The organism is Pseudomonas segetis, from assembly GCF_900188155.1.
Taxonomy (GTDB): Bacteria; Pseudomonadota; Gammaproteobacteria; order Pseudomonadales; family Pseudomonadaceae; genus Aquipseudomonas; species Aquipseudomonas segetis.
Genome location: NZ_FZOG01000004.1, coordinates 228,915 through 285,019 on the forward strand (window position 1 = coordinate 228,915; position 56,105 = coordinate 285,019).

Below are 56,105 nucleotides of genomic sequence, written 5' to 3' on the forward strand. Positions count from 1 at the left end.
ACAGGCGCGGATAGCACCACTGCCCGGCCGCCAGCGCGTTATCAAGTCGCGCAAGCATGGCCAGGGCCACGCAACCATCGCTGGCAATGTCTTGCCCGCAGGACAAAAAACCGGCCAGCTCACGTGCATCGCCCTCAAGCAGGCGATACAGCGGTAGCTCGTCATCAACCCGCTGCCAGCTGAAGTCGCCACGCAAGCCGGGCTCCGGCTCGCCCGTTACGCGCGCCAACCAGTACAGTCCCGGCTGCAAACCTTGCACCCGATGCACAAAGACCACGACATCGACCTGCGCGGGCTCCCCAGTGACGGCAAATGGCACCGGCGAGTTGCTCGGCATGAGGCGACGTAACCAGGCCAACAATAACTCGGCATGAATGCCCGTCTTGCCATCCATGGACTGGGCGCTGCGCCTGCGGTGCAAGATAGGCCGCAGCGGTAGCCCCGGATTATCTGCCTGCATCCGTCCTGCCCCAGTTTGCCAGCTTTGCCTGGCCAGCGCTGGCGCACGGCAGAGCGCCTGTATGCGCTGCAACTCTGGCCAGTCACGGTACTGGCGCGACAAGCGATTGGGCGTTCCAGCAAGCTCAAGGCCAGCCAACCCCTGAAGCACGCTTGCGGGTAGCGCAAATTCAGCACTTTGCCCTGGGCCAATCCACAACAGGCAGTCGGCGTGCTCGGCCTCGGCAAAACCCTGACGGTCCAGCCCGAGCATGGTATCGAGCTGCCACTCGGCAACAGCATGCAACCGCCGTACCTGCCAGCCCTGGATGTTGGCCGCTATCGCCAGCGCCGCCAACGCATGGCCCAGGTCATGATTGCAATAACGGTAGGCGCGCTCGCCGTACTTCCATGCCTCGCGCCAGGCGATGCTGCTCAAGCCGACCAGCAAGCCAGTCGCTGGCAATGCATTGTGCAGTTGCTCGGCCAAAGAAGCGGGCAATTCGCCGCGCACCTCCAAGGCATGGGCATCCGGGGCGTAATGCACCAACAAGGCGGAGGAGTCGACAGCGCCTGCCGGAATCAGCGCATAGGCTTCGGTGGGGTGCAAATTGCCGGACGACGGATTGACCCGCAGCGCCCAACGTGTCGCGCCCGCCTGCTTCCACGCGGACACCGCCAGGCTGTCATAGAACAGCTGCGAAATACTTGCCAGGTTCAACTCGGCAGGCACCTGGGCCGACTCACTGAAGGCACTGTCGTATGCAGGCGACTCTTCCAGCGGGCGGTGCCACAACTCGATCAGGCGCGCCGCGTTATAGCGGCGAAACGGTGCGGGTTGCGTCGCCCAGTCGAGCTGACCGGGGCCGGGTGCAAAGTGACCAGGCCGGTGTTTGCTGAGCTGATGATACGCCCTGACCAGGTCATTCATGGGCTTGCTGCCAGTGTTCGCGGGTTAGCCGATAAAGCACATGCCGGCGCAGTGCATGGCCAACCGGCAAGCGCGGATGCTGGAAGTCTCCCTGGCGGTCATGCTGCATGCCGAGGCGCTGCATCAAAGCCTGCGATGGCCTGTTTGCCGGGACGGTAAAGGCCAGGATCTGCTCAAGCCCAAGCTCAGTGAAGCCCTGACGCAACACCGCCCGCGCAGCTTCCAGCGCATAGCCTTGGCGCCAGTGGCTTGAATCCAGTCGCCAGCCAATCTCGACAGCCGGGGTAAAGGGCGCCGAAAAGCTGACATGCTGCAAGCCCACTACACCGATCAAGCCTGGTTGAGCGGCCCGCTCGACCACCCATTGGCCAAAACCATGGTCGGCAAAGTGCTGGATAATCCGCCGCGCCAGCGCATCACTTTCATCAAGGCTCATGCATGCTGGAAAGTGGCGCATCACCTCTGGGTTGGCATTCATTGCCGCGAACGCCGGTAGATCATCCTCGCGCCACGGACGCAGGATTAATCGCTGTGTTTGCAACTCGTTCATTTGCGCTCCACTTGAGTCGCCATGCATTGCAGCGCCATACTCACGCCCTGAAAAAGCCCGTTACAGAAGCCATTGTATGCGCCTACCGCTGGTCTATCACCCTGACTACAGCCCGGAGTTTCCTGCGGAACATCGTTTCCCCATGGAGAAATTCCGCCTGCTGCATGACCATCTGATCGACAGCGGCGTAGTCAGCGATGAAGAACTGCATAGCCCCGCCCTTTGCCCCAATGAGATTTTGGCGCTGGCCCATTGCCCGGACTACATCGAACGCTACATGAGCGGCGAGCTGCCCCACGCCGACCAACGCAGGCTCGGCCTGCCCTGGAGCGCAGCACTGGCGCAGCGCACGGTGCGCGCCGTTGGCGGCTCGATCCTGACGGCTGAACTGGCCCTTGAACACGGTTTGGCTTGCCATTTGGCCGGCGGTACGCACCATGCCCATTATGATCACCCCGCAGGCTTTTGCATTTTCAATGACCTTGCGGTGATCAGCCGCTACCTGCTCGCGGCTGGCAAGGTGCAGCGCGTATTGATATTCGATTGCGACGTTCACCAAGGCGATGGCACCGCACGTCTGCTCGCCGACACGCCAGAAGCCATCACCGTATCGCTGCACTGCGAAAAAAACTTTCCGGCACGCAAAGCCGACAGCGACTGGGACATCCCATTGCCGATGGGCATGGGCGACAGAGACTACCTGCAAGTGGTCGATGACGCATTAAATTACCTGCTGCCACTGTATCAGCCCGACCTGGTGCTGTACGACGCCGGGGTCGATGTGCATAAGGATGATGCCCTGGGTTACCTGAAGCTCACCGACCAAGGTGTCGCCGCACGCGACAAAGCAGTACTGCAGCACTGCGTGGGCCGCAATATCCCGGTAATGGGCGTGATCGGCGGTGGCTACGATAAAGACCGCAAGGCACTCGCGGCCCGCCACGGCATCCTTCATCACAGCGCCACACAGGTTTGGGCCGAGCGCATGGTGTAGAATCGCGCCTACTCCCCTCGCATATGATTGACCAGCCGATGACTCCCAATGCCACGTCCACCACACCACAGGTTGCCATCATTGGTGGAGGTCCGACTGGCTTGATGGCGGCTGAGGTGCTGGCGCTCGCCGGTATCAAGGTCGATTTGTTCGACGCCATGCCCTCGGTGGGACGCAAGTTCCTGCTGGCAGGCGTTGGCGGCATGAACATCACCCATTCCGAAGCCAAAGCCGCGTTTATCCAACGCTACGCCGAACGCAGCGACGAAATCGGCCAGCTACTCGAAGCCTTTGACGCCGATGCCTTGCGCAACTGGATTCACGAGCTTGGCATCGAGACCTTTGTCGGCACCTCAGGCCGGGTATTTCCGACTGATATGAAAGCCGCGCCGCTGCTGCGCGCCTGGCTCAAACGCCTGCGTGAACACAACGTCAGCATCCACACTCGCCACCGCTGGCTCGGCTGGACCAATGACGGCCAGCTACGCATGAAGAATACAGAGGGCGAGTTTCAATGTTCACCTGACGCAACGTTGCTGGCACTCGGTGGCGCCAGTTGGTCACGCCTGGGCTCTGATGGCGCATGGGTTGAGCTGTTGCAAAATCGCGGCATTGAAATCAGCCCCTTGCAACCGAGCAACTGTGGGTTTGAAGTGGCGGCCTGGAGCCCGTTCTTGCAGGACAAGTTTGCCGGTGCACCGCTGAAAAACGTCAGCCTGAACCTTGCAGGCGATGCGCCACGACAAGGCGAGTTTGTACTCACGGCCAAGGGCATCGAAGGCAGCCTGGTCTATGCGCTTTCTGCAAAAATCCGCCAGCAGATCAACCAGCACGGCAGCGCCACGATTTACCTCGACCTATTGCCGCACAACGATATCGCCAGCCTGGAAACAGCCCTGGGCAAGCCACGGGGTTCACACTCAATGGCCAAGCACCTGCATCGCCAGGCCAATATCGACGGAGTCAAATCAGCATTGTTGCGTGAACGGGTGGCGGCCGAGGCATTCCACGACCCGGCGCGTCTGGCCCAGGCGATCAAAGCCTTGCCCATTACCCTGGTTCGGGCCCGCCCGCTTGATGAAGCCATCAGCACCGCTGGCGGCGTGCCATTCGCCGAGCTTGATCGACAACTGATGCTCAACAAGCTGCCCGGCGTATTCTGCGCTGGCGAGATGCTTGACTGGGAAGCGCCAACCGGCGGCTACCTGCTCACCGCCTGTTTCGCCAGCGGCCGACAAGCAGGCCTGGGTATGCTCGACTGGCTGGCTGGCCCCTGCTCAAAATAAACCAACACCAATAAAGAACAGCAGCGCCACCGCACCCGCGGCTAGGCCATAAGGCAGCTGGGTGTTGATGTGGTCGATGTGATCATTGCGCGTGGCCATCGAAGTGACGATACCGGTGTCGCTGATCGGTGAAATCGAGTCACCGAAGATGGACCCGGATATCGCCGCGCCAATCAGCGGATATGGATCGACACCGGTTGCCGCGGCAATCTGGATGCCGATGGGGATCATTATCGCGAAGGTGCCCCATGATGTACCGGTCGACAGCGAAATCGCACAGGCCACGACAAACACAAAGGCCGCCGATAACCCGGCAGGCACATAATCGTTGATGTGCTGCGCCAGATAACCGCCGACATTGAGGTCACCGCTGATATTGCCAATCAGAAATGCCAGCGTCATGACCACAGTCAAAGGCACCATCGACTGATACCCGGCCAACAGCTCGCGAAAGTATTCATCCAGGGTAAAGATTCGCTTGACCAGCAGGTACTGCACCGCCCCGACCAACTGGCCGCAGAGCACACCCCAAAGCACGGCAGTCGAGCCAGACCCCTTGCTCAGCTGACCATCACCGGTGATATACAAGCCAATGGGCACGCTGATAATCATTGCCAGCAGCGGCAGCAGCAGGTTCCAGACACTGTGCGAGCCTGGCTCGCGCACCGAGCTCTCATCAAACTCAGCCATCAGGGGAATCGCGCCTTCGCGCAACTCGATACCTTGCGCCGCGCGCTCGTTTGCCCGACGCATTCCAGCAAACGAAAAACGGCTGAATATACTCAACAAGACAAAGCCAATGGATGCCCAGGCGTAAGCGTTGTAGAGCATTGACTGAGCGAGAATGCTGAAGGGCTCACCGCTGACAAACCCCTTACCGACCTGCAACGCGATAACGCCCATCATCGCCGCGCCCCAGCCATTGAACAGAATCGACGACCACACACTAAGCCCGGTGCCCTGGATCACATAGGCCATTTGCTCGCGCGACACCCGGTACTTGCTCGCCAGCCCACTGGTCACTGTTCCGGCGGTGAGCAGCGACAAATTACTTTCGATAAAGATCAATGCCGCGATGGCCATGCCCAGCAATTGCGTGCTGACTGGTCCCTTGACCACCCGCTCGCGATCAGTCAGCAACTTGACCAGGCTGGCCATGCCACCGGTGATGCGCGCCAAATGAATAATCGCGCCGACCATCAAGCCAAACAGCAGGGTCTTTACCGCGCCATCCGACTTGAATACATCCACCAAGCCCTGCGCCGAACCTGCCAATGCCGGGCCAATATGGAAGTCCGAAAGCACCAGGAAACCTGCAATAACGCCGGCAACCAGTGACAGTATTACCTGGCGGGTAAAGACGGCCAGAAAAATGGTCAGCAGCGGCGGCATGATTGACCAGATACCATGATCCGTCATTTATTGACCTGCCTTCTCGGGTGACACAGCCGCAAAACCACGCTGCAGATCTGCAATCAGGTCATCGGCATGCTCAATACCGATCGACAGCCGCAGCAGATTCTCGGTAATCCCAAACGCTGCTTTTTGTTCATGGCTCAACGAGCAATGCGACATGCTGTAGGAATGGTTGATCATGCTTTCGACCCCGCCCAGTGAGTCCGCCAGGACGAAAATCGATAGCTGCTCGATAAAGCGTGCAGTGCCTGCGCGATCAGCTTTCAAGCGCAATGACACCACGGCGCCACCGCTGCGCATTTGCCGCTGGCCGAGGGCATATTGCGGATGGTTCGCCAGCCCCGGATAAAACACCGCTTCGACCTGCGGGTGCTGGCTGAGAAACTGCGCAACGCTCAATGCATTGCTGCATTGGCGCTCCATGCGCACATCCAGCGTCTTCAAGCCACGCAGGGCCAGGTAGCAATCAAAGGGCCCCTGCACCGCACCGATGGCCATGCTGATGTTGCGCAAACGCTTGAGCAGGTCTTCGCTGGCTGCGACCACCACACCGCCAATCAGGTCGGAGTGACCACCGATGTATTTACTCGCCGAGTGCATGACCAGGTCGATCCCATGCTCCAGCGGACGCTGGTTCCAAGGCGAGCAAAAGGTGTTGTCGACGCAAGTCAGTATCCCCTGCTCGCGGGCGAATGCGGCTACCGGTGCAATATCGACCAGTTGCAGAATCGGATTGGTCGGGGTTTCGATCCAGATCAGTTGGGTCTTGTCGGTGCGACTGGCGGCCAATGCTTCCAGGTCATTGAGGTCGACATAGCTGACCGTCACCCCAGAGGTTCTGCTGCGGTAGTCGTTAAGCAGGCGGAATGTGCCGCCGTAGACGCCAGCCATTACGATGACATGGGCGTCTTTTTTCAGCAGCTCGAACACCGTTGAAGTCGCAGCCATGCCAGAGGCACAGGCCACAGCGCCGGATCCCCCTTCAAGCTGGGCGATGCAACTTTCATAGGCATGCCGCGTCGGGTTGCTGACCCGGCTGTATGCGTACTCGCTAGGCTCATCCAGGCTGCGCTGGATAAATGAGCTGGCAGTTACAATCGCCGGGAAAATAGCATTATCGGCATAGCTCGACTGGTCACCAGCGTGGATCACCTGAGTCGAGAAGTTGGCTTTGTCCTGGCTCACTATGTGGCTCCTGGTCGCTGTACTTGAAGCCGAAAGAAGCGGATAAAACTTGATCCGACCGACGAATTGCAGCTATTGAAGGCGGCTACATCAACACCTTTGACAAAAACTTTACTTGCTGCGTTTCACTGGTTTGCCGCCGAAACTTGGCACCTTGCGGATGGCTTTGATCGGTGGCTCTGCAGGCTCATCGCTTTCCAGCCAGCGCCCCAGGCCGCCGGCCTTGTTACCGCCCACCACCTTCGGTTTTTTGGCTTTCTTTGGTTTTTTGATCACCGCACCACCGGCCACGGTTTGTGGCACGCGGTGATCGGGAATGAAGTCGGGCTCATCCACACGCGGCAGGACTTGCTGGATCATGCTTTCGATTGCCGCCAGCAGTTGCACCTCATCGGCGCAGACCAAGGATACCGCCTGCCCCGTAGCACCGGCACGACCAGTACGGCCGATGCGATGAACATAGTCTTCAGCCACAATGGGCAAGTCAAAGTTGACCACCAGCGGCATATCGTCAATATCGAGCCCACGCGCCGCCACATCGGTGGCGACCAACACCTTGACCTCGCCTTGCTTGAAGCGCTGCAATGCACGCAAGCGAGTCGGTTGCGGCTTGTCGCCGTGAATCGCATCGGCGCTGATACCGTTGCGCTGTAATTCGCCCTCGAGCTCATCGACCCCTTTACGCGTCTTGACGAAGACCAACACCTGCTGCCAACGCTTGGTTTTGTACAGGTGCAGGAACAGCTCGGCCTTACGCTTTTTATCCACAGTGACCAGCCATTGCTTGACCGACTTGGCGGCAGCATTACGCGGGCTGACCTCGATACTCAGCGGGTCGCGCAACATCTCACCGGCCAGGCGTCGAATCGCATCGGAGAAAGTCGCGGAGAACAACAGGGTCTGGCGCTTTTTCGGCAGGGCACTGAACAGATCATCCAGTTCGCGGGCAAACCCCAGGTCGAGCATGCGGTCTGCTTCGTCCAAGACCAGCACCTGCAGCTGATTAAACTTGACCGCGTTCTGGCGATACAAGTCGAGCAAGCGTCCTGGCGTTGCCACCAGCACATCAAGCCCTTTGCGCAGCTTCATCATCTGCGGGTTGATGCTCACGCCGCCATACACCGCATAACTACGCAGCGGCAGGTGCTGACCGTAGGCCTGGAAACTTTGCTGGACCTGTTCGGCCAGCTCCCGAGTCGGCACCAGCACCAGCGCCCGTATGCAATTGCTGGCAACGCTGGGGCCTTCCATCATCAGGCGTTGCAACAATGGCAAGGCAAAGCCTGCGGTCTTGCCGGTGCCGGTTTGCGCCGCGGCCATCAAGTCACGGCCTTGCAGGATCGGCGGTATGGCCTGCACCTGCACTGGCGTCGGGTTTTTGTAATCTAGGCCGTCAAGGGTGCGCAGCAGCGGCTCAATAAGCTTGAGCGAGGCAAAAGTCATGGCAAATAACCTGGTGAAGTAACGCGAAAAATAATGCCGCGTAGTTTAGCAGGCCGCGTCAGGTTTCAGGTGTCGTCAGCTCAAGCCTGACGAAGGCCTTCAAGTACCTGCCCAATCTGGGCCGCTGGAATTTTCTGCAAGGTGCAAAACAACTCATGGGATATGTCATTAATGCCATGACGTTCACGGAGCAGTGTACTCATGTAACACGTCAGGTTCGCCGCCATCTCGGCATCGGCCAAGGCACGGTGAGCCCGACCGGTTGAAGGTAACTGCGCCCAACGATTGAGATTACCCAGCTTGTGGCTAGGAGCCTGTGGCAACAGGCGACGCGACAGCAGCAAGGAACAGGCGAACGGCTGGACGCGCCTGCGTCGCACCAGAGCCAACTCGGCATCCCAGAACTTCTGGTCAAAAGCGGCGTTGTGCGCCATCAGCGGGATATCGCCAACAAAATCGGCGACTTCGTTCATTACCTGGGCAGCAGGTGGTGCATCATGCAGCATGGCGTTGCTGATGCCGGTCAACTGTTGAATGAACGGCGGTACCCAGGCACCAGAGTTCATCAAGCTCTCATAGCGCGCCACAATCTGCCCATCTTGCACTATGGCAACGCCAATTTCGGTGGCACGAGCTTGTTGCTCGGGAGACATGCCGGTGGTTTCGAAGTCGATAACAGCAATGGGGCTCACGTTAAAATCCTGATATTCAAGCTTCAATAGTGACTTTGCCAACGGGCCAAGGTTTCACTGTATCGACTCAGGATAGGCACAAACATTACTTGAGCAATAAACCGCCTTCAATTGGCACATATTTGCTGGCTGCACGCATCAGGGCCTGGGCCGTTAGCTCAGGCACGCCATAAGCAACGGCTTCAACACCCTGGCTGGCACGAATTTTATCCAGCAAGATGGCGAAATCGCCATCGCCCGAAGCAAGTACAACCTCATCGACTCGCGTCGCTGCATCCATGATGTCGATGGTGATGCCCACATCCCAGTCACCCTTGGCCGAGCCATCACTGCGCTGGATATAGGGCTTGAGCTTTACGGTGAAGCCGAGGTTGCGCAATATCTGCTGGAACTGCTGCTGTTTCGGATCGCCACGATCAATTGCATAGGCGTAGGCCTCGACAATCTCGCCGTTCTGACTAACCCGCTCCCACAATGCCGAATAATTGAAGTGGCAGCCATAGGCCTGGCGAACTGTGTAGTAGAGGTTTTGTACATCGGCGAACAAGGCTATTTTTTTCACCGGATTTCCTCGGGTGGCGGCTGAGGGACAACAACATGCAAGATAAACAGCAGTATGCCAGCCCTGCATCCATGCCGCAGAAAAAAGGCCGCTAAAGCGATAAAACCACCTGTAAACCAGCAGTTCGTTTGCCTGCTACTGTCACTCAGTCACATCCCAGAGATCAAAGGTGAAGCATGTCCACAGTTGCCCTGCCCGACTCACCCGTCGCCCTGCTGACAATCGACATGCAGCAGGGCATTCAGCGCGTCAAGCTGCCGCGTAACAATCCTGGTGCCGAACAGCAAATCGCCACACTTCAACAACACTGGCGTAACCTCGGTTGGCCACTTGTGCATATCCGGCATGTTTCCAGACAGCCCGACTCGGTCTTTGCGCCGGGCCAGAGCGGTGCGCTGTTTCAACCCGAACTGCAGCCACTGGCCCACGAATACGTGCTGGAAAAAAATGTCACGGACGCCTTTTGTCACTCGGCACTTGAACGCTGGCTCCATGTGCGCGGTATCAGACAGCTGGTGATTGTTGGCGTGGCCAGCGAGAACTCGGTCGAGGCCACCGCGCGCACCGCCAGCAACCTGGGGTTCGGGACATTGGTGGTCCATGACGCCTGCTACACCTTTGACAAAACCGACTTTGCCGGCAACCCACGCAGTGCCGATGAGGTACACGACATGGCAATGGCCAACCTTCGCGATGAGTACGCAGAAGTCGTCAGTTGCACCAGCGTGGTTGAACGTTTCGCCAGCCAATCCTGATCCAGGTCATACAGGGTTACAGCTTGGCCTGATGCGAGAAGCTACCGGGCTTGGGCTGGCACACTCAGATCGGCTAGAGTGACGACCTTTGGCGACCCACCACAGATGATCAAGACGACGATGAATATCACTGCGATTTTGCGCGATTCCTGGTTTTTCTTCAGCAATAACCTGCTGAGCATCGCCAAGCTGTGCCTGCCGCTGATTCTTGTCGAATCGCTTTTGCATCAATGGGTCAGCTCAATCGCGGGGCCAGAGAACGAGATGATCTACGGGATCATGCTCGGGCTGGTGTTCTACCCGCTTTATACCGGCGCGTTGATTTTGTTTCTCGATGCGCGCAGCCGCAACGAATCGCCACAGATCCGCAACCTGCTCGCCACCAGCCTGAGCATGTGGCCAGCATTTGCCCTGCTCACCGCCATCAGCACCCTGGTGATTGCTCTCGGAGCCTCGCTGTTCATCATTCCGGGCTTATGGTTCATGATCAAGCTGGCGTTTGCCGAGTACCTGCTGGTATTGCGCGGCCTGAGCCCGATCAAGGCCTTGCATGAGAGCTTCGAGCTGACTCGCAACTATTTCTGGCAGATTGCCGGTTGCGTGCTTATTGTCATGGTTCCGCTGTGGCTGCTTAGCGGCTGGCTGCAAACCACTCAAGGCGCGGATGCAGATGGCCTTTTTGCCATTTTGCTCAATAGCACCGACAACTTCTTGCAGCTTTTTGCCAGTGTTGTGCTGTTCCGTATGTTTATGCTGCATGAACAGGCGCCGATCGAGAACTGAACCAGCGCAGCAGACCAATTTTCCCTAAGGTGCGCTGTACTCGACAAGGCCTGTTTTTTCTAACCCATAATGCTCGGCGCGCTGTTGTATCCAGCCCTCGGTGAGCAATTGCTGCAGCACTTCAGTGACGCGCCTTATCGCCGCCACATGATCGCCCTGTCGACTGAACCCCAGGTACAACCGGACATGACTCGCGGGTTTGTATGCCGCCTTGGCAATGGCCTTGGCCTTCTGCGGATCGCGCAGTTCGTAGTCAACCTGGCAATCAGTGCCGACAAAGGCCTGGATACGACCACGGGCCAACATTCCCAACAGTTGAGACTCACTGGAAACAGCGACCTTGCTGAGTGATTTATCGCTGTCAAACGGTTCGAAGTAAGCTGAGTCGAGCACATAGCCAATACGCAGACCGGCAAGTTGTGTGTAGTCGGTCAATAAGGGGGCAAACTCGGGCGTCATGTAAATTCGCGGGGCACAAGCAAAGTAGGCGGGTTCCAAATAATTGATATAACGCTCTCGTGCCGGAGTTTTAGCCAGCCCGCTCATCATATCCGCCCTACCGGACTGCAACGCCGCCAGCCCTCGTGCCCAGGGCGCCCGCTGAACCACCAGGCGATAGCCGCTGCGCTGTTCGATTTCATGCAGTAAATCGATGTCCAGGCCATATAGCTTGCCCTTGTCGTCGAGCATTCGAAATGGCGGCCAAAGGTCAGTCATGACCTTGAGCGACAAGGACTCGGCAGCAACCGGAGCGCCCAGCAGCATGAAAAACAGCAGCCAGGCAGCCCGCATTAGTGCAATCCCGAACGTTGCGGTTTTAACCCAGACAAACGCGGCAATAACACCCGCTCGAATAAACGCGGGAAGAAACGTGCGAGCAATCTGGCCCGCCAGTTGACATTGGACAAGACCAACAGGCGCTTACGCTTTAATGCCCCCTGGTAGATTGCCTCGGCGACATCCTGGGCAGAGGCAACCTTGCCAATCGCCAGTGGCGGTTGGGGTGCAACTGAGCCATCACCGACCAGGGCGTTCTTGCGCAAGTCCGTGGCGGTAAAGCCGGGGCAAACCAGCATCACATTGACGCCAGAGCCCTTGAGTTCGGCGCGCAAGGTTTCGAACAACCCATGCAGTGCATGTTTACTGGCGTTGTAGGCGCTGCGATACAGTAGCGGCGCAAAGCCCGACAATGAACTGAGCACGATAATCTGCCCGCCACGGGCAATAAGGCTCGGCAAAGCGGCCTTGGTGCAATGCACGGCACCGAAATAATTGACCGCCATGACCCGCTGAAACACTTCAAGTTGAGTGTCGGCGAAATTGCTGCGGTGGGTAATGCCAGCGTTATTGACCAGCACATCGATCCCGCCAAAACGCTCGACTGCATGCGCCACGGCATGCTCGACCGCCTGGGCGTCGGCAACATCGCAACACAGGCCCAGGGCCTCGACATTGTGATGATCTTCCAGATGCTGGACCAGGCTGTCGAGCGACTCCTGCTGCAAGTCAAGAATCACCAGGCGGGCACCGCCTTGGGCTGCACGCATGGCTATTGCGCGACCAATACCCGCGCAACCACCGGTAATCAGCACGACTTTTCGATCAAAAACTTTACTGGCGAATACCTTGCGGTGCATTGAACGCCCTCGATAATACCGGCTACAACAGGTTAAGCCCGGCCATGCTCATGACAGAGTTGTACCAATCGTGAATTCGTCACCTTTATGCAGGGTAGTCAATTCGCGGATACTAGCGCAAAGCCATGAGCCAAATGGTCATCATGCCCTGCTCTGGTAAACACCCATGCCGGCCAGCCTATCGCATTATTCGGCAATCGGCCGTGCTCCAATCGTCATCGCACTTATCTGGGAACCCGCCATGGCTTTAGCCAGTCGCACACTAGATACAATTCAACCCTGCTGCGGAGGCACTGAATCATGACTCTTGCTACACAAATGACCCTTATTGAAATCACCGAACCCGGTGGGCCAGAGGTTTTGCAACCCTGGCAAACGGCCGTGCCAAGCCCAGGCGCAGGGGAAGTTCTGATAAAGGTACAGGCTGCCGGGGTCAACCGCCCCGATGTCATCCAGCGCGCGGGAAAATACCCGATGAAGCCGGGCATGAGCCCGATTCCCGGCCTGGAAATCGCCGGCGAAGTGGTTGCGCTGGGCGAAGGTGTCAGTGCATTCAAGCTTGGCGACAAGGTCTGCGCACTGACCAACGGCGGCGGCTATGCGCAGTACTGTGTGGCCCCGGCCGGACAAAGCCTGCCTATTCCCGACGGGCTGGACTGGGTCCAGGCCGCAGCGATTCCAGAAACCTTCTTCACCGTCTGGGCCAACGTATTCGGCCTTGGCGGGGCGAGCAAAGGCCAGCGAGTGCTGATTCACGGCGGCACCAGCGGTATCGGCACCACCGCCCTGATGCTCTGCCGCGAGTTTGGCATCGAAGCCTTCGCCACCGCTGGCAGCGAGCAAAAGTGTGCGGCAATTCGCGAGCTCGGCGCTGAACCGATCAACTACCGCGAACAGGACTTCGCACAGGTGATCATGAACAAGACCGACAACCAGGGCGTCGACGTGATCCTCGACATCATGGGCGGCTCCTACTTCAACGACAATATCAGTGCACTGGCCATGGACGGCCGCCTGGTCATGATCGGCTTCCTCGGTGGTGCAAAAGCCCAGGATGCCAACCTGATGGCGATTCTCGGCAAGCGTGCAGTCGTCACCGGCTCACTGTTGCGTCCACGCACCGACGCCGAAAAAGCCGCCATCGCACAACAACTGCGCGAACAGGTATGGCCTGCCCTTGCCGCCGGGCGCTGCACACCGATCATCGACAAGGTCTACCCCTTCACCGAAGCAGCACAGGCCCACAAACGCATGGAAGGCGGCGAGCATATCGGCAAGATTGTTCTGACGATGGAGTGAACAAGCGGCACTGCTGCAAGCCTGGCAGCTCAGTGACGGCAGAGCATAGCGCTGGAGGTTGCCTCGGAATCAGGCAGCCTCCGGTCGTAGCTGATCAGCCTTTGCGCGGTTTGGCTCTTGCGGTTGGCTCCGCTTCCATCGGGTCATCCGGCCACCAGTGTTTTGGATATCGCCCCTTCAGATCCTTCTTCACATCGATATAGGTATTAGCCCAGAAGCTGGCCAGATCCTGTGTCACCTGCACCGGGCGCCGCGCTGGAGAAAGAAGGTGCAACAAGAGGCCTTGCCTGCCGCCCGCGATTCGCGGCGTCTGTGCCAACCCGAACAGTTCCTGCAGTCTCACCGCCAGCACGGGTGGATACTCCGAATAGTCGATGGCGATACGCGAACCCGAAGGCACTTGCAGCGTCCTGGGCGCCAACTCGTCCAGTTGCTGCGGCAACGGCCAGGGCAGTTGGGCGAGCAGGATGTTGGACAAGTCGAGATTGGCGAAATGGCTCAGCCGATTGACCTTGCCCAGATAAGGCGCCAGCCACAGCTCAAGAGAATCCAGCAGCGCTGCATCCGTCAGATCTGGCCACTGGCTCGCACCGCTTTGCGCAATATCCAGCCTGCGCAAAAACGCGATGCGCGCTTGCCACTGGCGCAACTCGGGACGCCAAGGCAAAAGCTCCAGGCCCTTGCGCCGAACCAAGCCGGCCAAGGCCTTGATCCGGGCGTCTTCATTGAGTCCCGGCAAGGCATCACGACTGAGCACCAATTCGCCCAGGCGTCGCTGCCTTTCGGCCTTGAGCACGCCCTCTCGCTCGTCCCACTCCAGTTCATCGCGCTGCACCACCTGCTCGGCAAGAACGGTATCGAACAGGGAAGGATCAAGTGCAGCAGCCAGATAGATCCGCTCCTCGCGCTGGCCCTGGCGGCTGCCAAGATCGGCGATAACCAACCATGGCTGCTTCATCAACCCATCCGGCTCGCTAAACTGCGCGGCGCGACCGTTGGCCAGCCGGTACTCGGCACTGCCCTCGCGCCGTTGACGGGCCACGCGATCAGGATAGGCAAAGGCCAGAAGCGCGGCGAGCCAACGGGGGTGGTCGGGGTCTGCCACTGGTGACAATACCGGCCCTCTCAGATAGCTGCGGAACTGGCGGGCCAGTTGGCGAGCGCGCTGCACCGGGCCTCGACTGGCCGGGTTACCGGTCATGGCTACAATTCGGTCATGCAGGTCGGCACCCGCGCCCCGAAGGATGTCCTTCTCGCCGAGCAATGCGGCGATATCGCAGGCAAGATTGCCCAGGCCAAGCGCCTGCCCGCGCAACAGCAAATGAGCAATGCGCGGGTGAGTCGGCAACTCAGCCATCGCCTGGCCATGGGCGCTGAGCACGCCACGCTCATCGAGCGCACTGAGGCGTCGCAACAAGTCTCGCGCCTGGGCATAGGCCGCTGCGGGAGGCAAGTCGAGCCAGGCCAGTTCGTCCAGCTCGACGCCCCAGCGCGCCAGTTGCAGCGCAAGCCCGGCCAGGTCGGCCTGGAGCATTTCGGGCGCGGAAAAATTCGCCAGTTGCTCATGCTGGGCTTGCGACCAGAGACGATAACAGACACCGGGCTCAAGCCGCCCCGCCCGCCCTGAGCGCTGGGTCGCGCTGGCCTTGGAAATGCGCTGCGTGTCGAGTCGGGTCATGCCGCTGCGTGGATCGAAACGTGGCACCCGTTCCAGCCCCGCATCAATCACCACGCGCACACCGTCGATGGTAATGCTGGTTTCCGCAATATTGGTTGCCAGCACAATTTTGCGCTTTTCGGTCGGAGCGGGATTGATCGCCGCGCGCTGGGCATTGAGATCAAGCTCACCATGCAGCGGGCAAAGCAGGACATCCTGGCGATCGCCGAGGCTTTCATGCAGCCCTTGATGGACACGTCGAATCTCAGCCTGGCCCGGCAGGAAAACCAGGATGCTGCCCTGTTGCTCGTCCAACGCCTCCAAACAGGCTGCGATAACGCGAGGCTCGATATATTGGCCCGATGGCTGGGGTTTGCTCCAGAGAATATCCACCGGAAACATCCGCCCCTCGCTGGTCAGCACGGGCGCATCGTCCAGCAACTGTGCCAGTCGCGTGCCTTCAAGGGTAGCCGACATCAACAGCACTTTTAATGGCGGCTCGCCGGAGTCCGCCGCACGAAACATGGCCCGGCCATTGAGGGTCAACGCCAGCGCCAGATCCGCGTCGAGACTGCGTTCATGGAACTCATCGAATATGACCAGCCCTACGCCCTCCAGCGCCGGATCTTCCTGCAAGCGGCGCACGAGAATACCTTCGGTGACCACTTCAATGCGGGTTTCAGGCCCGACCTTGCTGTCCAGGCGAATTCGATAGCCGACGGTTTGGCCAACCTTTTCGCCCAGCTCACTGGCCAGTCGCTCGGCCGCTGCACGCGCGGCCAACCTACGGGGTTCGAGCATGATGATCTGCTGTCCGGCAAGCCATGGCTGGTCGAGCAGCGCCAGCGGCACCCGCGTGGTTTTACCTGCACCCGGCGGCGCCTCAAGCACTGCTTCATCGCGCGCGCCCAGGGCATCGCAAAGTGCGGGTAACAGGTGGTCGATTGGCAGCGAATTCATGAGTTCTCCAGTACGAATGTCGATTATACCGGCGAACTGATTGAGCCTTGCACAGTCATTATTGATGACAGTATTCAAACCCGCAGCAATACGGCTAACGCCTTGCTATAGTTGCGCGCCAACCCCCAAGGAGAACTTGAATGCGCACCTCTACCCGCATTATTGGCTGTGTACTCAGCGCCAGCTTACTCACGCAATTGAGCGCTTGCGGCACCTTGTTTTATCCTGATCGTCGCGGTCAAATCGAAGGCAAAGTCGACCCTGTTATTGTCGCGCTAGACGCCATCGGCATTCTGTTCTACGTGCTGCCGGGCCTGATCGCCCTGGGCGTCGATTTCGCCACAGGTGCTATCTACCTGCCAGGTGGCAAAACCGCCCAGGTTGACCCACAGGCACTGAAAAACCTGGTCGACAGCCAGGGCCAGGTCGATCGCGCCAAGCTCAAGGCGTTGATCATGCAGCAAACCGGTAAAAACCTGCCGCTGGACGATCCGCGGGTGATTGAACACCGTGGCGACCTGCAACAATTGGCTGCGTACGGCCTGCGTCCGGCGGCATAATCAAGCTTCGGTGCTGTGACAGACCTTGCACCAAAGCCCATAATGAGCCTTGCCCCATCGCCAGCTACAGGTTTACGGACGACTTATGACTGTACTGCCGCAGCATGCTCGACTGATGCGCCAGGCGTCTTCTGCCGCATTGGTGGTGGCCTTGGCGCTCGCACTGGCCAAGGCGGTTGCCTGGTGGCTGAGCGGCTCGGTCAGCCTGCTTGCAGGCCTGACTGACTCATTGCTTGATGGCGCGGCTTCGCTGCTGAACCTTATCGCGGTGCATTACTCATTGCGCCCAGCCGACGATGATCACCGCTACGGGCATGGCAAGGCCGAAGCACTCGCGGGTCTAGGCCAGGCGCTGTTTATCGGCGCCAGTGCCGTCTTGGTTGGCGTGCAAGGTGTGGAGCGCTTGATAAACCCACAACCCCTTACCAGCGAAAGCCTGGGTATTGCGGTAATGCTCCTGTCCTTGGCGGTTACCGTCGCACTGCTGATGTTTCAACGTCATGTCGTGAAAGTCACGGGCTCAACCGCGATTCGTGCGGATTCATTGCACTACCGTTCGGACTTACTGCTCAACAGCAGCATTCTACTGGCGTTGTTTCTGGCCAGTTTTGGCTGGCTGCAAATTGATGCCATCTTCGCCATAGGCATTGCCTTCTACATTCTCTGGAGTGCAATCAGCATTGCTCGCGAGGCTGGCGCTGTGCTGATGGATAAAGAGCTCTCGCCCGACGTCAGCGAGCACATGCACAATTTAGTCTGCGCCGTGCCGGGTGTGCTCGGCGCGCATGACCTGCGCACACGAATTTCCGGCACCCGCTGGTTTGTGCAACTGCACCTCGAGCTGCCCGGCGACCTGAGCTTGTCTAAAGCCCATGCGTTGTGCGAGCAAGTCGAGGATGCAATCCGTGCAGAATACCCACAAGCCGAGGTGCTGGTGCATGCCGACCCGCCGGAAGTACTGCCGGCCCCGCCAGCCGTCGCGCAGCCATGATCATCACTGAGTTGCAATTACCAGCGCGGCAAACGCACGACCTGATAATAGCCTCGCTTGCCCTGCCAGCGATAATAGCTATCCGCAACCCGGTGATATTTAACCCCGCGCACCCAAACCTGATGTGCGCCACGTGGTAGCTGCCGGACCGTGAAACCATAAGGCGGCGCCACCCGTACATAGCGGCCTGCAGTTGGTTTGTACCAACGACCATCCCTCATGTAAAAATCGCCCTGGTTGAAGCGAACCCGCTCATACCTGACAGGCTGGTGCGAAATCCTCGGTGATATTCGTTCAACCTTCACCACTCGAACCTCTGGATGCCTATCGCGGTGTTGTTCATGCTTGGGCGATGCCTGCACCAAAGGTGAAAGGCCCAGCAGGACCAGTACGCCAATTTCGACCCACTTAAAGCGCTTAATCATCGCTGCCACCTCATTGGTCTGTCTGAGTTACAGAATGACTAAAGTCCGGTCAAATCAGGGTCAATGCTGAGTAAAGAGTCGGTAAATAGGCCCGGCGACTAAAAAGCCGCTGCACTCGTCAGGTTTCTCGCGTTAAAACAGTCCTAGCCATATAGAGCAAAAACTCTAATTATCCTAAGCTGCTCAGGCGGTCTTATAAAAACAGTATCATTCACTCTCAAGGACTCACTTATGACCCTTTCGCCTAGCGCTGTTGCGCTGCTCGGATTGCTTGGCTGGACACTGTTTCTACTGATGCTGATGCTCAACCAGCGCGGCTTGCTGGTGCTCAGCGGCAAACTGGCGGTCAATGGCTTCTCCCCGGATGGCAGCAATATGCCGGGCGCATTTGGCCAGCGCCTGGTTCGCGCCCATGCCAACTGCGTGGAGAATGTTCCGATAATGGCAGCGGTGCTGCTCTACGCAATGGTCGTCAGCCAAACCAGTATCACCGATCCGCTGGCTGGATCTCTGTTGGCGGCACGGATATTTCAAAGCTGCATGCACCTGATCAGCACTTCAGCCTTGTTCGTCTGGTTGCGTTTTGCTGGTTTCCTGGTGCAGATCGTCATCACGCTATGGTGGCTACTGCGTTTGGCAGGCTTGATTTGAGGCTTATCCCAACCCATAAAAAAGGGAGGCCTTGGGCCTCCCTTCGGGAATGCTGTCCTGTGCTGGCAATTGTGTCGCCGCCCTTATCGCCCGTCTGGTTGGACAGTGCGGACCCGGGTGCCGTGACGACCCTGTTGGATCGGCGGAGGCCGCTCACCTGATTGAGTGAGGCGGCGTGGACATGTCGTCCGGGCCTTGAAACTGAGGTAAATAGTACGGTGATGCGGCGAGTAAATGATTGCTAACATTGCTCAAATAAGTATTGGTTGCGCAATTTTTAACTAATAATGCATTATTCAACGCAACCAAAACACAAACTGTGGCCAGCATGAACAAACTAGATCGTTACGACCTGAGTATCTTGGCAGAATTGCAACGCGACGCTCGCCTGTCCAACCAAGAGCTGGCCGAACGCATTGGCCTGTCGCCCTCCCCCTGCTCGCGCCGGGTCAAGCAGCTGGAAGACGACGGCTATATCGCCAGGCAAGTGGCCCTGCTCGACAGTAAAAAACTTGGACTGAGCCTGACCGCCTATGTGCTGATAGGCATGGACCGGCATACACCGGAACGCTTCGAGCACTTTCAGGAAGCCATACGCAATTGCCCGGAAGTACTTGAGTGCAGCCTGGTCACTGGTATGGACGCCGACTACCAATTGAAAGTGGTGGTGCCTGATATGGATCATTATCAAAAGCTGTTGCTAGGCACCCTGACCCGGATCGAAGGGGTGTCCAGCGTACGTTCGAGCTTCGTCTTGCAGCAGATCCTGTCGAGCACCCAGTTACCACTGGAGCACTTGCGCAGTTAGGCGTCATGCTGCGTTCAGTGAGCCAATGGGGCCTGACAAATTACCGTGCTGACGTATAATCGCCAGCCTGCGCCAGTGTCGACAGACGCCTGGCCAAGGCTATTTACCCGGTAATTGAGGCCACGATGGACACCGAAGTTTTCGAAGATCTAATGACAACAGTGCTGGTCAGCGCCCTGATCCTGTTCATGGCATTTATTGTCTGGGACCTCGCCAAAAAGTCCAAAGCAGGCCGCTTTGGCAGCATGATCCTGTTTCTTGCCCTGGGCCTGGGCGTGCTGGGCTTTGTGATCAAGACCTTTGTCATTGCCGGACTCGAAATCGAAGGCCACTGACCCAAGACTGCCGCTTCGGGCAATACCTAAAGGCGTGGCTCCAGGTCCTGCCACTGCCCCGGCTGCAACTCGCCAAGGCTCCAGGGGCCAATACGCACCCGTACCAGGCGCAACGTCGGCAAGCCCACTGCGGCGGTCATCCGCCTGACCTGGCGGTTACGTCCCTCGCGTATCACCAGCTCCAGCCATGTGGTCGGGATGCTTTTGCGAAAGCGCACTGGCGGGTTGCGCGGCCACAGATCCGGCTCACCCAACTGACGGGCTTCGGCGGGCAAGGTCATGCCATCATTAAGCTCGACACCTTCACGCAAGCGCTGTAGCTGTTCGTTAGTTGGCTCCCCTTCAACCTGCACCCAATAGGTTTTCGCCAACTTGTGCTTAGGGTCGGCGATTCGCGCCTGCAAGCGCCCGTCATTGGTCAGCAGCAACAAACCTTCGCTGTCACGATCCAGCCTGCCGGCCGGGTACACACCGGGCACATCGACAAAGTCCTTGAGCGTGGCGCGGCCTTGCTCGTCATTGAACTGGGTCAGCACATCAAAAGGTTTGTTCAGGGCCAGCAAGCGTGGCTCGGCCGGCGGAGCCTTGGCCTGACGACGTGGCGCCGACTTGGCAGCTGCAGACCGTCGTGGCGTAGCTGGACGTGGTGGACGCGGCATCAAAGAGTTCCCAAAGACATAGCTAAACCCGCAGTTTACCCGAGCATCACCGCTGATTATCTTGATTCTGCATTTCGAACAAGGGTCTATGCTGCTTGTCACCTGATTACTCGTTTCCAGGAGTCCGCACATGAGCACACCCGAGTCTGTCGTTTCTACCTTCACTGGCTGGGCTGCAACCCAGGCAGGCGCGCCCCTTGAACAGTTTGAGTATGACCCAGGACCGCTCGGCACCGAGGAAGTCGAAGTCGCCATTGAATACTGCGGTATTTGTCATTCAGATCAGTCGATGATCGACAACGAATGGAAAAACGCGCGCTACCCCTTCATCCCTGGCCATGAAGTGGTCGGCACCGTGGTGCGCCTGGGCGAACAAGCACAAGGCCTGAAGATAGGGCAGCGGGTTGGCATCGGCTGGCTGAAAGGTAGCTGCATGCATTGCAACTCATGCATGGAAGGCTCGCACCAACTGTGCAACATGATCAAACCCACCATTGTCGGCAGCCACGGTGGCTTTGCCAATCGCATGCGCGCCCATTGGGCATGGACCCTGCCGATTCCCGACAGCCTCGACCCCAGCCTGGCCGGCCCCCTGTTTTGCGGTGGCTCGACAGTGTTTGCCCCGTTGCTTGAGCTCAACGTCAAGCCAACAGACCGCGTCGGTGTTGTGGGCATTGGCGGCTTGGGCCACCTGGCGTTGCGCTTTTTGAATGCATGGGGTTGCGAGGTCACGGCCTTCACTTCATCGCTGAATAAGCAGGAGGAAGCCAAACGTCTTGGCGCACACAATGTGGTCGCCTCAACCGACAGCGCGGCCATGAAGAAAGTGGCGGGCACGCTGGATTTCCTGCTGATAACCGCCAGCGCCGATCTAGACTGGAACGCGCTGATCGGCACCCTGGGCGGTAAAGGCAAGCTGCACTTTGTCGGGATTGTGCCAAGCGCGATCCCGGTGCATGTGTTCAACCTGATCCCACGGCAACGCAGTATTTCAGGCTCTCCGGTTGGTTCGCCGGCCATTATGCGCAGCATGCTCGAGTTCTGCGCGCGCCATCAGATATTGCCGCAGGTCGAGCACTTCCCGATGAGCAAGGTGAACGATGCCATCCAGCATCTGCGCGACGGTAAAGCGCGCTATCGGGTGGTGCTCGACGCCAGTCAATAATCCATAAAAAAACGCCTCGGTCCGGGACCGAGGCGTTTTGTCGTTCATATGCTGCGCTAGCGGAATGGCGGCTCGTCGAAACTCCTTAATTTACGCGAGTGCAGCGAGTTAAGCTGACCACGCAGTAAATCCAGGGCAGTGATGCCAATGTGCAAATGCTGGGTCACGGCACGCTCGTAGAATGCTCCCGCAGCCCCCGGCAGCTTGATCTCGCTGTGCAGCGGTTTATCCGAAACACACAGCAGCGTGCCGTATGGAACGCGCAGGCGATAACCCTGGGCGGCGACAGTGCCACTTTCCATGTCTACCGCGACGGCCCGAGCCTGATTGATCAGCGGGCGCTCCTGGGCCCAGCGCAACTCCCAGTTACGATCGTCATAGGTCAACACAGTGCCAGTGCGCAGGCGGCGCTTGAGATCATCACCCTTTTCGCCGGTCACCTGCGCTGCGGCATCCTGCAAGGCTTGCTGCACCTCGGCCAGTGCAGGCAGGGGAATATTGGGCGGCAAAACCCGGTCAAGAATGCCATCGCGGCGCATATAGGCGTGGGCGAGCACATAGTCGCCAATGGTTTGCGACTGGCGCAGACCGCCGCAGTGGCCAATCATCAGCCAGCAATGTGGCCGCAATACAGCGAGGTGATCGGTGATGTTCTTGGCGTTGGAAGGGCCTACGCCGATATTGACCAGGGTAATGCCATCGCCGCTATCACCAGACAGCAGGTGGTATGCCGGCATCTGGTAGCGATGCCACACCACGCCGCCGATAATCGCCTGCATCTCGCCTTCGGACATGCCGCGCTCAATCACCACGTTGCCCGGCAGCACCATGCGGGTAAAACGAGACTCACCGACCAGCATATCCAGGCCGTGGCGAATGAACTGATCGACATAGCGATGATAGTTGGTCAGCAATATCCAGGGCTGCACATGGCGCCAGTCACTGCCGGTGTAATGCACCAGCCGGCGCAAGGAAAAATCCACTCGCGCAGCATCGAACAGCGCCAGCGGCATGGGGTCCATGCTTTCCCAGCTATACAAGCCATCGGCCGTGCTGTCCGTCGCAGCCGACAGATCAGTGCTCGGGAACACCCGTGCCAGCTCACCGGCAGTCACTCCGGAGCCAGCCAGTTCATCGCCTTGTTCAACCACATAGGGATAGGGAATATTCTGCTCGCTCAGCCCCACTTCAACGCGCAGCGTGTAGTCGTGCATCAGGGGTTGCAGCTGCTCGAGCAAGTACTTGCGAAAGGCGCCAGGATGGGTGACGGTGATGCTGTAGGTGCCCGGCACCTGAACCTTGGCATAGGCGCGCACGGTGGCTGGCGCTTCGCCATGGCACAAATAAGTCAGGCGCAGTTCCGGATAGCGGAACTGGCAATGCGTGGCCGGATCGGGCTTGACCCGGTCCTTGAGATAGGCCTTGAGCGCCAGGCTCAAGGCCCGCGTGGCTTGATCATGCAATGCGGCAAGCCGGTCAACGGCCTCTTCAGGGCTGGCTACAACAATAAAGTCATCTGAACATGGATTCACGGCAAGGCTTCCTGACTGAACGTCCAGGCTAATAGTGCACCTTAGACCGCCTGCTAAGCCAGTCTAAGGATTACTTGGCATGATTGGGCCAGGCCCAGATGACACTTTATGCACTGTTAAGCCAGCCGATCAGCAAACGCCGCCCGGAACCCGATCAAGCCAGATGCGGCGTGCTGCGCGCGACCAAAGCCGGGGCATCAACGCTACGCGGCAAGGTGCCATAGACCCGGCCGCCGTCCCCAAGGCGACTGGCAAGGAAAGCATCGGATACCGTGCTATTACCCGCCTCAAGCAACAACTTGGCTTGCAGCGCAATGGCCACATCCTCGGTCAACTGGCGTGCACGGAACTGGATATCATCGGTATCGCGAAATGCCGCCTGAACCTTGCCGATATGCGCTTTCAGGCGCGCGTCGCCATGGCCGTCACCCAACTCGGTAAACAGGGCTTCAAGTACGCCCGGCTCCTTGGACAGTGCGCGCAATACATCAAGGCACTGTACATTGCCCGACCCTTCCCAGATGGAATTGACCGGGGCTTCGCGGTACAGGCGCGGCAAGATGGTTTCCTCCACATAACCTGCGCCACCGAGACACTCCTGAGCTTCGTTGATCATTGCCGGAGCGCGCTTGCAGATCCAGTATTTGCCAATGGCCGTGACCAGGCGGGCAAATTTTTCCTCCTGCTCATCATGGGCGTTATCCAGCGCCTTGCCCATACGCAAGGTCAACGCCAGCGCAGCTTCGCTTTCAAGGGCCAAGTCCGCCAGGACGTTTTGCATCAACGGCTGTTCGGCCAACACACGCCCGCCGACCTTACGGTATGCGCAATGATGCGTGGCCTGGGTCAATGCCTGGCGCATCAGGGCGCTGGAGCCAATCATGCAATCAAAACGAGTCAGAGAGACCATTTCGATAATAGTCGGTACGCCGCGGCCCTCTTCACCAATCATCCACGCCAAGGCACCACGGTATTCCACCTCGCTGGAGGCATTTGACCAGTTACCCAGCTTGTTCTTCAGGCGCTGGATATAAAACTCGTTGCGCGAGCCATCCGGGCGATGACGTGGCAACAGGAAGCAACTCAAGCCCTTGTCCGTGTAGGCCAGGGTCAGAAACGCATCGCACATGGGGGCCGAACAAAACCATTTATGGCCCACCAGCTCATATGCCTGACCCGGCCCCGGAATTCCCACGGGATGGGCGCGCGTGGTGTTGGCTCGGACGTCGGTACCGCCCTGTTTCTCGGTCATGGCCATGCCGATGGTCGCCCCGGTCTTCTGCTCGATCGGCAGGTTGCGCGGGTCATACTCGGTCGAAAGAATCTTTGGCAGCCAGATTTCCGCGATATCCGGCTGCAACTTGATCGCCGGGACGCTGGCATAGGTCATGGTCAGCGGGCAGCCCGACCCTGCCTCGGCCTGGCTGTGCAAATAGCTCAGCGAGGCCCGCGCCACATGGGCTCCGCTACGCGGGTCGATCCAGGGCGACGATGGCAAGCCATGCTTGATCGCGGCGCCCATCAACTCATGATAGGCCGGGTGAAACTCAACCAGGTCGATACGATGACCGTAACGGTCGTGGCTTTTGAACACAGGCTTTTGCTCGTTGGCCAAAAAGCCGGCTGCCATTAACGGGCCGCCAGTAAGCGCGCCATAGCTGTGCAGGCGATCTTCAGCCCAGGCACCACCAAACCGGCGATTCCACTCCTGCAGCGGTAGGTCGACACGGTACAAATTGGCGCCATCGAGCGGCGGTACCTGATTGAATACCTCATGGGTTTCTGCGTTAAGGTTCGGGTTCATGCGGATAACTCCTTGGCGCCAACGGCGCTTAAACAGAATGCAATCAAATCCTCGGTTATGCTGCCCAACGCCAAGGCGGGCTGACCGGTTTCGCGGGCGGCGCACGCACTCGGGGACAAAGGCCCGACCAGTGACTCGGCGATCGCGCCAACCAGGCACGCAGCACTTAGTTGAGTATGCTGGGGGCGAAAATCGCCCTGGCTGACGCCCTCGTCCAGCACCTCGACCAGAAGCTCTGCATAGGCTTGGCGAAAGATCAGACGCTGCTTATCAACCTCGGGGTCGACTGGTTCAGCAATTAATGCATATGCCAGGCGGCGGCTGTGCCAAGCCCGAGCAGCAAACTGGGCCAGGCCCGCAGCCAGTCGCCTCGGCGCCGGAGCCTGGGTTTTCAATGCCAGCGCCATGGCATCCACCTCTCGCTGACTGGCGCGGGCAAAGACTTCGGCGGCCAACTCACCTTTGTTTTGAAAATGACGGTAGAGACTGCCTGTCGCAATACCGACATCTTCAGCCAATGCCTGCATGGTCAGTGCGCCAAACCCTGCCTCAGTGACTCGCGCCTGGGCACAGCGAAGGATTCGCAAGCGCAAGGCATTGTCACGGTCAATTCGTAGGGCGCTGGTGCGATAAGCCATAGCCTGAATCCTGATTCATCATTTGCTCAGTGAATCAGAATTCAGTTTTTCAATACAGGGGGATTTAAGGCAGATTCGAGGTCGTTTCAGCCAGCGATCCCGCCCTGAAAGACGGACAATTGATCAGGTTTATGAAGGTTGGCGTTGCGAATGGGGTGCAGCGGCAAGTGTGCCGGCAAGCGCCAGGCGCACGTTCAGTCTGAAATGGCTGCCCCTGCCCGGCTGCGACTCGTGGCTCAGGTCACCGTCAAGCAGGGCGACCATCTGCCGGCAAATAGCCAAGCCAATGCCCAAGCCACCAAAGCGCCGGGTCATCGAGCCGTCCAATTGCTGGAAGCATTGGTACAAGGAGTGGTTATGGGCCTGGTTGAAGCCCGCACCGGTATCAATCACATCAATGCACAACGGCACATCACCCCGGGCGCCAGGTTGCGAACTGATGCGCAAGGTCACGCTGCCTTTATCGGTGAACTTAATCGCATTATCCAGGAGAATGCCGATACTCATGCGAAGCTTGGCCAAGTCACCTTCCAACTCATCGGCCAGCGCCTCATCGTACTCAACCACGAACTCCAGGCCCTTGCCCTGTGCAAGCGGCATGTACTGGTCGCTCAGCGAATCAATCAATACCCGCAAGCTGAATGGCTCGCACAGAGGATACAAGCGGCCAGCCTGCAACTCCGTCAGGACCAGGATGTTATTGATCATGCGCATCATTTCTTGCGCGGAACCCTGGGCCATGGCGCGATACTGCTCCATTTCATTGTCCAGGCGAACGGTTTGCAACAAGTCCAAAGAGCCAATCACTCCATTCATGGGCGTGCGCAATTCGTGGCTGATGGTCGCCAGGAACTCGTCCTTGAGCCGATTATTGTTGGCCAGCGCCTGGTTGAGCGACTCCAGCTCACGCCGGGCCGACTGCAAAATAGCGGTGCGCTCTTCCTTGAGAACGTTGATCCTGTCCGCCAGGGCCAGGGACAGCAGTGCCACCTCAAGTGCCGAGCCAATCTGGCTGGCGTACATGGTGATAAACACGTTTGGCAAAAAGCCGAGAACCATAAGCGTATTGACGATGCCACCGAGCAAAAACGCCGACCAGGCAAAGATGAAGTAACGCGCCACGCGCATGCCGCTCAACCAGGCATTCAGGCCCGCCCAGAAAACCACCAGGGTAAAGACCAGCGCCAGGTATGTGGCAAGGCGTAGTGACAAGGCATAGCTGGCGGTCAAGGCCAAGACCATCACCAGCACCGCCACCAGCATCACAATAAGCAGAGTGCGATCTAGCCACTTGCCATGATGGGAGGTTTGCAAAAAACTACGCGCGAACTGGGTGCCGAAAAATGTCGCGGAGCCGATCAAGAAGGGCGTGGCGGCATTCGCCCACCATGGGCTCTCAGGCCAGAAATACGCGATACCCGCGCCGTTCACCGACACCTGGTAAAGGCCAAAGGAGGCAATATACAGAATGTAGTAAAGGTAGCTGGTGTCGCGCACGCTGAGATAGATGAACAGGTTGTAGACCATCATCCCCAACAGCACGCCGTAGATGATACCCAGCACATATATGCGCGTCGGTTGGCTTTCTATATAGGCATTCGGCGCCCAAAGCTTCAACGGTGCCTGGATGGACCCCTGGCTTTGCAGGCGCAAATAGACCCGCCGGGGCTGGTTGGGTTGCAAGCCCAACTCGAACAGGAAGTTATTGTTTTTGATTTCCCGCGAAGCATAAGGCAGGGCGTCACCCGTCCTGCGCTGCAGGTCGAAACCACCTCGGCCGTTGTCGATATAGAGCATCAGGTGATCGAGTGGTGGATAGGCCAACTCCAGCAGCCAGGATTTCTCGCCAGTCGCCTGCAAGGGTTGGTAATCCAGATCGACACGCAGCCAAAATACCGACCGCGAGTAACCGGCATTCAGTACCTGTTCAGATTGGCGCTTGAAACGCGGCGCAAAGTCAGCCGACGAGACTTGATCAATAGTGGCAGCACCACTGGCGTCTTCAAGTACATAGCTCTCGCGACCCAAATCTACTGATCGCGTATGTTCATCAAATGTCACGGCCCCGGCCAACACCGGCCAGACAGCAAGCAACAGGATCAAAATGGTGCGCATTCAGCCCCGCGGTAACGTGATGACCGACAACTTCGGACTGCGCCGTGAGCCCCAACTCACTTATTTGACGCCGTCTGGCATGCCTGTTTCTTCGAATTATCGACACGATATCACAGGCTAAAACCTGCAATAAGCAACCTTCTCACATATTATGCAGTAACTTGACCAGCTCACATTTAGCCAAAGGTTTTAACCCAAGCTGAAATCCTGACACATGGGTCAGGCAAGCGTTCTAGCCACCCGCTTTAAAATCGCCAATCGCTATAGCGCCAGACATTCATGTCGCAGGCCAATATCCGCGATTTAATGATAAGCTCGCGCACCATGAAAATGCCTACTTCCCGCCCAGTAGTACTTTGCCTGTCTGGACACGACCCAAGTGGTGGTGCCGGTTTGCAGGCCGATATCGAAGCGCTGCTCGCTCAGGGCTGTCACGCTGCACCTACGGTGACTGCCTTGACCGTTCAGGACACTGTCAACGTGAGTGACTTCCGCGTGCTGGATCGCGAATGGGTGCTGGCGCAAGCCAATGCCGTCATCGCCGACCTGCATGTCGAGGCGATCAAGCTGGGCATGCTCGGCTCGGTCGAAATGGTCGAGACGGTGCTGGAGATCCGCGCCAAGCTGCCCGGTATTCCCCTGGTCTGCGACCCCGTTCTGCGCGCAGGAGGTGGTGGCGCGCTGGGTAAGGATGAAGTCGGGTACGCCATGCGCGAACGACTCTTCCCGGCCTCAACAATTGCCACGCCCAACCTGCCCGAAGCCCGGATCCTGGCCGAATTGCCTGATGGCAGCGCCGATGAGTGCGCCGCCAAACTGCTGCCCTTCATCGAACACCTGCTGATTACCGGCGGCCATGGTGACGAGCACGAAGTACACAATCGCCTTTACTCGCGCGGCGGCGACCAACACACCTTCACCTGCCAGCGCCTGCCTGGGAGCTATCACGGTTCGGGTTGCACCCTGGCGAGCACCTTGGCAGGACGCCTGGCGATTGGCGAAGAGTTGATCAGCGCCGTGCGCACAGCTCTCGACTACACCTGGCGCACCCTGCGCGACGCAGAACGGCCCGGCCAGGGCCAATTTATTCCACGGCGCCTGCCGTTGGATGGGGTCTGATGGAGAACATCCGATGAAATTGCGCGGGCTCTACGCAATTACCGACAGCCAGCTTCTGGCAGGTGACAAGTTGCTGCCCTATACCGAGGCGGCGCTTGAAGGTGGCGCCAGGCTACTGCAGTACCGTGACAAATCGACCGATGAAGCACGACGCCTGCGCGAGGCTGAAGCATTGCGCGGGCTGTGTGATCGCTACGGCGCAGCCTTGATCATCAACGATGACGCAGAACTGGCAGCACGTCTCGGCGTCGGCTTGCACCTGGGCCAAAGTGACGGCTCGCTGGCAGCCGCGCGAGCCCTGCTGGGCCGCAATGCCATTATAGGCGGCACCTGCCACGCCGAGCTTGAGCTGGCGCAGAACGCAGTCAGCGAAGGGGCCAGCTACGTCGCCTTTGGCCGCTTTTTCAACTCAAACACCAAGCCGGGTGCGCCGAGTGCGACTGTCGAACTGCTTAACCAGGCCGCGACTCGCTTCCACCTGCCAATCGTGGCGATTGGCGGCATCACCCTTGAGAACGCCCCGCAGTTGATCAGCGCAGGCGCCAGCATGATTGCAGTTATTCACGGGCTGTTTGCCGCCGACTCGGCCGCTGAAGTCGAACGCCGCGCCCGTGCGCTCAGCGCGCTATTTAACTAGGCCGCAGGCCAACCACAGATTAAATTTTGCAGGGCTCAATTGCCCTGCGCAGACTTTAAGAGGCTCCCATGTCACGCTCAGAAACCCTGTTTGCCAATGCCCAGCAACACATCCCAGGCGGCGTCAATTCCCCGGTTCGCGCCTTCAAGAGTGTGGGCGGTACTCCCCTGTTCTTCAAACACGCCGCAGGTGCCTATGTCACTGACGAAGACGACAAGCGCTATGTCGACTACGTGGGCTCCTGGGGCCCGATGATCCTTGGCCACAGCCACCCGGAAGTGCTTGACGCGGTACGCAAACAGCTGGAGCACGGCCTGTCTTACGGCGCGCCAACAGCCATGGAAACCGAAATGGCCGACCTGGTGTGCAGCATAGTGCCGTCCATGGAAATGGTGCGCATGGTCAGCTCCGGCACCGAATCGACCATGAGTGCAATCCGCCTGGCCCGTGGCTTTACTGGCCGTGACTCGATCATCAAATTCGAAGGCTGCTACCACGGCCATTCCGACAGCCTGCTGGTCAAGGCCGGCTCCGGCGCATTGACCCTTGGCGTGCCAAGCTCACCAGGCGTACCCGAAGCCTTCGCCAAGCACACCCTGACCTTGCCCTTCAACGACATCGACGCCGTGGCCAAGTGCCTGGAAGAAGTCGGCAAGGAAGTGGCCTGCATCATCGTCGAGCCTGTGGCAGGCAACATGAACTGTGTACCGCCAGCGCCCGGCTTCCTTGAAGGCCTGCGCGAGCAGTGCGACAAACATGGCGTGGTGTTGATCTTCGACGAAGTCATGACCGGTTTCCGCGTTGCCCTGGGCGGTGCTCAGGCGCATTACGGCGTGACGCCAGATCTGTCGACCTTCGGCAAGATCATCGGCGGCGGCATGCCCGTTGGCTGCTTCGGCGGCAAACGCGAGATCATGAGCCACATCGCTCCGCTGGGCCCGGTTTACCAGGCTGGCACCTTATCCGGCAACCCGCTGGCCATGGCCGCCGGGCTGACCACGCTGCGCCTGATCAGCCGCCCGGGCTTCCACGCCGAGCTGAGCGACTACACCGCTCGCTTGCTGCAAGGCTTGCAAGAACGCGCCGATGCTGCAGGGATCGCCTTCACCACCACCCAAGCCGGCGGCATGTTTGGCCTGTACTTCACCGAACGCAAGAGCATCAGCAGCTTTGAAGACGTGATGAGCAGCGACACCGAACGCTTCAAGCAGTTCTTCCACCTGATGCTCAAGGGTGGCGTGTACCTGGCGCCTAGCGCATTCGAAGCCGGCTTCACTTCGATCGCACTTGGCGACGCAGAACTCAAGCTGACCCTCGATGCAGCCGAGAATGCGTTCGCCGAGATGTCCAAAGCCTGATGCAGTACAGCACTGCCGCCAGCGATGCATTGCTGGCGCTGGCTTGCGTCGCCAGCGTCATCATCGTTGGCAGGGCCCGGGCGCGTTACCACGAAGCCGATCAACCGGCCTTGTTCTGCGCCCTGCTTGGGTTCGCCCTGACAGCTGGCGCTGCTATTTGCGGCAGCGTGCGCTATGGCCTGGACCCTGACTGGCAAGGCACCCATCTCTGGCTGAGCCAGGCCAGCACCTTCCTCGGCCTGCCCCTGATCGGCTGCGCAGCCTTGGCGTTAAGCCGCAGCTGGGCCTGGAGTCGAAGCAACTGGGGACGGATACTGCTCGGCCTGTGCGCCTTCTTCGAACTGGCACGGCAACTTAATCAACTGGCTGAGTACCGCTTGCTGCTGAACCTCAGCACCCTCGCGCTGGTGCTCTACGCCGGAATCATCCAGCGCCACAACAAGGCCTTGATCTGCGCGGCAGCCGCTGCGGCTGGACTCTTTGCAGTCGCAGGCCTGGCTGTTGGCACCAATGGCTACTTGGGTGGCATACGCCGGGTAGACCTGTTTCACCTGCTGCTGACACCCGCCTATCCGCTACTTGCCTGGCTATTATTGAAACTGCCAGGGCATAGCGCGGTCTCAACTCAAACCGGTGAGCCAACAAGGCAATAGCTCGCCGGCGAGCCATTTAACCGCTCAAGCTGCGGATTTAAATGAAATAAATACGGTTTTCCTGTGAATCCACACGGGACGCAAAGCCGCCGTATTACAGCTATTTACGATAAACACCCTAAACACTTTGTAAGAACACCGCTGCTTATTTCATAATGTGACACCCGCCACGTTTTACGGGCCACTCATTAGTCGTATTGCACTGCGAGGAACACGGACTTTCATGAACCGCACCGGCCGCGCCCTTTCTCTGGGCTGCCTGCTGCTTCTGCCCTTACTCGCTTTTGCGGGCGGTAATTCGCTGCTTATTCCGGCGACAGGGAGCTGCTCACTAAACACCGCTCCCGAAGAACTGCCTGACGCACTTGAAGCGTGTCTGGCATCCGCCAATGCAGGCGATCCCCAGGCAGCCTTTGAGCTGGGTGAGTTCTATTACGATGGTGAACGCGCGCCCCGCGACCTGCAACAGTCGCTCAACTGGTTCGAGCAGGCCTCACTCAAGGGCCATGCGCAAGCGCAGTATCACCTCGGCATGATGTTCTTTCGTGGCGAAGGCGTGCAGGCCAACAATATTCAGGCCTACATTGTGCTGAAGATGGCGGCAGTCAACGGCTCGGACCAGGCCATGGACAGCGCAGACCTGATTGCCGCGCAAATGCAGCGCAGTGAGCTGGAAATTTCCAACCAGGTGCTGGGGCAGATATTCCGCAACTACCTGCAGGAACTGCAGACAGCCGAACATATAACGCCTTTCAACCCCCTACCCTAGCGGACAGGCGCACCAATGCTGCTGAACAGTGTTGATGCGCCAACAACAGGTCCGGCCTACTTGTCAGGCATCGGCATGGGGAACGGCATGATATTGCCGCCACCCTTGGCCTCGCTGATCTTCGGTGTGCCCAGGCGCTCGACCTCATCAATTCGAATAATTGAATGCATCGGCACAAAGCTGCGCACGACGCCATCAAACTGTGCCTTGAGTTTCTCTTCACTCGGGTCGACTACGACCTGGGTGCGCTCGCCAAAGACAAACTCCTCCACCTCCAAAAAGCCCCACAGATCACTTTGAAAGATCTGCTTGGCGTACATTTCGTACACCTGACCCTGGTTAAGAAAAATCACTTTATAGATAGGTTCGCGCTTGCTCATATAGGCAGTTTAGTCGGGCCAGAAAAATAACGGGCGCGAATCATAGCATGCAGCCAGCCAGGTATAGGCCCTATTGCTGCTTGCGACCAACCATCAACAACCCCTAGGAACACAAGCGCTTGGGGCTTATAATGCGCGGTTCTTCGAATCACCCTTTGAGCCCGCATGACCAAGAAGCTTTACATCGAAACCCACGGCTGCCAGATGAACGAGTACGACAGCTCGCGCATGGTCGATCTTTTGGGCGAACATCAAGCACTGGAAGTTACTGAACGCGCCGAAGATGCAGATCTGATTCTGCTCAACACCTGCTCCATCCGTGAGCGCGCGCAAGACAAGGTATATTCCCAGCTGGGCCGCTGGCGTGAACTGAAACTGGGCAACCCGGACCTAGTCATCGGGGTCGGAGGCTGCGTTGCCAGCCAGGAAGGCGCGGCAATTCGCGACCGCGCGCCCTATGTCGACGTGGTATTTGGCCCGCAAACCCTGCACCGATTGCCGGAAATGATCAACGCCGCACGCACCACCAAGCTGCCGCAAGTTGATGTCTCCTTCCCGGAAATCGAAAAATTCGACCGCCTGCCAGAACCACGCATTGACGGGCCGACCGCCTACGTTTCGGTGATGGAAGGCTGCAGCAAGTACTGCACCTTTTGCGTAGTGCCCTACACCCGCGGCGAAGAAGTCAGCCGCCCCATGGCCGACGTGCTTTCAGAGATCATCCACCTGGCCGAGAACGGTGTGCGCGAGGTGACTCTGCTCGGGCAAAACGTCAACGGTTACCGGGGCGACACCGGCGACGGCCAGACCGCCGACTTCGCCGAGCTGCTCTATGCGGTCGCAGCGATCGACGGCATTGACCGTATTCGCTACATGACCTCGCACCCGCTGGAGTTTTCCGACGCACTGATCCAGGCCCACGCGGACATCCCGGAACTGGTCAAATACCTGCATTTGCCTGTGCAATCCGGTTCCGACCGGATTCTCGCGGCCATGAAGCGCAACCATACGGCGCTTGAGTTCAAGTCACGGATTCGCAAGCTCAAGGCCGTGGTTCCGGAGATCCTGATCAGCTCCGACTTCATTATCGGTTTCCCGGGCGAAACCGAGAAAGACTTCGAGCAGACCATGAAACTGGTCGAGGATGTCGGCTTCGACTTTTCCTTCTCGTTCGTCTACAGCGCGCGCCCTGGAACGCCAGCCGCCGACCTGCCCGACGACACCCCCGAGGAGCTGAAAAAACAGCGACTGAAGATCCTGCAGGATCGCATCAACCAGATCGGCTCGGCCAACACACGACGCATGGTCGGTAGCGTCCAGCGCATTCTGGTCAGCGATTATTCAAGGAAAGACCCTGGCATGCTGCAAGGCCGCACCGAGAACAACCGCGTGGTCAACTTCCGCTGCGACAACCCGAGCCTGATTGGCCAATTTGTCGACGTAATGATCGACAGCGCCCATTCTTACTCGCTGCGTGGCAGCCTGATTACCGACCCGGGCGCAGAATAAACCTGTGCAGCCCAATAAATCAGGGCCTTTCATACAGACTGGACTAAAGCCTATGCTGTTCATGCTTTCATGCGTGAACAGCTAAGGCTATTCTTGCTCAACGACCCCTGCCGACTGGCGGCCAACTTATTATTTTGAACATACAGACAGAACCACATCATTTTATCCTCGAGCCGTTCGAAGCCAACCGCTTTGCCAATCTTTGCGGCCAATTTGATGAGAACCTGCGCCTGATTGAGCAGCGTCTCGAAATCGAAATCCGTAATCGCGGCAATCAGTTCGAACTGCTTGGCGATGGCGAGCAAACCCGCGCAGCAGAGCGACTATTGCGCCGCCTCTACCGTGAAGCCAAAAACACGGAACTGTCGCCCGACATGGTGCACCTGTTCCTGCAGGAGTCCGGCATCGAGGAGCTGAAAAACTCAACGGTCGAATCCAACGTAGCCCTGCGCACGCGCAAAGGCATGATCAGGCCGCGCGGTACCAATCAGCAGGCGTACGTCAAATCCATTCTTGAGCACGACATCAATTTCGGCATTGGCCCGGCAGGCACCGGCAAGACGTACCTGGCTGTCGCCTGCGCGGTTGACGCCCTGGAGCGCGAGCAAATTCGCCGCATCCTGCTGGTACGCCCCGCAGTTGAAGCCGGTGAAAAACTCGGCTTCCTGCCTGGCGACCTGTCGCAAAAGATCGACCCCTATCTGCGCCCGCTGTATGACGCACTGTACGAGATGCTCGGTTTTGAACAGGTAGCCCGCCTGATCGAAAAACAGGTGATTGAGGTTGCCCCGCTCGCCTATATGCGCGGCCGAACCCTCAACAACAGCTTTATCATTCTCGACGAAAGCCAGAACACCACGCTTGAGCAGATGAAGATGTTCCTGACCCGGATCGGCTTCGGCTCCACCGCAGTGATCACCGGCGATATCACCCAGGTCGACCTGCCACGCGGCACCAAATCCGGCCTGACCCATGTGATAGAGGTTTTGCGCGACGTTCCCGGCATCAGTTTTACTCACTTCAAGCCCAAGGACGTGGTCCGCCACCCATTGGTACAGCGTATTGTCGAAGCCTACGAGCGCTTCGACGAGCGCACACAGGGCAAGCCCGCCAATGAACGAGGCAGCAACGATGCTTGAGCTGGACCTTCAAATCGCCAGCGATGCCGGCGATTTACCCAGCGAAGCGCAGTTTTTCAACTGGTGCGAGGTTGCCCTGCGCCAGCGTAGCGCTGACTCGGAGTTGACCATACGCCTTGTCGACGAAGCCGAGGGGCTGGAGCTCAACCACACTTATCGCCAACGCGAGTACGCCACCAACGTGCTCTCGTTCCCGGCGGACGTACCGGATGAAATGCTCGATATCCCGCTGCTGGGCGACTTGGTAATTTGTGCACCCGTGGTTACCCGCGAGGCAATGGAACAGGGCAAAGACCTGACCGCCCACTGGGCACACCTGGTGATTCACGGCTGCTTGCATCTGCTTGGTTACGACCATATTGAAGATGCGCAAGCCGAGGAAATGGAAACATTGGAACGTAAACTGCTCGCCGAGCTGGGTCATCCCGACCCCTATGCCGACGACGAATGATTGATCACAAGCAAGGATCCTGAGTAAAACCCCATGAGCGAAGACCGATCGAGCAACGAGCAAAAGTCATGGCTGAACAAGCTGACACAGGCTTTTGCTCACGAGCCGAAAAACCGTCAAGAACTGCTGGAAGTCTTGCGCGAAGCGCACCAGAACAAGCTCCTGGACAGCGAGGCCCTGGCCATCGTTGAAGGCGCAATCCAGGTCGCCGACCTGCAAGTTCGCGACATTATGGTTCCACGTTCACAGATGATCAGCATCAAAGCCACCCAAACTCCAAAAGAGTTCCTGCCATCGATTATCGAGGCCGCGCACTCGCGCTATCCGGTAGTGGGTGAAAGCCTTGATGATGTGATCGGCATTCTGCTTGCAAAGGATCTGCTGCCGCTGATCCTGCAGGAGGAGCAGCAAAGCTTCAACATCAAGGACCTGCTACGCCCGGCGACCTTTGTTCCCGAGTCCAAGCGCCTTAACGTACTGCTGCGCGAATTCCGCGCCAATCACAACCACATGGCGGTGGTGATTGACGAGTACGGCGGTGTCGCGGGCCTGGTGACCATTGAAGACGTGCTTGAGCAGATCGTCGGCGACATTGAAGACGAACACGACGTCGAGGAAGACAGCTACGTCAAGCCGCTGCCAAGCGGGGATTTCCTGGTCAAGGCGCTGACCCCGATCGACAACTTCAATGAAGCCTTCGGCACCGACTTCTCCGACGACGAGTTCGATACTGTTGGCGGCCTGGTCATGAGCGCCTTTGGCCACCTGCCAAAACGCAATGAAGTGACCGAGATCGGCGGTTTCCGCTTCCGCATCCTCAATGCCGACAGCCGACGCGTACATTTGCTGCGCCTCACGCCTCTGGCAGGCTGATACAGGTCCCGGCCGAGCTGATTTGGCTCAGCCGGGACAACAAGATCAACTCTAAACTTGCCGAACATGGGCGCTTACCTATAGCCTCCAGCGGTCTTTTATCGTCTAGGATTCAACATGCGCTGGATCACCCGCCCGGGTTGGCTAGGTAACCTGATCAGCATGGCTGCAGGTGCCATCACTACACTGGCCCTTGCACCCTTTGATATCTGGCCACTGGCGCTGCTTTCAATCGCCCTGTTTTACCTTGGCCTGCGCGACCTGGCACCGGGCAAAGCGGCTAGCCGTGGCTGGTGCTATGGGTTCGGCCTGTTTGCCGCAGGCACCAGCTGGGTCTACGTCAGCATTCACACCTTTGGCGATGCCTCTCCCCTGCTGGCGGGCCTGCTGACGCTTGGTTTCGTCATGGGCCTTGGGCTGTTTTTCGCCTTGCCCGCCGCCATTTGGGCGCGCTGGATTCGCCGCCCCGAGGCACCACTGGCTGACGCCCTGGCATTCGCCGCACTCTGGGTGGCCCAGGAAGCCTTTCGCGGCTGGTTCCTGACGGGTTTCCCCTGGCTTTATGCCGGTTACAGTCAGCTCGACGGGCCACTGGCCGGGCTTGCGCCAGTCGGTGGCGTATGGCTGGTCTCATTTACCCTGGCTCTCAGCGCAGCGCTGTTGATCAATCTCTTCTCGCTACGCAAACGCCCTGCGTTTCTAAGTGCCGGCGTAGTGCTATTGGCCGCGCCCTGGCTAGCTGGCTTGCTGCTCAACGGTCATGCCTGGACCCAACCCGCCGGACAGCCGCTGAGCCTGTTATCAATCCAGGGCAATATTGAACAGAGCATGAAATGGGACCCCGCCAAGCTTGAAGCCCAGCTTGAGCTGTATCGCGACCTGACACTTAATGCCAAGCCAACCGACCTGGTCATCTGGCCAGAAACAGCGGTGCCGGTGCTCAAGGACCAGGCCCTCGGCTTCTTGGGCAGCATGGATAACTTTGCCAGTGAGCGAAAGTCAGCACTGATCACCGGCGTACCGATTCGCCAGCCCAATAAGGCCGGCGAGTTGCGCTATTACAACGGTGTGACCGTGCTTGGCCAGGGCAGCGGAGATTACCTGAAGCAAAAGCTGGTGCCATTTGGCGAATATGTACCATTGCAAGAAGTGCTGCGCGGCTTGATCGCCTTCTTCAACCTGCCCATGTCGGACTTTGCTCGCGGCGACTCCGATCAGCCCCTGCTTGAAGCCAAGGGCTACAGAATTGCCACGCTGATCTGTTATGAAGTGGTGTATCCGGAGTTTGCCGCAGGCCTTGCCGCCAAAAGCGATCTACTGCTCACCGTGAGCAACGACGCCTGGTTTGGTCGCTCGATCGGTCCGCTGCAACATTTGCAGATGGCACAAATGCGCGCCCTGGAGGCGGGTCGCTGGATGATTCGCACCACCAACAACGGCATGACCGTGCTGATCGACCCAATGGGGGATATCACGGCAAAGCTGCCGCAGTTCAAGCGCGGCATGCTGTACGGCAGCGTCCATCCAATGCAGGGCCTGACGCCTTACCTGCAGTTTCGCTCCTGGCCGCTGATTATTCTCTGCGGCCTGTTGTTCGGCTGGGCTTTACTGGCCAGCCGCATGGCCAAGACAGTCTAAGCAGCCTCGACAGGAAGCTTAGTAGAAGAGGCGATAGGCCATATGACCTATCGCCTCGTTAATCAGCCAGGTGCTTTGCATAAAGGCCTTGCCGTCAGGCAACCAGCCTGCATCCGGACGAGCGTCCAGCTTGGCCAGCGACCCAACCGGAGCAGGCACCACAGCAAAACCCTGCTGTTCGAAACTCCAGCGCGCACGAGCCATATGAAAGGCCTGGGTAACCACGACCACGCGATTGATCTTCTCTGCTGCGAGGATTTCACGACTAAATTGTGCGTTTTCCCAAGTGGTCCGGCTCTGCGACTCTTGCCAACGCGTGGCCACGGAAAAATCCTCGTCCAGCACGTCGGCCATAATCGCCGCCTCGCTTGGCGGCTTGCCGAAATGCAATCCGCCGGATATCAATACTGGCAAGCCTGAAGCCCTGGCCAACCTTGCCGCATAGCGCAGGCGCTCGATGGCCAACGCACTGGGCTGATCCTCCGTCCAGGCCGCATCGCCCTGGTCTCGCCCAGCCCCGAGCACGACTATCGCATCGGCCAATTGCGCCAACTGAGCGACCTGCTCCGCACTCAGCGCCGGCTCCGTTTCGATCTGCCGCGCCGCCCATTCAACCGTCACCGGCAAGCTCATGACCCAAAGCCCTCCGGCACCACAGAAAAAACAGCACGCAGCAATACGCGGCGCCCGCTTGCGCAGCCACCATGAAAGAATCAGCAAGATAAACAACACGCCTGGCGGCATGCACAGTTGCTTGATCAGGAAACGAAGCGGCATTGAGTCAATCCATCGACAGTCGCGAACGGCATTGTCACGAACAGGGCGCGCTGAAATATATCAGAACGCGGCCTCGATTCAGCAGCACAGGTCAAAGTCCCAGGCATTAAAGCTGGCCGGACAACTGTAACGAAACTCAATGCACTCCAGCGCGCACCAGCCGAAACAGGGTTGAACCACACGCCTGGCAACTAGATGCCCGCGAAAGCGACGGCATTGCCAAGGCGCTGCCGCACAGGGCGCAACTGAATTGCCCACGCCTGGCGCTCAATAACCTTGATCGTGACGCGGCCCTGCGTTGCATGCTCCAACTGGGACGACGCTCAAGGCTGGAAAACTCCCTGGCGGCGGCATGCCAGCCCTGCAGCCAGCTCAGGTCACGTTCCAGATAGGCATTGATCAACCCCAGCTCGGCAGGCGTCAAGCCACGTAACTCCAACTCTTGTGGTTCACTTGTAACAAGACCCTGCACGCTTTGTGCGTCATCCAGCGCGGTGGCCAGCCGTTGCAGTAAACGGCCATATAACCCGGCACTGGCTTGTACCCTTTGAAATTCGCCCATCAAGCACCTCATCCGGGTATACATGCTCTATTACTGAAAGCTTAGCGACCTGGCCTTATGCAGTGGGCCGCTGCGACAAACGGTGAGCAACTGCCTGATGGATGGCCAGATAATGAAATCAGGGTTTCCCACTGCTGCCGGGGGTCATGTATGCTACGGCGTTTCCCGAAAGCCTCTATTCCTAGCGCAAGTAGCCATGCACGAACAGTATCAGCCACGCGAAATCGAAGCCGCCGCGCAATCCCAGTGGGATGCGCAAAAATCCTTTGTAGTGAGTGAACAACCAGGCAAGGAAACATTCTATTGCCTGTCGATGTTCCCCTACCCGAGCGGCAAGCTGCACATGGGTCACGTGCGCAACTACACCATCGGTGATGTGATTGCCCGCTATCAACGCATGCAGGGCAAGAACGTATTGCAGCCGATGGGCTGGGATGCCTTTGGCATGCCGGCGGAAAACGCCGCCATGAAGAACAAGGTTGCGCCCGCCAAGTGGACCTACGAAAACATCGATTACATGAAGACCCAACTGAAAAGTCTGGGCCTGGCAATCGACTGGACACGCGAAGTCACTACCTGCAAGCCTGACTATTACCGTTGGGAGCAGTGGCTGTTCACCCGCCTGTTTGAAAAAGGCGTGATCTACCGTAAAAACGGCAGTGTTAACTGGGACCCTGTCGACCAGACCGTTCTGGCTAACGAGCAGGTTATCGACGGCCGCGGCTGGCGCAGTGGCGCGCTGATCGAAAAGCGCGAAATCCCGATGTACTACTTCAAGATCACCGCATATGCGGAAGAGCTCTTGAGCAGCCTGGATGAACTCGATGGCTGGCCTGAACAGGTCAAGACCATGCAGCGCAACTGGATCGGCAAGTCGCGAGGCATGGAAGTCTGCTTCCCTTATGACGTTGCCAGCATTGGTAGCAGCGGCGAACTGAAAGTATTCACCACCCGTCCGGATACCCTGATGGGCGCCACTTACGTCGCGGTGGCGGCCGAGCACCCGCTGGCCACGCAAGCGGCGCAAGGCAACACTGAGCTGCAGGCATTTATCGACGAATGCAAGCGTGGCGGCGTCGCTGAAGCGGACATCGCCACTCAGGAAAAGAAAGGCCTGCCAACGAACTTGTTCGTTGAACACCCGCTAACGGGCGAGAAACTCCCGGTCTGGGTCGCCAACTACGTGCTGATGCATTACGGCGACGGCGCAGTCATGGCCGTGCCGGCACACGATGAGCGCGACTTCGAGTTCGCCAGCAAGTACGACCTGCCAATCAAGGCCGTAGTGCGTACCAGCGCAGGCGATGAAACGCCTGCGCCCTGGCAGGAAGCCTATGGCGAGCACGGCGAGCTGATCAACTCCGGCGAGTTTGACGGCCTCGACTTCCCTGGCGCCTTCGACGCGATCGAAGTCGCCCTGCAGAATAAAAAACTGGGTAAATCTCGCACGCAGTTCCGTCTGCGAGACTGGGGCATCAGCCGCCAGCGTTATTGGGGCTGCCCGATTCCTATCGTGCATTGCGACAGCTGTGGCGATGTACCTGTTCCGGAAGACCAGCTGCCGGTCGTATTGCCGGAAGACGTAGTCCCGGATGGCGCAGGCTCACCGCTGGCGCGCATGCCTGAATTCTACGAATGCAGCTGCCCGAAATGCGGCGCACCGGCCAAGCGCGAAACAGACACCATGGACACCTTTGTCGAATCGTCCTGGTACTTCGCCCGCTACGCCTCGCCCAACTATACCGGCGGCATGGTTGATCCAGCCGCTGCCGATCACTGGCTGCCGGTTGATCAATACATTGGCGGCATCGAACACGCGATCCTGCACTTGCTGTATGCACGCTTCTTCCACAAGTTGATGCGTGACGAAGGCCTGCTGAACTCAAACGAGCCGTTCAAGAAACTGCTGACCCAAGGCATGGTGGTGGCTGATACCTACTACCGCATTGCTGAAAACGGCGCCAAGGACTGGTTCAACCCGGCCGACGTCGAAATCGAGCACGACAGCAAGGGCAAGGTGATCGCGGCAAAACTCAAGGCTGATGGCCTGCCAGTGGAGATTGGCGGCACCGAGAAGATGTCTAAGTCAAAAAACAACGGCGTCGACCCACAAGCCATGATCGACCAGTACGGCGCCGATACCTGCCGCTTGTTCATGATGTTTGCCTCGCCGCCCGACATGAGCCTTGAGTGGTCCGACTCTGGCGTTGAAGGCGCCAGCCGCTTTATGCGCCGAGTCTGGCGCCTGGCCCAGGCCCACGTCAGCGCCGGCTTGCCGGATGCCAAGCAACCGGCTGAACTGAACGACGCCCAGAAAGAAGTACGCCGCTCCATTCACCTGGCAATCAAGCAAGCCAGCCAGGATATTGGCCAGCATCACAAGTTCAACACCGCAATTGCCGCCGTGATGACCTTGATGAACGTACTTGAAAAAGCCGCACAGACCACAGACCAGGACCGTGCCCTGATGCAGGAAGGCCTGGAAACCGTGGTGCTGCTGCTGGCGCCCATCACGCCGCACATCAGTCACGAAATCTGGCAGCAACTGGGCCATGAGACCGCGGCCATTGATGCCAGCTGGCCGCAGTTGGACGAGTCGGCACTGGTACAAGACAACCTGACGCTGGTGATTCAAGTCAACGGCAAGCTGCGCGGACAAGTTGAAATGCCTGCCAGCGCCAGCCGCGAAGAGGTGGAAGCCGCTGCCCGGGTTAACGAAAACGTGCTGCGCTTCACCGAAGGCATGACCATCCGCAAAGTGATCGTAGTGCCGGGTAAACTGGTCAACATAGTCGCTAATTGATTAGAGCCCGGCGCCGGGCAATGCACCGCGCCGGGACGCTCGCCAAGGGGATACAAGATGATCAAACGGAATCTGCTACTAATCGGCCTGACCGCCCTACTCAGTGCTTGCGGCTTTCAGCTACGCGGCACCGGCGATGTGCAATTCACCCTGACTGAACTCAACGTGACCGCACGTAACGCCTACGGTGAAACAGTCAAGCAAGTCACCGAAACCCTTGAGAACAACAAGGTCAAGGTCAATGCGGGCGCGCCTTACACATTGGCACTGGTCAATGAGCAGGAAACCCAACGTAGCGCCAGCTACACCAGCTCAGCACAAACTGCAGAAAACGAGCTGACTACCCGTCTCGACTACGAAATCCGGGGCGGCAGCAAGAATCTGCTGTTGCTGAACAATCAGCTTGAAGTACGCAGCATCCAAACCCGCGACGGCAACAACATCGTGGGCTCCGACGAAGAGATGGCCCAGTTGCGCCAGGAAATGCGCCGCGACCTGATCAATCAGCTCATGTTGCGCCTGCAACTGATCACCCCGGCACAGCTTGATGCATTGCTGCAAACCGCAGAAGCCAAGGCCCAGGCCGAAGCAGATGCAGAAGAAGCCGCGCGCCAGCGCCAAGCCGCTGAACCGCAGCAGTCGCCAATGGAAATACCCGCACAGTAAAGCCTTGGGTGGACGTCGTTTATTCGTCCACCCTTTTAGGCTGCCAAAGGTGCGACCTGAACATTTGCCGTCCACCCCTTGCGCCACTGGCATTCAATATATGGCTGCACTGTGGTGGACAGGCCTTGCCCACCACGCCCGGCGGATCTGGCTAAACCCGCCACTTTCTAGAGGCCACGGCGCAGATGAAACTGAACCCCGCACAACTTGGCAAACACCTACAGGGTGCACTCGCAGCCGTTTACGTCGTCAGCGGCGACGAGCCGCTGCTCTGCCAGGAAGCGTGCGACGCGATACGCGCAGCCTGCCGCGCCCAGGGTTTCAGCGAACGCCAGGTGTTCAACGCCGAAGCCAACTTCGATTGGGGCAATTTACTCCAGGCCAGCGCCAGCCTCTCGCTATTTGCCGACAAGCGCCTGCTTGAGTTGCGCATTCCCGGTGGCAAGCCAAGCGACAAGGGCGTAGCCCTGCTTGAATACCTTGCACGCCCCGCGGAAGACACAGTCCTGCTGGTAAGCCTGCCCAAACTCGACGGCAGTACGCAAAAGAGCAAATGGGCCAAGGCCCTGATCGAAGGTCCAAACACCCAGTTCTTGCAGATCTGGCCGGTGGATGCCAACCAGCTCGGCCAATGGATTCGCCAGCGCATGGCCCAGTCTGGCCTGAGCGCAACCCAGGAGGCAGTCGAGATGATTGCGGTGCGGGTCGAAGGCAATTTGCTTGCCGCGGCGCAAGAGATCGAAAAGCTCAAGTTACTCGCCGAGGGTAATCAGGTTGATGTCGACACCGTTCAGGCTGCCGTGGCCGACAGCGCCCGCTTTGATGTCTTTGGCCTGATCGACGCTGCACTCAATGGCGAGGCCGAGCACGCCCTGCGCATGCTTGAAGGCCTGCGCGGCGAAGGAGTGGAACCGCCGGTGATTCTCTGGGCATTGGCCCGCGAGATACGTTTGCTGGCGACCATTGCCCAGCAATACGGCCAAGGCATGCCACTCGACAAAGCCTTCAGCTCTGCTCGCCCACCGGTCTGGGATAAACGCAGGCCACTGGTCAGCAAGGCCCTGCAACGCCACTCAGCCCTGCGCTGGGCCAAACTGCTGGAGGACGCGCAGGCCATTGATGCACAGATCAAGGGCCAGGCCCCTGGTGATGCCTGGAGCACGCTGAACATGCTGACCCTGAGCATATGCGGAAAACGCCTGAGCATCAGCAACGCCGTATAACCCAGGCACCAACAAAAGCCGTTCGGCACTTACCTGCCCGACCACGCCAATCTGGACTTTATTCCACAGCCGGCCCATCATTTGCGCCGCAGCACTGCTGTAAACACGCAATGTGGAGAAAGCCATGAGCAAATCAGGTCAAAAACGACCGAATAAAGCCAAGTCAATCGTTGCCCAGCCGTTATTTCGCAGCCAGCAACAAAAGCCACAGAAAGGTAAAGGTAGTTACCGTCGCCAAGCCTCCCAGCAAAACTGGGAGGCTTGTTCGTTCATGGCTGCCTGAAACCACCGTTTCAGTCTGCATACAGCCTCATCCATGTTATGGTAGGTCACTGGGAAACGTGCTGAGACCACCATGCCAAACCTGCTTTTCCGTGGCCTGAGCCACACCTCTATTACCCTCTCCTTTGTACTTCTGAGTGCCTGCTCTGAAGCACCTGCTCAATCAATGAGCGGGACACCGACAGCCGCGCCAATAACCCAACCCGCGCCCACGCCTGAAGTGGCGCAAACAGCCCAGCCGGCACTAAGTTTCGCCGAATGGCGCATGCTGCTGCGTAGCGATGCAATCGCCGCAGGGATAAGCGAAACACTGTTTGACCGAGCGTTTGCAGGCGTGACTCCAAACCCCGATGTTCTCCGCCTGGACAACAGCCAACCCGAGTTCACTCGCCCGGTCTGGGAATACCTGGACGGCGCGGTGTCGCCAGCCCGCGTCAAACAGGGCAAGACCCTGATGCTGCAAGAACGCCAGGCCCTGGACCGTATCGAGCAGCGCTATGGGGTCAATCGCGAAACCCTGGTCGCCATCTGGGGCATGGAGAGCAACTTTGGCGGCAACATTGGCAGCTACAATGTCGTTCGCTCACTGGCAACGCTCGCTTACGAGGGACGGCGCCAGGCCTTTTGGCGCAGTCAACTCTTGGCCGTGCTGCAAATTCTCCAGCATGGTGATACCGACCCCGAACATCTGGTCGGCTCCTGGGCTGGTGCGATGGGACAAACCCAGTTCATGCCAACCACCTACAACGAGCACGCCGTGGACTTTGACGGTGACGGCAAGCGTGACGTCTGGCGCTCATCAACCGACGCCCTGGCATCTGCGGCCCAATACCTGAACGTATCCGGCTGGCAAATGAACCAACCCTGGGGGTTTGAAGTACGCCTGCCAGCAGGCTTCGACTATGCCCTGGCCGACCCGGAAGTGCGCCGCACCCTGAGCCAATGGCAAGCGCTAGGCGTCAAGCCGGTCAACAGCAGCGCCGCGTCAGTGCCATCCGAGTCGATGGCTACCCTATTGCTGCCAGCAGGTCACAAGGGCCCGGCCTTCTTGCTGATGAACAATTTCCGCAGCATTCTGCGCTACAACAACTCCACCTCTTATGCACTGGCCATAGGCTTGCTCAGCGACAGCCTGCGTGGCGCCGCAGGCGTTCAGGCCAGATGGCCGGTTGGCGAGCGCCAGCTTGGCCGCCAGGAGCGTATTGAGCTACAGCAGTTGCTGGCACAGAAAGGCTTCGAGCCAGGCAAGGCCGATGGCATCATTGGCGCCAATACTCGCAAGGCCGTGCGCGCGTTCCAGCAACAGCAGCAACAGCCCGCCGATGGCTATCCAAGCATCGAGTTGCTGCAGCAATTGCGCGACCACTGATCCCGACAAACAAATCCAAGCAACCAAAAAGGCGACCCCAGGGTCGCCTTTTCAATGTGCGTATGGCTTAGAGCGGCTCAAAGCCGCCCCGAGGCCTCAAACCCGCTTAAGCCTTGGCGCCATGAGCCTGCTGGTCCGCGTGGTAGGAAGAACGTACCAACGGGCCGGATGCCACGTTCTTGAAGCCCATCTTCAGGCCTTCTTCGGCAAACCAGGCAAAGACGTCCGGGTGCACAAAGCGCTGCACTGGCAAGTGGTTGCGCGAGGGCTGCAGGTATTGACCCAGGGTCAGCATATCCACGTCATGCTCGCGCATGCGCTTCATCACCTCGATGACTTCTTCATCGGTTTCACCCAAGCCCAGCATCAAGCCTGACTTGGTAGGAACCCCCGGCACCAGCTGCTTGAACTTTTGCAGCAGGTCCAAAGACCACTCGAAGTCGGAACCAGGACGCGCAGCCTTGTACAGGCGCGGTACAGTCTCGAGGTTGTGGTTGAACACATCAGGCGGCTCGTTGGCCGTAATCGCCAGGGCAACATCCATGCGACCACGGTAGTCAGGTACCAGGGTTTCCAATTGCACATTCGGTGACAACTTGCGGATTTCACGCAGGCAATCAACGAAGTGCTGGGCGCCGCCGTCACGCAGGTCATCACGGTCAACCGAAGTGATCACCACGTACTTCAGCTTCAAGTCGGCAATAGCCACGGCGAGGTTGGTTGGCTCGTCGGTATCCAGTGGCTTTGGACGCCCGTGGCCAACGTCGCAGAACGGGCAGCGACGGGTACAGATATCCCCCATGATCATGAAGGTTGCAGTACCGCCAGAGAAGCACTCGCCCAGGTTCGGGCAGGACGCTTCTTCGCACACGCTATGCAGCTTGTGCTTGCGCAGCAGTTGCTTGATACGATCGACCTCTGGCGAAACCGGAATTCGGACACGAATCCAGTCAGGCTTTTTAGGCAACTCGTCAGTCGGGATAATTTTTACCGGGATGCGCGCCATCTTCTCTGCGCCACGCAGCTTGACGCCTACTTCAACCTTGGCCGGTTTGCCGGCTGTTTCCACAGTGCTCATCAGTCAATTCCGCCCGCAAGGGTCTTCTGTTCAGCGTAGTCGAGGTGTTTGACGAGCTGGTCACGCAGCCGGGCACGAACCTCGGAAAATTCTATTGGCGTCTCAACCAGGTCAGCCAGTTGAGTCATTGCCATTCCCGCATAGCCACAGGGGTTGATGCGCTGGAACGGCGACAGGTCCATGTCGGTATTAAGGGCCAGTCCATGGAATGAGCGGCCATTGCGAATACGCAGGCCGAGCGAAGCAATTTTTGCGTCTCCCACATAGACACCCGGGGCATCGCTCTTGGTGTATGCAGTGACGCCGTAGCTGGCCAGCAGGTCCAGCAAGCTCTGCTCCATGCGGGTCACCAAATCACGAACACCGAGCTTGGAGCGACGAACATCGAGCATCAGGTAGGCAATCAATTGGCCCGGGCCGTGATAGGTCACCTGACCGCCACGATCCACCTGCACCACCGGAATATCACCCGGCAGCAGTACATGCTCGGCTTTACCCGCTTGTCCCTGGGTAAATACAGGGGGGTGCTCAAGCAGCCAGATTTCGTCAGTGGTTTCAGGGCCACGGCTGTCAGTAAACCGCTGCATGGCATGCCAGGTCGGCTCATAGGCCACCTGCCCCAACTCACGAAAGCCGATCAGGCTCATCACAACACCATGTGGACGCGGCCAGTTGCTCGCAAATCAACATGAATGGCTTGCAGTTGCTCGACACCCGTCGCAGTGATCAGCACTTGTACAGACAGGTAGCGCCCATTACTGCTGTCCCGCGTGACCAATGTTCCAGGGTCCAGCTCGGGAGCATGGCGCTGAATCACATCAATCACCAGATCAGCGAAGCCTTCGCCCGCATCGCCAATCACTTTGATTGGGTAGCGCTCGCAAGGAAACTCGATTTTTGGTGCTTTTACATCGTCAGTATCAGTCATGGCATCAGCGGGCTTTTGGCCCGTCCATATGTGTTACGCCCCGGATAGGGGCGCATTAGACGCCTCCGAACACCTGAACCGCAAACAGGGCAAGGGTATTTAGAGGCGCTAAGCAAGTTATCAGCTGAACAAGCCGTAGAAGAATAGGCGAATGCTATCCCACACGCGGCGGAAGAAGCCACCCTCTTCGACAGGCTCAAGTGCAATCAGGTCGGTGCTTTGCACCACTTTATCACCCAGTTTGACTTCAACTTTACCGACAACGTCACCTTGCTTGATCGGTGCAATCAGTTGCGGCGTCATGGTCATGCTGGCTTGCAACTTGTCCACCTGGCCTCTTGGCAAGGTCAAGGTCAGGTCTTCTGCCAGGCCGGCCTTGACCTGGTGATCAGCGCCTTTCCACACTGCAGTCTGCGCAAGCTCCGCACCTTTCTTGTAGAAAGTACGGGTTTCGAAGAAGCGGAAACCATAGGTCAGCAGCTTCTGCGTTTCAGCGGCACGCGCCTGTTCGCTATTGGTGCCGAATACCACGGCGATCAGGCGCATGCCATCACGCACTGCAGATGCCACCAGGCAATACCCGGCTTCATCGGTGTGACCGGTTTTCAGGCCGTCAACAGTCTTGTCGCGCCACAGCAGCAGATTGCGGTTTGGCTGCTTGATGTTATTCCAGAGAAATTCTTTCTGCGAATAAATTGCGTAGTGGGACGGGTCGATATAAATGATGTCACGGGCCAGCTTGGCCATGTCGTGCGCCGAGGAGTAATGGTCTGGATGCGGCAAGCCAGTTGCATTCATGAAGTGGCTGTTGGTCAGCCCCAGCTCTTTGGCGGTGTTATTCATCATGTCGGCAAATGCATCTTCACTGCCGGCAATGTGCTCGGCAACGGCAACACTGGCATCATTGCCCGACTGGATGATGATGCCGTGCAGCAGGTCGCTCAGCGACACCTGGGTATTAACCTTGACGAACATACGCGAGCCGCCTGTGCGCCAGGCGTGCTCGCTGATGGTAACCATATCGCTTTCGCTGATCTGCCCCTTCTTGATCTCCAGGGTTGCGATATAGGCGGTCATCAGCTTGGTCAGGCTCGCAGGCGGCAGACGCTGGTCACCTTCATTCTCAACCAGTACCTGACCTGTTGCTGCATCCATCAGCACATAGGATTTAGCCGCCAGCTGGGGTGGCGCAGGTGTAGCCATTTGCTGGGCAAATGCGACTGGCGCAGCAATTAGCAAAAGTGACAATGAAACGCGTTGCGCAAAGCTGGTGATATTCATCCGTCTCTCGAAGTAGCTGATGGTGGAACAAGCCCGAATGGGCAAATTATGAATGACCGTCGCAACACTTGGGTGCCGCGACAGCTTGCTGCCTGCTTACTGGCTGACTGGAGCCGCCAATTCAGTTGGCCTTGACCACAGTGGGTTTACCCAGGTTGGCCAGACGCACACTTTCCTGCAATTGCTCAGCCTCGCCCTGATTGCTGATCGGACCGACGCGAACGCGATGCAGGGTCCGCTGGTTCTGCACCACTGAGCTGATGAACACCGGGGCAGTGACTGTCCCGCTCAGCTTGTCCTTGAGAAGCTCCGCAGCGTCCGGATTGGCGAAGGCTCCCACTTGGAGATACAGGCCAGAGGCTGCGAGTGAATCGTTTTTTTTTGAGTCGACCTGAACTGGCAATACGGGCGCAGCATGCTGGCTTACGGGCGGTACATACTGCTCGATCGGCTCAGCCATGGCCTGCATTTGCGTTTTTGCTGGCGCAACTGACTTGGGTTCGGCCAAGACCATTGGCGCAGTCTTGCCCTGTTTTGCCCACCATTGTTTAGGATCGATGCCTTCCACCTTGACGCGGGCCGTGCCTTTCTCGGCATATCCCAGCTTTTTCGCAGCGGCAAAGGACAGGTCGATAATCCGGTCGGAGTAGAACGGGCCCCGGTCATTGACCCGCAAAATGGCGGTCTTGCCATTTTCCAGGTTAGTCACCTTGACATAGCTTGGCAGCGGCAAGGTCTTGTGCGCGGCCGTCATGCCATAGAGATCGTAGGTCTCGCCGTTGGCAGTGGCCTGCCCATGGAATTTTGTGCCATACCAGGATGCCAGGCCCGTGGCGCGGTAAGAACTGCCGTCCTGGATGGGGAAATACTTGGTGCCCAATACGGTATAAGGGCTGGCCTTGTAAGGCCCCGTGTGCGGTGTCGGCACTGCGTCGCGAATCAGCGATACATCGACATCCCACCAGGGCGCGCCGTCCCGATGCGGGCGCGCAAAATTACCAGGGCCACTAATGCCTGTGGGCTGCGTGGCGACTGGCTTGACCACGGGCTGTTTAGACGAGCAACTTGCCAGCGCCAAGGTGATAGCGCCAAGCGTAATGAGTCTGAGTGGCAGGCTCGACATCAATGGGTTCCCCGTGCTTCGACTATCAATTGGGCCAGTTGAGTGACCGCCATCGCGTACATGCTGCTGCGGTTGTAGCGCGTGATCACGTAAAAGTTGGGTAAGCCTAACCAATACTCGTCGCCATCGACACCCTCAAGACGAAAAGCCGTTACAGGCATCTCGCCATCAAGCTTATCGGTGGTAGTCCAGCCAAGCTCTTTTAGCTGATTGATATTTTTCACCGGATCAAGGCCTTCGGTCAAACCTTGATCAACCTTATCCCCGGAAACACTGGCGCGACTGACCGTCGGCTCGCCCGGCAACCAGCCATGACGCTTGAAATAGCTGGCAACGCTGCCGATCGCATCATCCGGGTCGCTCCAGATATTGATATGACCATCACCATCAAAGTCCACGGCATAGGCGCGGAAGCTGCTCGGCATAAATTGTGGCAGCCCCATCGCGCCTGCATACGAGCCTTTAAGGGTAATTGGATCGACCTGCTCCTCGCGCGACAACATCAGGAACTCACGCAATTCCTTGCGGAAAAATGGCGCACGCGGCGGGTAGTCGAACGCCAGCGTCGACAATGCATCCAGAACCCGGTAACTGCCCGTATTGCCGCCGTAGAAGGTTTCCACGCCGATGATTGCAACTATGTACTGGGCCGGAACGCCGTATTCTTTCTCGGCACGCGCCAAGGCGGCCTCATGCTGACGCCAAAAATCGACGCCGCGGGCAATACGCGAATCGGTGATGAAGATCGGGCGATAGTCCTTCCATGGCTTGACGCGCTCAGCAGGCCGCGAAATAGCGTTGATAATCGACTGCTTGCGCTCAACTTCACCGAACAAGCTGACTAGCTGCTCCTCGGCAAAACCGTAGTCACGGGTCATTTCGGTGATAAATGAAGCGACTTCAGGTGATTGCGAATAATCACCTGCGCCCGCTTGCTGAACCCAGCCGAGCGCAGTGGCAAGTCCTAACCAGTGTGCTTGTCGTACGGCCCAGCCACGCAGTATTTGCATTGAATTCCTAACCCCAATTAAACCTGAGCGATCCACTTACGGTGTGTGTGAATCGACATCAAAACCCCAAACCCTGACAACAACGTGATCAGCGAAGTTCCGCCATAGCTAATGAATGGCAGGGGAACCCCAACGACAGGCAGCAAACCACTGACCATGCCGATATTGACGAACACGTAGACGAAAAACGTCATCGTGAGCGACCCGGCCATGAGCTTACCGAACAGCGTCTGTGCTTGCACGGTTATCACCAGCCCACGACTGATCAACAACAGATACACGAACAGCAATATACATACGCCAACCAGACCAAACTCTTCAGCCAGGACCGCAATGATAAAGTCCGTGTGGCTTTCCGGTAGAAAGTCCAGGTGCGACTGGGTGCCCAACAACCAACCCTTGCCCAACACGCCCCCGGAACCAATTGCAGCCTTGGACTGGATAATATTCCAGCCACTGCCCAGCGGATCGGTCTCGGGGCTGAGAAAGGTCAACACCCGTTGCTTCTGGTACTGGTGCAGGACAAAAAACCACATGCCCACCGCAACAGGAACCAGGGCCGCTGCCGCGCCGATGATCCAGCGCCACTGCAAACCCGCCATGAACAAGACAAAGGCACCGGAAGTGATCACCAACAGCGCCGTACCCAGATCTGGCTGCACAAGGATAAGGCTCACGGGCACGCCAATCAGCGCCAGACTCACGACAATATGTTTCAAGCGCGGCGGCAGGGTCCGTTTCGAGAGGTACCAGGCAATGGTGGCCGGCATGATGATCTTCATGAACTCCGACGGCTGGAAGCGAATCACCCCCGGAATATTGATCCAGCGCGTCGCCCCCATTGCGTTGTGCCCCATGACATCGACGGCCACCAGCAGCGCAACACCACCGACGTAAGCCAGCGGCACCCAGCGCGCCATGAATCGCGGCTCAAACTGGGCAATGATGATCATGCCAACCAGGCCAATGCCGAAGGAACTGGCCTGTTTCATCAGCAGGTCGACATCTTTGCCACTTGCCGAATACAAGACAAACAGGCTACCTGCGGCCAAGGTCAGCAGCAGTAGCAATAAGATACCGTCGATATGCAAACGCTGGAGCAGGCTTGCCCTGCGACGCATCACATCTTCGTTGGACAGGGTACGGTCAAAGCTATTGCTCATTGTTCCTGCGCCTGTTCATTAGCAGGTGGAGCATACTCGGGCTTGAGCACGCCGTTTTCATCCAGCAACCAGGCATCCATGACCGCCTTAAGCACTGGCGCTGCAACGCCCGATCCCGACTCTCCATTCTCAACCAGCACCGAGACGGCAATCTCAGGGTTTTCAGCCGGCGCAAAGCCAACGAACAAGGCATGGTCGCGGTGGCGTTCACGAACCTTGCTGCGGTCATAACGCTCGCCTTGCTTGATCGCTACAACCTGGGCAGTACCACTTTTACCGGCAATTCGATAAGCCGCCGAGTTGCCCACCTTGCGCGCAGTACCACGGGCGCCATGCATCACCATTTCCATGCCGTTTCGTGCGTAATCCCAGTATTTTGGATCTTTCAATACGATGTCCGGTACAGGATTCTCGTCCACCGGCTTTACCCCGCCGATGGTCTTGGCCAGGTGCGGACGAATCCATTTGCCGTGGTTAGCCACCAAGGTCGTGGCCTGCGCCAGTTGCAGCGGAGTGGTCTGCATGTAGCCCTGACCAATACCGAGAATCAAGGTTTCCCCCGGATACCAGGCCTGGCGGTAACGCCCACGCTTCCACTCTCGCGATGGCATCAGCCCTGCAGTTTCCTCGAACATATCCAGGGAAACACGTTGGCCAAGACCAAACTTGGTCATGTAGTCATGCATGCGATCAATGCCCAACTTATGCGCCAAATCATAGAAATAGGTGTCGTTGGAACGCATCAACGCAGTCTCGAGGTTGACCGATCCATCCCCATAGCGGTTCCAGTTGCGATATTTATGCGTATTGTTAGGCAACTGGTAAAACCCCGGGTCAAACACTCTGGAGCTCGGCGTGATAACCCCGGCATCAAGACCGGCAATCGCCATCATGGGCTTGACCGTGGAACCTGGCGGATACAGGCCGCGCAAGACCCGGTTGAACAGGGGCTGGTCAATAGAGTCGCGCAATTCGGCGTAGGCCTTGAAGCTGATGCCGGTGACAAAGGGATTCGGGTCGAAACTCGGCTGGCTGACCATGGCCAACACTTCCCCTGTCTTGACCTGAATCGCAACAATCGCCCCGCGACGGCCACCTAGCGCCTTTTCGGCAGCCTCCTGAAGCTTGGTATCTATGGTCAGGACCAGGTCCTTACCCGGTTGCGGATCGGTACGATTAAGCACTCGCAAGACACGACCACGAGCGTTGGTCTCGACCTCTTCGTAACCCACCTTGCCATGCAGCTGCGATTCATAAAAGCGCTCCACACCGGTTTTACCTATGTGGTGAGAACCGCTGTACTCAACAGGGTCGAGTTTTTTCAGTTCCGCTTCGTTGATACGCCCGACATAGCCCACCGAGTGAGCAAAGTGCTCGCCAAGCGGGTAATGCCGGACCAACTGTGCGGTCACTTCAACGCCTGGCAGGCGGAACTGATTGATCGCGACCTTGGCGATTTGCTCTTCGCTCAGTTCAAACAACACCGGCACCGGCTCAAAGGGTCTACGCCCCTGGCGCACGCGCTTCTCGAACAACTGGCGATCTTCTTCGGGCAGCCCCAGCACTTCGACGATAACATCCAGCACCTTCTCCCAGTCGCCGGCCCGCTCGCGGGTCAGCGTTAAACTGAAACTTGGCCTGTTATCGGCGACGATCACTCCATTTCGATCATAGATAAGCCCACGATTCGGCGGAATGGGCTGAACATGAACGCGATTGTTCTCAGACAGTGTCGAGTGGTACTCGTATTGCACCACCTGCAGATAATAAAGGCGGCTGACCAACACCCCAATCAATAGGAAAACCACAATGGCGCCGACAATCGCGCGCCCACGAATCAGTCGTGCGTCTTTTTCGTGGTCTTTTAGGCGAATCGGCTGCGGCATCGGGACTGTGGCTACTTATGGTAGGGATGGCCGGACAACACTGTCCAGGCGCGATAAACCTGCTCGCCGATGAGGACGCGAACCAGCGGATGCGGCAAGGTCAGTGGCGACAACGACCAGCGTTGCTCGCTACGCGCCTGAACTTCAGGCGCAAGCCCTTCGGGGCCACCGACCATCAGATTGACTGTTCGCGAATCAAGCCGCCATTTATCCAGCTCGACGGCCAACTGCTCGGTGCTCCATGGCCGTCCTTCGACCTCCAGGGTCACAATCCGTTCACCGGGCTGAACCTTGGCCAGCATAGCTTCGCCTTCCTGGCGAATCATACGGGCAACATCGGCATTTTTGCTTCGCGTTGTCAGCGGGATCTCAATGAGCTCCAGCGCCAGCTCAGAAGGCATGCGCTTGGCATACTCCTGCCAGCCATCCTCGACCCAGCGCGGCATTTTTGATCCGACGGCAATCAATTTGATACGCACAGCCAGGCGTCCTTACTCTGCTTCAGAACCTTGCTCTGGCGCGTGCTGTGCACGGCTCTGCTCGGCGCCCTGCCACAGGCGCTCGAGGTCATAGAACTGGCGCGTGGTCGGCAGCATGACATGGACCACGATATCGCCAAGGTCAAGCAGCGCCCACTCGCCGGTATCCAGGCCTTCGCTGCCGATTGGACGAACACCCTGCTCCTTTACTTTCTCCAGAACATTGTCGACCAGTGACTTGACGTGACGGCTGGAGGTACCGCTGGCGATAACCATGAAGTCGGTGATGCTGGTCTTTTCGCGCACATCAATGGTGGTGATGTCCTGGGCCTTGATGTCTTCCAGAGCCGCGATGGCCAGTTTGACCAGGTCTTCGCTCGGCATGATTTGATTCTTCATAGGTAACTCGTTTGCCTCATATGTCAGAACTTGCAGACGCGTATTGCTAAACTCACTATCGATCGACGCCCCGCATCATCAGTCGATGATTGCCTGGCTGTTTCAATCTCGCATAGCCTTTGTCTGCAGGCTCTCAGTTCGCTGCACGGTACAGCCCGTGCGCTTGGATGTAAGTCAGTACCTTATCTGGCACCAAGTAACGTACCGATTTTCCGTCGAGCAACAGCCCGCGAATTTGCGTGGCAGACACCGCCATCGGCGTTTGCCACACAAAGGAAA

Annotated in this window: 56 protein-coding genes (2 of these 56 cut by a window edge); 26 read left to right on the forward strand and 30 right to left on the reverse strand. The window is 58.2% G+C overall.

Annotated features, from left to right (window positions below; genetic code table 11):
• Both CHB79_RS14950 and CHB79_RS14955 read right to left on the reverse strand, forming a co-directional pair.
• A protein-coding gene (locus CHB79_RS14950; RefSeq protein ID WP_089360508.1) for a nitroreductase family protein crosses the window boundary here: on the reverse strand, positions 1-1,369 show its 5' portion. 254 nt of this gene lie to the left of the window's left edge; 1,369 of the gene's 1,623 nt are visible here — the first part of the coding sequence; it begins with the start codon at positions 1,367-1,369; the stop codon falls past the left edge of the window.
• Positions 1,362-1,919 (reverse strand): GNAT family N-acetyltransferase, encoded by a 558-nt coding sequence (locus tag CHB79_RS14955; protein ID WP_089360509.1) that lies wholly within the window; start codon positions 1,917-1,919, stop codon positions 1,362-1,364. The genes CHB79_RS14950 and CHB79_RS14955 overlap by 8 nt, the downstream gene beginning before the upstream one ends.
• A 76-nt stretch (positions 1,920-1,995) precedes the next feature.
• On the opposite strand from CHB79_RS14955, the gene CHB79_RS14960 reads away from it, so the two are divergent.
• Together CHB79_RS14960 and CHB79_RS14965 are read left to right on the forward strand one after the other, a co-directional pair.
• The gene (locus tag CHB79_RS14960; RefSeq protein ID WP_089360510.1) at positions 1,996-2,913 is read left to right on the forward strand and encodes a histone deacetylase family protein; all 918 of its coding nucleotides are present in this window, start codon (positions 1,996-1,998) and stop codon (positions 2,911-2,913) included.
• Between the two features lie 38 nt (positions 2,914-2,951).
• Positions 2,952-4,199: a TIGR03862 family flavoprotein gene (locus tag CHB79_RS14965; protein WP_176443202.1), complete on the forward strand. Its 1,248-nt coding sequence runs from the start codon at positions 2,952-2,954 to the stop codon at positions 4,197-4,199.
• Here the strand turns inward: CHB79_RS14965 and CHB79_RS14970 are convergent.
• The 5 genes from CHB79_RS14970 to CHB79_RS14990 form a co-directional block, all read right to left on the reverse strand.
• Entirely contained in the window at positions 4,191-5,618 is a 1,428-nt protein-coding gene (locus tag CHB79_RS14970) for a Na+/H+ antiporter NhaC family protein (protein ID WP_089360512.1), read from the reverse strand. The genes CHB79_RS14965 and CHB79_RS14970 overlap by 9 nt on opposite strands.
• Positions 5,619-6,800 (reverse strand): trans-sulfuration enzyme family protein, encoded by a 1,182-nt coding sequence (locus tag CHB79_RS14975; RefSeq protein ID WP_089360513.1) that lies wholly within the window; start codon positions 6,798-6,800, stop codon positions 5,619-5,621.
• 111 nt (positions 6,801-6,911) lie between these two features.
• Complete coding sequence (rhlE1, locus tag CHB79_RS14980) at positions 6,912-8,243, reverse strand: RNA helicase RhlE1 (RefSeq protein ID WP_010487311.1); 1,332 nt, start codon at positions 8,241-8,243, stop codon at positions 6,912-6,914.
• 80 nt (positions 8,244-8,323) lie between these two features.
• Positions 8,324-8,935 carry a 3'-5' exonuclease gene (locus tag CHB79_RS14985; protein WP_089360514.1) on the reverse strand — a complete coding sequence of 204 codons (612 nt, stop codon included), beginning with the start codon at positions 8,933-8,935 and terminating at the stop codon, positions 8,324-8,326.
• Between the two features lie 85 nt (positions 8,936-9,020).
• Positions 9,021-9,497, reverse strand: coding sequence for an NYN domain-containing protein (locus CHB79_RS14990; protein ID WP_010487307.1), 477 nt, complete (start codon positions 9,495-9,497; stop codon positions 9,021-9,023).
• 176 nt (positions 9,498-9,673) lie between these two features.
• On the opposite strand from CHB79_RS14990, the gene CHB79_RS14995 reads away from it, so the two are divergent.
• Entirely contained in the window at positions 9,674-10,252 is a 579-nt protein-coding gene (locus tag CHB79_RS14995; RefSeq protein ID WP_089360515.1) for a cysteine hydrolase family protein, read from the forward strand.
• Positions 10,253-10,372: 120 nt separating this feature from the next.
• Positions 10,373-11,035, forward strand: a complete 663-nt coding sequence (locus CHB79_RS15000; RefSeq protein ID WP_089360610.1) for a YciC family protein — start codon at positions 10,373-10,375, stop codon at positions 11,033-11,035.
• A 24-nt stretch (positions 11,036-11,059) separates the two neighbouring features.
• On the opposite strand, the gene CHB79_RS15005 is transcribed toward CHB79_RS15000, so the two are convergent.
• Together CHB79_RS15005 and CHB79_RS15010 are read right to left on the reverse strand one after the other, a co-directional pair.
• Positions 11,060-11,827: a substrate-binding periplasmic protein gene (locus tag CHB79_RS15005; protein WP_089360516.1), complete on the reverse strand. Its 768-nt coding sequence runs from the start codon at positions 11,825-11,827 to the stop codon at positions 11,060-11,062.
• Positions 11,827-12,672, reverse strand: coding sequence for an SDR family oxidoreductase (locus tag CHB79_RS15010; protein WP_089360517.1), 846 nt, complete (start codon positions 12,670-12,672; stop codon positions 11,827-11,829). The genes CHB79_RS15005 and CHB79_RS15010 overlap by 1 nt, the downstream gene beginning before the upstream one ends.
• Before the next feature lie 300 nt (positions 12,673-12,972).
• Here CHB79_RS15010 and CHB79_RS15015 point away from each other — a divergent pair, with 300 nt between their 5' ends.
• The gene (locus CHB79_RS15015) at positions 12,973-13,971 is read left to right on the forward strand and encodes an NAD(P)H-quinone oxidoreductase (RefSeq protein ID WP_089360518.1); all 999 of its coding nucleotides are present in this window, start codon (positions 12,973-12,975) and stop codon (positions 13,969-13,971) included.
• Between the two features lie 94 nt (positions 13,972-14,065).
• On the opposite strand, the gene hrpB is transcribed toward CHB79_RS15015, so the two are convergent.
• Complete coding sequence (gene hrpB, locus CHB79_RS15020) at positions 14,066-16,588, reverse strand: ATP-dependent helicase HrpB (RefSeq protein WP_089360519.1); 2,523 nt, start codon at positions 16,586-16,588, stop codon at positions 14,066-14,068.
• A gap of 140 nt (positions 16,589-16,728) precedes the next feature.
• On the opposite strand from hrpB, the gene CHB79_RS15025 reads away from it, so the two are divergent.
• Both CHB79_RS15025 and CHB79_RS15030 read left to right on the forward strand, forming a co-directional pair.
• Positions 16,729-17,148: a hypothetical protein gene (locus CHB79_RS15025; RefSeq protein ID WP_010487293.1), complete on the forward strand. Its 420-nt coding sequence runs from the start codon at positions 16,729-16,731 to the stop codon at positions 17,146-17,148.
• Between the two features lie 85 nt (positions 17,149-17,233).
• Positions 17,234-18,139 (forward strand): cation diffusion facilitator family transporter, encoded by a 906-nt coding sequence (locus CHB79_RS15030; RefSeq protein ID WP_010487290.1) that lies wholly within the window; start codon positions 17,234-17,236, stop codon positions 18,137-18,139.
• A 17-nt stretch (positions 18,140-18,156) separates the two neighbouring features.
• Here CHB79_RS15030 and CHB79_RS15035 read toward each other — a convergent pair whose 3' ends face one another.
• The gene (locus tag CHB79_RS15035; protein WP_089360520.1) at positions 18,157-18,564 is read right to left on the reverse strand and encodes a DUF6515 family protein; all 408 of its coding nucleotides are present in this window, start codon (positions 18,562-18,564) and stop codon (positions 18,157-18,159) included.
• A 231-nt stretch (positions 18,565-18,795) separates the two neighbouring features.
• On the opposite strand from CHB79_RS15035, the gene CHB79_RS15040 reads away from it, so the two are divergent.
• The 3 genes from CHB79_RS15040 (at position 18,796) to CHB79_RS15050 (ending at position 20,358) form a co-directional block, all read left to right on the forward strand.
• A complete protein-coding gene (locus CHB79_RS15040) occupies positions 18,796-19,215 on the forward strand; it encodes an MAPEG family protein (protein WP_010487286.1) in 420 nt (139 codons plus the stop codon).
• Positions 19,216-19,543: 328 nt separating this feature from the next.
• On the forward strand, positions 19,544-20,023 hold the full coding sequence (locus CHB79_RS15045) for an Lrp/AsnC family transcriptional regulator (protein WP_010487285.1): 480 nt from the start codon (positions 19,544-19,546) through the stop codon (positions 20,021-20,023).
• 125 nt (positions 20,024-20,148) lie between these two features.
• Positions 20,149-20,358 (forward strand): DUF2788 domain-containing protein, encoded by a 210-nt coding sequence (locus CHB79_RS15050; protein WP_010487283.1) that lies wholly within the window; start codon positions 20,149-20,151, stop codon positions 20,356-20,358.
• A gap of 26 nt (positions 20,359-20,384) precedes the next feature.
• On the opposite strand, the gene CHB79_RS15055 is transcribed toward CHB79_RS15050, so the two are convergent.
• Positions 20,385-21,017: a pseudouridine synthase gene (locus tag CHB79_RS15055; protein WP_089360521.1), complete on the reverse strand. Its 633-nt coding sequence runs from the start codon at positions 21,015-21,017 to the stop codon at positions 20,385-20,387.
• Between the two features lie 130 nt (positions 21,018-21,147).
• Between CHB79_RS15055 and ahr the strand changes: the two genes are divergently transcribed.
• Entirely contained in the window at positions 21,148-22,182 is a 1,035-nt protein-coding gene (ahr, locus tag CHB79_RS15060) for an NADPH-dependent aldehyde reductase Ahr (RefSeq protein WP_089360522.1), read from the forward strand.
• A 56-nt stretch (positions 22,183-22,238) separates the two neighbouring features.
• On the opposite strand, the gene amn is transcribed toward ahr, so the two are convergent.
• From amn to CHB79_RS15080, 4 genes are all read right to left on the reverse strand, one after another.
• Positions 22,239-23,714: an AMP nucleosidase gene (gene amn, locus CHB79_RS15065; RefSeq protein WP_089360523.1), complete on the reverse strand. Its 1,476-nt coding sequence runs from the start codon at positions 23,712-23,714 to the stop codon at positions 22,239-22,241.
• A 154-nt stretch (positions 23,715-23,868) separates the two neighbouring features.
• A complete protein-coding gene (locus CHB79_RS15070; RefSeq protein ID WP_089360524.1) occupies positions 23,869-25,518 on the reverse strand; it encodes an acyl-CoA dehydrogenase family protein in 1,650 nt (549 codons plus the stop codon).
• Positions 25,515-26,156 (reverse strand): TetR/AcrR family transcriptional regulator, encoded by a 642-nt coding sequence (locus tag CHB79_RS15075; RefSeq protein ID WP_089360525.1) that lies wholly within the window; start codon positions 26,154-26,156, stop codon positions 25,515-25,517. The genes CHB79_RS15070 and CHB79_RS15075 overlap by 4 nt, the downstream gene beginning before the upstream one ends.
• A 129-nt stretch (positions 26,157-26,285) precedes the next feature.
• Entirely contained in the window at positions 26,286-28,271 is a 1,986-nt protein-coding gene (locus CHB79_RS15080; RefSeq protein ID WP_089360526.1) for a sensor histidine kinase, read from the reverse strand.
• A gap of 324 nt (positions 28,272-28,595) precedes the next feature.
• Between CHB79_RS15080 and CHB79_RS15085 the strand changes: the two genes are divergently transcribed.
• The 5 genes from CHB79_RS15085 (at position 28,596) to CHB79_RS15105 (ending at position 32,807) form a co-directional block, all read left to right on the forward strand.
• The gene (locus CHB79_RS15085) at positions 28,596-29,390 is read left to right on the forward strand and encodes a bifunctional hydroxymethylpyrimidine kinase/phosphomethylpyrimidine kinase (protein WP_010487272.1); all 795 of its coding nucleotides are present in this window, start codon (positions 28,596-28,598) and stop codon (positions 29,388-29,390) included.
• A gap of 13 nt (positions 29,391-29,403) precedes the next feature.
• A complete protein-coding gene (gene thiE, locus CHB79_RS15090) occupies positions 29,404-30,027 on the forward strand; it encodes a thiamine phosphate synthase (protein WP_089360527.1) in 624 nt (207 codons plus the stop codon).
• A gap of 68 nt (positions 30,028-30,095) precedes the next feature.
• Positions 30,096-31,385: a glutamate-1-semialdehyde 2,1-aminomutase gene (hemL, locus tag CHB79_RS15095; protein WP_089360528.1), complete on the forward strand. Its 1,290-nt coding sequence runs from the start codon at positions 30,096-30,098 to the stop codon at positions 31,383-31,385.
• Positions 31,385-32,038 carry a DUF6962 family protein gene (locus CHB79_RS15100; protein ID WP_089360529.1) on the forward strand — a complete coding sequence of 218 codons (654 nt, stop codon included), beginning with the start codon at positions 31,385-31,387 and terminating at the stop codon, positions 32,036-32,038. Before hemL ends, CHB79_RS15100 begins: the two co-directional genes overlap by 1 nt.
• Before the next feature lie 223 nt (positions 32,039-32,261).
• Complete coding sequence (locus tag CHB79_RS15105; protein ID WP_010487265.1) at positions 32,262-32,807, forward strand: tetratricopeptide repeat protein; 546 nt, start codon at positions 32,262-32,264, stop codon at positions 32,805-32,807.
• 56 nt (positions 32,808-32,863) lie between these two features.
• Here CHB79_RS15105 and CHB79_RS15110 read toward each other — a convergent pair whose 3' ends face one another.
• Positions 32,864-33,187 carry a DUF1820 family protein gene (locus tag CHB79_RS15110; RefSeq protein WP_010487263.1) on the reverse strand — a complete coding sequence of 108 codons (324 nt, stop codon included), beginning with the start codon at positions 33,185-33,187 and terminating at the stop codon, positions 32,864-32,866.
• Positions 33,188-33,352: 165 nt separating this feature from the next.
• On the opposite strand from CHB79_RS15110, the gene miaB reads away from it, so the two are divergent.
• The 5 genes from miaB (at position 33,353) to lnt (ending at position 38,797) form a co-directional block, all read left to right on the forward strand.
• The gene (gene miaB / locus CHB79_RS15115) at positions 33,353-34,696 is read left to right on the forward strand and encodes a tRNA (N6-isopentenyl adenosine(37)-C2)-methylthiotransferase MiaB (RefSeq protein ID WP_010487262.1); all 1,344 of its coding nucleotides are present in this window, start codon (positions 33,353-33,355) and stop codon (positions 34,694-34,696) included.
• A gap of 134 nt (positions 34,697-34,830) precedes the next feature.
• Positions 34,831-35,835, forward strand: coding sequence for a PhoH family protein (locus CHB79_RS15120; protein WP_010487261.1), 1,005 nt, complete (start codon positions 34,831-34,833; stop codon positions 35,833-35,835).
• Complete coding sequence (gene ybeY, locus CHB79_RS15125; protein WP_010487260.1) at positions 35,828-36,286, forward strand: rRNA maturation RNase YbeY; 459 nt, start codon at positions 35,828-35,830, stop codon at positions 36,284-36,286. Before CHB79_RS15120 ends, ybeY begins: the two co-directional genes overlap by 8 nt.
• 33 nt (positions 36,287-36,319) lie before the next feature.
• Positions 36,320-37,159 carry a CorC family transporter gene (locus tag CHB79_RS15130; RefSeq protein ID WP_089360530.1) on the forward strand — a complete coding sequence of 280 codons (840 nt, stop codon included), beginning with the start codon at positions 36,320-36,322 and terminating at the stop codon, positions 37,157-37,159.
• 117 nt (positions 37,160-37,276) lie between these two features.
• Positions 37,277-38,797 (forward strand): apolipoprotein N-acyltransferase, encoded by a 1,521-nt coding sequence (gene lnt, locus CHB79_RS15135; protein WP_089360531.1) that lies wholly within the window; start codon positions 37,277-37,279, stop codon positions 38,795-38,797.
• An 18-nt stretch (positions 38,798-38,815) separates the two neighbouring features.
• Here the strand turns inward: lnt and CHB79_RS15140 are convergent, their stop codons facing one another.
• Together CHB79_RS15140 and CHB79_RS15145 are read right to left on the reverse strand one after the other, a co-directional pair.
• Positions 38,816-39,574: a YdcF family protein gene (locus tag CHB79_RS15140; protein ID WP_089360532.1), complete on the reverse strand. Its 759-nt coding sequence runs from the start codon at positions 39,572-39,574 to the stop codon at positions 38,816-38,818.
• Positions 39,575-39,710: 136 nt separating this feature from the next.
• A complete protein-coding gene (locus tag CHB79_RS15145; protein ID WP_089360533.1) occupies positions 39,711-40,136 on the reverse strand; it encodes a zinc ribbon-containing protein in 426 nt (141 codons plus the stop codon).
• 196 nt (positions 40,137-40,332) lie between these two features.
• Between CHB79_RS15145 and leuS the strand changes: the two genes are divergently transcribed.
• The 5 genes from leuS (at position 40,333) to CHB79_RS15170 (ending at position 46,479) form a co-directional block, all read left to right on the forward strand.
• On the forward strand, positions 40,333-42,939 hold the full coding sequence (gene leuS / locus CHB79_RS15150; protein ID WP_089360534.1) for a leucine--tRNA ligase: 2,607 nt from the start codon (positions 40,333-40,335) through the stop codon (positions 42,937-42,939).
• A 57-nt stretch (positions 42,940-42,996) separates the two neighbouring features.
• Positions 42,997-43,605, forward strand: a complete 609-nt coding sequence (locus CHB79_RS15155; protein ID WP_010487254.1) for an LPS-assembly lipoprotein LptE — start codon at positions 42,997-42,999, stop codon at positions 43,603-43,605.
• A gap of 185 nt (positions 43,606-43,790) precedes the next feature.
• Positions 43,791-44,828: a DNA polymerase III subunit delta gene (holA, locus tag CHB79_RS15160; protein ID WP_089360535.1), complete on the forward strand. Its 1,038-nt coding sequence runs from the start codon at positions 43,791-43,793 to the stop codon at positions 44,826-44,828.
• Positions 44,829-44,952: 124 nt separating this feature from the next.
• Positions 44,953-45,111, forward strand: coding sequence for an alternative ribosome rescue factor ArfA (arfA, locus tag CHB79_RS15165; RefSeq protein ID WP_010487252.1), 159 nt, complete (start codon positions 44,953-44,955; stop codon positions 45,109-45,111).
• Positions 45,112-45,183: 72 nt separating this feature from the next.
• Positions 45,184-46,479 (forward strand): lytic murein transglycosylase, encoded by a 1,296-nt coding sequence (locus tag CHB79_RS15170; protein WP_010487251.1) that lies wholly within the window; start codon positions 45,184-45,186, stop codon positions 46,477-46,479.
• A 106-nt stretch (positions 46,480-46,585) separates the two neighbouring features.
• Here the strand turns inward: CHB79_RS15170 and lipA are convergent, their stop codons facing one another.
• From lipA to nadD, 11 genes are all read right to left on the reverse strand, one after another.
• On the reverse strand, positions 46,586-47,557 hold the full coding sequence (lipA, locus tag CHB79_RS15175) for a lipoyl synthase (RefSeq protein ID WP_010487250.1): 972 nt from the start codon (positions 47,555-47,557) through the stop codon (positions 46,586-46,588).
• Positions 47,557-48,204: a lipoyl(octanoyl) transferase LipB gene (gene lipB, locus CHB79_RS15180; RefSeq protein ID WP_010487249.1), complete on the reverse strand. Its 648-nt coding sequence runs from the start codon at positions 48,202-48,204 to the stop codon at positions 47,557-47,559. The genes lipA and lipB overlap by 1 nt, the downstream gene beginning before the upstream one ends.
• Positions 48,204-48,485 (reverse strand): DUF493 domain-containing protein, encoded by a 282-nt coding sequence (locus tag CHB79_RS15185; protein ID WP_010487248.1) that lies wholly within the window; start codon positions 48,483-48,485, stop codon positions 48,204-48,206. The genes lipB and CHB79_RS15185 overlap by 1 nt, the downstream gene beginning before the upstream one ends.
• A gap of 120 nt (positions 48,486-48,605) precedes the next feature.
• On the reverse strand, positions 48,606-49,766 hold the full coding sequence (locus CHB79_RS15190; protein WP_089360536.1) for a D-alanyl-D-alanine carboxypeptidase family protein: 1,161 nt from the start codon (positions 49,764-49,766) through the stop codon (positions 48,606-48,608).
• A 121-nt stretch (positions 49,767-49,887) separates the two neighbouring features.
• On the reverse strand, positions 49,888-50,889 hold the full coding sequence (locus CHB79_RS15195; protein ID WP_089360537.1) for a septal ring lytic transglycosylase RlpA family protein: 1,002 nt from the start codon (positions 50,887-50,889) through the stop codon (positions 49,888-49,890).
• The gene (mltB, locus tag CHB79_RS15200) at positions 50,889-51,899 is read right to left on the reverse strand and encodes a lytic murein transglycosylase B (RefSeq protein ID WP_010487245.1); all 1,011 of its coding nucleotides are present in this window, start codon (positions 51,897-51,899) and stop codon (positions 50,889-50,891) included. Before mltB ends, CHB79_RS15195 begins: the two co-directional genes overlap by 1 nt.
• A 17-nt stretch (positions 51,900-51,916) precedes the next feature.
• Positions 51,917-53,020 (reverse strand): rod shape-determining protein RodA, encoded by a 1,104-nt coding sequence (gene rodA / locus CHB79_RS15205; protein ID WP_176443209.1) that lies wholly within the window; start codon positions 53,018-53,020, stop codon positions 51,917-51,919.
• Between the two features lie 38 nt (positions 53,021-53,058).
• Positions 53,059-54,948, reverse strand: coding sequence for a penicillin-binding protein 2 (mrdA, locus tag CHB79_RS15210; RefSeq protein ID WP_089360539.1), 1,890 nt, complete (start codon positions 54,946-54,948; stop codon positions 53,059-53,061).
• A gap of 11 nt (positions 54,949-54,959) precedes the next feature.
• Entirely contained in the window at positions 54,960-55,427 is a 468-nt protein-coding gene (gene rlmH, locus CHB79_RS15215; RefSeq protein WP_089360540.1) for a 23S rRNA (pseudouridine(1915)-N(3))-methyltransferase RlmH, read from the reverse strand.
• 12 nt (positions 55,428-55,439) lie between these two features.
• The gene (rsfS, locus tag CHB79_RS15220; protein ID WP_029529522.1) at positions 55,440-55,811 is read right to left on the reverse strand and encodes a ribosome silencing factor; all 372 of its coding nucleotides are present in this window, start codon (positions 55,809-55,811) and stop codon (positions 55,440-55,442) included.
• A 148-nt stretch (positions 55,812-55,959) separates the two neighbouring features.
• Positions 55,960-56,105: the 3' end of a nicotinate-nucleotide adenylyltransferase gene (gene nadD / locus CHB79_RS15225; RefSeq protein WP_010487234.1), read on the reverse strand. 499 nt of this gene lie beyond the right edge of the window; the window shows 146 of its 645 coding nt (coding positions 500-645); the start codon falls outside the window, past its right edge; it ends in the stop codon at positions 55,960-55,962.

What these genes read in the sequence shown, in the direction of transcription:
- CHB79_RS14955 (WP_089360509.1), bottom strand. Translation starts at nt 1,919, where the DNA reads ATGAACGAGTTGCAAACACAGCGATTAATCCTGCGTCCGTGGCGCGAG.
- CHB79_RS14960 (WP_089360510.1), top strand. Translation starts at nt 1,996, where the DNA reads ATGCGCCTACCGCTGGTCTATCACCCTGACTACAGCCCGGAGTTTCCT.
- CHB79_RS14965 (WP_176443202.1), top strand. Translation starts at nt 2,952, where the DNA reads ATGACTCCCAATGCCACGTCCACCACACCACAGGTTGCCATCATTGGT.
- CHB79_RS14970 (WP_089360512.1), bottom strand. Translation starts at nt 5,618, where the DNA reads ATGACGGATCATGGTATCTGGTCAATCATGCCGCCGCTGCTGACCATT.
- rhlE1 (WP_010487311.1), bottom strand. Translation starts at nt 8,243, where the DNA reads ATGACTTTTGCCTCGCTCAAGCTTATTGAGCCGCTGCTGCGCACCCTT.
- CHB79_RS14995 (WP_089360515.1), top strand. Translation starts at nt 9,674, where the DNA reads ATGTCCACAGTTGCCCTGCCCGACTCACCCGTCGCCCTGCTGACAATC.
- CHB79_RS15000 (WP_089360610.1), top strand. Translation starts at nt 10,373, where the DNA reads ATGAATATCACTGCGATTTTGCGCGATTCCTGGTTTTTCTTCAGCAAT.
- CHB79_RS15005 (WP_089360516.1), bottom strand. Translation starts at nt 11,827, where the DNA reads ATGCGGGCTGCCTGGCTGCTGTTTTTCATGCTGCTGGGCGCTCCGGTT.
- CHB79_RS15010 (WP_089360517.1), bottom strand. Translation starts at nt 12,672, where the DNA reads ATGCACCGCAAGGTATTCGCCAGTAAAGTTTTTGATCGAAAAGTCGTG.
- CHB79_RS15015 (WP_089360518.1), top strand. Translation starts at nt 12,973, where the DNA reads ATGACTCTTGCTACACAAATGACCCTTATTGAAATCACCGAACCCGGT.
- hrpB (WP_089360519.1), bottom strand. Translation starts at nt 16,588, where the DNA reads ATGAATTCGCTGCCAATCGACCACCTGTTACCCGCACTTTGCGATGCC.
- CHB79_RS15025 (WP_010487293.1), top strand. Translation starts at nt 16,729, where the DNA reads ATGCGCACCTCTACCCGCATTATTGGCTGTGTACTCAGCGCCAGCTTA.
- CHB79_RS15030 (WP_010487290.1), top strand. Translation starts at nt 17,234, where the DNA reads ATGACTGTACTGCCGCAGCATGCTCGACTGATGCGCCAGGCGTCTTCT.
- CHB79_RS15035 (WP_089360520.1), bottom strand. Translation starts at nt 18,564, where the DNA reads ATGATTAAGCGCTTTAAGTGGGTCGAAATTGGCGTACTGGTCCTGCTG.
- CHB79_RS15040 (WP_010487286.1), top strand. Translation starts at nt 18,796, where the DNA reads ATGACCCTTTCGCCTAGCGCTGTTGCGCTGCTCGGATTGCTTGGCTGG.
- CHB79_RS15045 (WP_010487285.1), top strand. Translation starts at nt 19,544, where the DNA reads ATGAACAAACTAGATCGTTACGACCTGAGTATCTTGGCAGAATTGCAA.
- CHB79_RS15050 (WP_010487283.1), top strand. Translation starts at nt 20,149, where the DNA reads ATGGACACCGAAGTTTTCGAAGATCTAATGACAACAGTGCTGGTCAGC.
- CHB79_RS15055 (WP_089360521.1), bottom strand. Translation starts at nt 21,017, where the DNA reads ATGCCGCGTCCACCACGTCCAGCTACGCCACGACGGTCTGCAGCTGCC.
- ahr (WP_089360522.1), top strand. Translation starts at nt 21,148, where the DNA reads ATGAGCACACCCGAGTCTGTCGTTTCTACCTTCACTGGCTGGGCTGCA.
- CHB79_RS15070 (WP_089360524.1), bottom strand. Translation starts at nt 25,518, where the DNA reads ATGAACCCGAACCTTAACGCAGAAACCCATGAGGTATTCAATCAGGTA.
- CHB79_RS15075 (WP_089360525.1), bottom strand. Translation starts at nt 26,156, where the DNA reads ATGGCTTATCGCACCAGCGCCCTACGAATTGACCGTGACAATGCCTTG.
- CHB79_RS15080 (WP_089360526.1), bottom strand. Translation starts at nt 28,271, where the DNA reads ATGCGCACCATTTTGATCCTGTTGCTTGCTGTCTGGCCGGTGTTGGCC.
- CHB79_RS15085 (WP_010487272.1), top strand. Translation starts at nt 28,596, where the DNA reads ATGAAAATGCCTACTTCCCGCCCAGTAGTACTTTGCCTGTCTGGACAC.
- thiE (WP_089360527.1), top strand. Translation starts at nt 29,404, where the DNA reads ATGAAATTGCGCGGGCTCTACGCAATTACCGACAGCCAGCTTCTGGCA.
- hemL (WP_089360528.1), top strand. Translation starts at nt 30,096, where the DNA reads ATGTCACGCTCAGAAACCCTGTTTGCCAATGCCCAGCAACACATCCCA.
- CHB79_RS15100 (WP_089360529.1), top strand. Translation starts at nt 31,385, where the DNA reads ATGCAGTACAGCACTGCCGCCAGCGATGCATTGCTGGCGCTGGCTTGC.
- CHB79_RS15105 (WP_010487265.1), top strand. Translation starts at nt 32,262, where the DNA reads ATGAACCGCACCGGCCGCGCCCTTTCTCTGGGCTGCCTGCTGCTTCTG.
- CHB79_RS15110 (WP_010487263.1), bottom strand. Translation starts at nt 33,187, where the DNA reads ATGAGCAAGCGCGAACCTATCTATAAAGTGATTTTTCTTAACCAGGGT.
- miaB (WP_010487262.1), top strand. Translation starts at nt 33,353, where the DNA reads ATGACCAAGAAGCTTTACATCGAAACCCACGGCTGCCAGATGAACGAG.
- ybeY (WP_010487260.1), top strand. Translation starts at nt 35,828, where the DNA reads ATGCTTGAGCTGGACCTTCAAATCGCCAGCGATGCCGGCGATTTACCC.
- CHB79_RS15130 (WP_089360530.1), top strand. Translation starts at nt 36,320, where the DNA reads ATGAGCGAAGACCGATCGAGCAACGAGCAAAAGTCATGGCTGAACAAG.
- lnt (WP_089360531.1), top strand. Translation starts at nt 37,277, where the DNA reads ATGCGCTGGATCACCCGCCCGGGTTGGCTAGGTAACCTGATCAGCATG.
- CHB79_RS15140 (WP_089360532.1), bottom strand. Translation starts at nt 39,574, where the DNA reads ATGCCGCTTCGTTTCCTGATCAAGCAACTGTGCATGCCGCCAGGCGTG.
- CHB79_RS15145 (WP_089360533.1), bottom strand. Translation starts at nt 40,136, where the DNA reads ATGGGCGAATTTCAAAGGGTACAAGCCAGTGCCGGGTTATATGGCCGT.
- leuS (WP_089360534.1), top strand. Translation starts at nt 40,333, where the DNA reads ATGCACGAACAGTATCAGCCACGCGAAATCGAAGCCGCCGCGCAATCC.
- CHB79_RS15155 (WP_010487254.1), top strand. Translation starts at nt 42,997, where the DNA reads ATGATCAAACGGAATCTGCTACTAATCGGCCTGACCGCCCTACTCAGT.
- holA (WP_089360535.1), top strand. Translation starts at nt 43,791, where the DNA reads ATGAAACTGAACCCCGCACAACTTGGCAAACACCTACAGGGTGCACTC.
- arfA (WP_010487252.1), top strand. Translation starts at nt 44,953, where the DNA reads ATGAGCAAATCAGGTCAAAAACGACCGAATAAAGCCAAGTCAATCGTT.
- CHB79_RS15170 (WP_010487251.1), top strand. Translation starts at nt 45,184, where the DNA reads ATGCCAAACCTGCTTTTCCGTGGCCTGAGCCACACCTCTATTACCCTC.
- lipA (WP_010487250.1), bottom strand. Translation starts at nt 47,557, where the DNA reads ATGAGCACTGTGGAAACAGCCGGCAAACCGGCCAAGGTTGAAGTAGGC.
- lipB (WP_010487249.1), bottom strand. Translation starts at nt 48,204, where the DNA reads ATGAGCCTGATCGGCTTTCGTGAGTTGGGGCAGGTGGCCTATGAGCCG.
- CHB79_RS15185 (WP_010487248.1), bottom strand. Translation starts at nt 48,485, where the DNA reads ATGACTGATACTGACGATGTAAAAGCACCAAAAATCGAGTTTCCTTGC.
- CHB79_RS15190 (WP_089360536.1), bottom strand. Translation starts at nt 49,766, where the DNA reads ATGAATATCACCAGCTTTGCGCAACGCGTTTCATTGTCACTTTTGCTA.
- CHB79_RS15195 (WP_089360537.1), bottom strand. Translation starts at nt 50,889, where the DNA reads ATGTCGAGCCTGCCACTCAGACTCATTACGCTTGGCGCTATCACCTTG.
- mltB (WP_010487245.1), bottom strand. Translation starts at nt 51,899, where the DNA reads ATGCAAATACTGCGTGGCTGGGCCGTACGACAAGCACACTGGTTAGGA.
- rodA (WP_176443209.1), bottom strand. Translation starts at nt 53,020, where the DNA reads ATGCGTCGCAGGGCAAGCCTGCTCCAGCGTTTGCATATCGACGGTATC.
- mrdA (WP_089360539.1), bottom strand. Translation starts at nt 54,948, where the DNA reads ATGCCGCAGCCGATTCGCCTAAAAGACCACGAAAAAGACGCACGACTG.
- rsfS (WP_029529522.1), bottom strand. Translation starts at nt 55,811, where the DNA reads ATGCCGAGCGAAGACCTGGTCAAACTGGCCATCGCGGCTCTGGAAGAC.